Annotated in this window: 41 protein-coding genes, 3 tRNA genes and 3 pseudogenes; 26 read left to right on the top strand and 21 right to left on the bottom strand. The window is 37.1% G+C overall.

Going from position 1 to position 56,874, the window contains the following annotated elements:
• A partial coding sequence (locus tag ACFIKD_RS06550) for a hypothetical protein (RefSeq protein ID WP_375647549.1) occupies window positions 1-201 on the top strand: 201 nt, incomplete at its 5' end.
• A 254-nt stretch (window positions 202-455) separates the two neighbouring features.
• Here the strand turns inward: ACFIKD_RS06550 and ACFIKD_RS06545 are convergent.
• The 5 genes from ACFIKD_RS06545 to ACFIKD_RS06525 form a co-directional block, all read right to left on the bottom strand.
• Window positions 456-532, bottom strand: a tRNA-Arg gene (locus ACFIKD_RS06545).
• Window positions 533-571: 39 nt separating this feature from the next.
• On the bottom strand, window positions 572-877 hold the full coding sequence (locus ACFIKD_RS06540; RefSeq protein ID WP_015856479.1) for an ETC complex I subunit: 306 nt from the start codon (window positions 875-877) through the stop codon (window positions 572-574).
• 89 nt (window positions 878-966) lie between these two features.
• A tRNA-Pro gene (locus tag ACFIKD_RS06535) sits at window positions 967-1,043 on the bottom strand.
• Between the two features lie 708 nt (window positions 1,044-1,751).
• Entirely contained in the window at window positions 1,752-2,441 is a 690-nt protein-coding gene (gene hdaA / locus ACFIKD_RS06530; RefSeq protein WP_026500728.1) for a DnaA regulatory inactivator HdaA, read from the bottom strand.
• Entirely contained in the window at window positions 2,438-3,649 is a 1,212-nt protein-coding gene (locus ACFIKD_RS06525; RefSeq protein ID WP_375647548.1) for an AI-2E family transporter, read from the bottom strand. The genes hdaA and ACFIKD_RS06525 overlap by 4 nt, the downstream gene beginning before the upstream one ends.
• Before the next feature lie 158 nt (window positions 3,650-3,807).
• On the opposite strand from ACFIKD_RS06525, the gene purM reads away from it, so the two are divergent.
• Both purM and purN read left to right on the top strand, forming a co-directional pair.
• The gene (gene purM, locus ACFIKD_RS06520; RefSeq protein WP_375647547.1) at window positions 3,808-4,899 is read left to right on the top strand and encodes a phosphoribosylformylglycinamidine cyclo-ligase; all 1,092 of its coding nucleotides are present in this window, start codon (window positions 3,808-3,810) and stop codon (window positions 4,897-4,899) included.
• Entirely contained in the window at window positions 4,896-5,507 is a 612-nt protein-coding gene (purN, locus tag ACFIKD_RS06515) for a phosphoribosylglycinamide formyltransferase (RefSeq protein WP_375647545.1), read from the top strand. The genes purM and purN overlap by 4 nt, the downstream gene beginning before the upstream one ends.
• A 291-nt stretch (window positions 5,508-5,798) precedes the next feature.
• On the opposite strand, the gene ACFIKD_RS06510 is transcribed toward purN, so the two are convergent.
• Window positions 5,799-8,333: a response regulator gene (locus tag ACFIKD_RS06510; RefSeq protein ID WP_375647544.1), complete on the bottom strand. Its 2,535-nt coding sequence runs from the start codon at window positions 8,331-8,333 to the stop codon at window positions 5,799-5,801.
• A gap of 212 nt (window positions 8,334-8,545) precedes the next feature.
• On the opposite strand from ACFIKD_RS06510, the gene ACFIKD_RS06505 reads away from it, so the two are divergent.
• Window positions 8,546-9,022 carry a flagellar biosynthetic protein FliO gene (locus tag ACFIKD_RS06505; RefSeq protein ID WP_015856485.1) on the top strand — a complete coding sequence of 159 codons (477 nt, stop codon included), beginning with the start codon at window positions 8,546-8,548 and terminating at the stop codon, window positions 9,020-9,022.
• A 52-nt stretch (window positions 9,023-9,074) separates the two neighbouring features.
• Here ACFIKD_RS06505 and dksA read toward each other — a convergent pair whose 3' ends face one another.
• Both dksA and ACFIKD_RS06495 read right to left on the bottom strand, forming a co-directional pair.
• A complete protein-coding gene (gene dksA, locus ACFIKD_RS06500) occupies window positions 9,075-9,491 on the bottom strand; it encodes an RNA polymerase-binding protein DksA (RefSeq protein WP_015856486.1) in 417 nt (138 codons plus the stop codon).
• A gap of 313 nt (window positions 9,492-9,804) precedes the next feature.
• Window positions 9,805-10,327: pseudogene (locus tag ACFIKD_RS06495) on the bottom strand (flavin reductase).
• A gap of 146 nt (window positions 10,328-10,473) precedes the next feature.
• On the opposite strand from ACFIKD_RS06495, the gene rpe reads away from it, so the two are divergent.
• The 10 genes from rpe to ACFIKD_RS06445 all read left to right on the top strand — a co-directional run bounded on the left by rpe (window position 10,474) and on the right by ACFIKD_RS06445 (window position 19,575).
• Window positions 10,474-11,160 (top strand): ribulose-phosphate 3-epimerase, encoded by a 687-nt coding sequence (gene rpe / locus ACFIKD_RS06490; RefSeq protein ID WP_375635909.1) that lies wholly within the window; start codon window positions 10,474-10,476, stop codon window positions 11,158-11,160.
• On the top strand, window positions 11,160-12,467 hold the full coding sequence (gene purB, locus ACFIKD_RS06485; protein WP_015856489.1) for an adenylosuccinate lyase: 1,308 nt from the start codon (window positions 11,160-11,162) through the stop codon (window positions 12,465-12,467). Before rpe ends, purB begins: the two co-directional genes overlap by 1 nt.
• A 69-nt stretch (window positions 12,468-12,536) precedes the next feature.
• Entirely contained in the window at window positions 12,537-13,085 is a 549-nt protein-coding gene (locus tag ACFIKD_RS06480) for an RBBP9/YdeN family alpha/beta hydrolase (protein WP_375635908.1), read from the top strand.
• Window positions 13,086-13,257: 172 nt separating this feature from the next.
• Window positions 13,258-14,022 (top strand): phosphoribosylaminoimidazolesuccinocarboxamide synthase, encoded by a 765-nt coding sequence (purC, locus tag ACFIKD_RS06475; RefSeq protein WP_375635931.1) that lies wholly within the window; start codon window positions 13,258-13,260, stop codon window positions 14,020-14,022.
• Window positions 14,023-14,101: 79 nt separating this feature from the next.
• A complete protein-coding gene (gene purS, locus ACFIKD_RS06470) occupies window positions 14,102-14,341 on the top strand; it encodes a phosphoribosylformylglycinamidine synthase subunit PurS (RefSeq protein WP_375623949.1) in 240 nt (79 codons plus the stop codon).
• Between the two features lie 11 nt (window positions 14,342-14,352).
• Window positions 14,353-15,024, top strand: coding sequence for a phosphoribosylformylglycinamidine synthase subunit PurQ (gene purQ / locus ACFIKD_RS06465; RefSeq protein ID WP_273788188.1), 672 nt, complete (start codon window positions 14,353-14,355; stop codon window positions 15,022-15,024).
• A gap of 288 nt (window positions 15,025-15,312) precedes the next feature.
• The gene (gene purL / locus ACFIKD_RS06460; RefSeq protein WP_375647543.1) at window positions 15,313-17,523 is read left to right on the top strand and encodes a phosphoribosylformylglycinamidine synthase subunit PurL; all 2,211 of its coding nucleotides are present in this window, start codon (window positions 15,313-15,315) and stop codon (window positions 17,521-17,523) included.
• 59 nt (window positions 17,524-17,582) lie between these two features.
• Window positions 17,583-17,816 carry a BolA/IbaG family iron-sulfur metabolism protein gene (locus ACFIKD_RS06455; protein ID WP_005773427.1) on the top strand — a complete coding sequence of 78 codons (234 nt, stop codon included), beginning with the start codon at window positions 17,583-17,585 and terminating at the stop codon, window positions 17,814-17,816.
• A gap of 98 nt (window positions 17,817-17,914) precedes the next feature.
• Window positions 17,915-18,247 carry a Grx4 family monothiol glutaredoxin gene (grxD, locus tag ACFIKD_RS06450; protein ID WP_375647541.1) on the top strand — a complete coding sequence of 111 codons (333 nt, stop codon included), beginning with the start codon at window positions 17,915-17,917 and terminating at the stop codon, window positions 18,245-18,247.
• Between the two features lie 71 nt (window positions 18,248-18,318).
• Complete coding sequence (locus ACFIKD_RS06445; protein WP_375647540.1) at window positions 18,319-19,575, top strand: multidrug effflux MFS transporter; 1,257 nt, start codon at window positions 18,319-18,321, stop codon at window positions 19,573-19,575.
• Window positions 19,576-19,937: 362 nt separating this feature from the next.
• Here the strand turns inward: ACFIKD_RS06445 and parC are convergent, their stop codons facing one another.
• Window positions 19,938-22,187 (bottom strand): DNA topoisomerase IV subunit A, encoded by a 2,250-nt coding sequence (parC, locus tag ACFIKD_RS06440; protein ID WP_375647539.1) that lies wholly within the window; start codon window positions 22,185-22,187, stop codon window positions 19,938-19,940.
• A gap of 776 nt (window positions 22,188-22,963) precedes the next feature.
• Entirely contained in the window at window positions 22,964-24,757 is a 1,794-nt protein-coding gene (gene aspS / locus ACFIKD_RS06435) for an aspartate--tRNA ligase (protein WP_375647538.1), read from the bottom strand.
• Window positions 24,758-24,889: 132 nt separating this feature from the next.
• On the opposite strand from aspS, the gene rnd reads away from it, so the two are divergent.
• The 4 genes and pseudogenes from rnd (at window position 24,890) to ACFIKD_RS06415 (ending at window position 27,498) form a co-directional block, all read left to right on the top strand.
• Window positions 24,890-26,044 carry a ribonuclease D gene (rnd, locus tag ACFIKD_RS06430; protein ID WP_375644736.1) on the top strand — a complete coding sequence of 385 codons (1,155 nt, stop codon included), beginning with the start codon at window positions 24,890-24,892 and terminating at the stop codon, window positions 26,042-26,044.
• A gap of 430 nt (window positions 26,045-26,474) precedes the next feature.
• Window positions 26,475-26,665, top strand: a pseudogene (locus ACFIKD_RS06425) (Arm DNA-binding domain-containing protein); the annotation flags it as partial.
• 361 nt (window positions 26,666-27,026) lie between these two features.
• Window positions 27,027-27,203: pseudogene (locus ACFIKD_RS06420) on the top strand (helix-turn-helix transcriptional regulator).
• A gap of 163 nt (window positions 27,204-27,366) precedes the next feature.
• Window positions 27,367-27,498, top strand: a complete 132-nt coding sequence (locus ACFIKD_RS06415; RefSeq protein ID WP_375647536.1) for a hypothetical protein — start codon at window positions 27,367-27,369, stop codon at window positions 27,496-27,498.
• A 7-nt stretch (window positions 27,499-27,505) separates the two neighbouring features.
• On the opposite strand, the gene ppx is transcribed toward ACFIKD_RS06415, so the two are convergent.
• Entirely contained in the window at window positions 27,506-29,023 is a 1,518-nt protein-coding gene (gene ppx, locus ACFIKD_RS06410; protein WP_375647535.1) for an exopolyphosphatase, read from the bottom strand.
• A 6-nt stretch (window positions 29,024-29,029) separates the two neighbouring features.
• Window positions 29,030-31,210 (bottom strand): RNA degradosome polyphosphate kinase, encoded by a 2,181-nt coding sequence (locus ACFIKD_RS06405; protein ID WP_375647534.1) that lies wholly within the window; start codon window positions 31,208-31,210, stop codon window positions 29,030-29,032.
• A 326-nt stretch (window positions 31,211-31,536) separates the two neighbouring features.
• Between ACFIKD_RS06405 and ACFIKD_RS06400 the strand changes: the two genes are divergently transcribed.
• Together ACFIKD_RS06400 and ACFIKD_RS06395 are read left to right on the top strand one after the other, a co-directional pair.
• Window positions 31,537-31,785, top strand: a complete 249-nt coding sequence (locus ACFIKD_RS06400; RefSeq protein WP_273788196.1) for a zinc-finger domain-containing protein — start codon at window positions 31,537-31,539, stop codon at window positions 31,783-31,785.
• A gap of 52 nt (window positions 31,786-31,837) precedes the next feature.
• On the top strand, window positions 31,838-33,085 hold the full coding sequence (locus tag ACFIKD_RS06395) for an FAD-binding protein (RefSeq protein ID WP_375639027.1): 1,248 nt from the start codon (window positions 31,838-31,840) through the stop codon (window positions 33,083-33,085).
• A 192-nt stretch (window positions 33,086-33,277) separates the two neighbouring features.
• Here the strand turns inward: ACFIKD_RS06395 and dnaE are convergent, their stop codons facing one another.
• Window positions 33,278-36,745 (bottom strand): DNA polymerase III subunit alpha, encoded by a 3,468-nt coding sequence (gene dnaE / locus ACFIKD_RS06390; protein ID WP_375647552.1) that lies wholly within the window; start codon window positions 36,743-36,745, stop codon window positions 33,278-33,280.
• Between the two features lie 401 nt (window positions 36,746-37,146).
• Here dnaE and recG point away from each other — a divergent pair, with 401 nt between their 5' ends.
• A complete protein-coding gene (gene recG, locus ACFIKD_RS06385; RefSeq protein WP_375647532.1) occupies window positions 37,147-39,255 on the top strand; it encodes an ATP-dependent DNA helicase RecG in 2,109 nt (702 codons plus the stop codon).
• 393 nt (window positions 39,256-39,648) lie between these two features.
• Here the strand turns inward: recG and glmS are convergent, their stop codons facing one another.
• The 5 genes from glmS to ACFIKD_RS06360 form a co-directional block, all read right to left on the bottom strand.
• Window positions 39,649-41,472 (bottom strand): glutamine--fructose-6-phosphate transaminase (isomerizing), encoded by a 1,824-nt coding sequence (glmS, locus tag ACFIKD_RS06380; protein WP_375647531.1) that lies wholly within the window; start codon window positions 41,470-41,472, stop codon window positions 39,649-39,651.
• Between the two features lie 172 nt (window positions 41,473-41,644).
• Window positions 41,645-42,994 carry a bifunctional UDP-N-acetylglucosamine diphosphorylase/glucosamine-1-phosphate N-acetyltransferase GlmU gene (gene glmU, locus ACFIKD_RS06375; protein WP_375635886.1) on the bottom strand — a complete coding sequence of 450 codons (1,350 nt, stop codon included), beginning with the start codon at window positions 42,992-42,994 and terminating at the stop codon, window positions 41,645-41,647.
• Between the two features lie 14 nt (window positions 42,995-43,008).
• On the bottom strand, window positions 43,009-43,794 hold the full coding sequence (locus ACFIKD_RS06370; RefSeq protein WP_375647530.1) for a cytochrome c biogenesis CcdA family protein: 786 nt from the start codon (window positions 43,792-43,794) through the stop codon (window positions 43,009-43,011).
• A gap of 46 nt (window positions 43,795-43,840) precedes the next feature.
• Window positions 43,841-44,827 (bottom strand): carboxypeptidase regulatory-like domain-containing protein, encoded by a 987-nt coding sequence (locus ACFIKD_RS06365; RefSeq protein WP_375647550.1) that lies wholly within the window; start codon window positions 44,825-44,827, stop codon window positions 43,841-43,843.
• Window positions 44,828-44,866: 39 nt separating this feature from the next.
• Entirely contained in the window at window positions 44,867-45,190 is a 324-nt protein-coding gene (locus ACFIKD_RS06360; RefSeq protein ID WP_375635885.1) for a HesB/IscA family protein, read from the bottom strand.
• Window positions 45,191-45,298: 108 nt separating this feature from the next.
• On the opposite strand from ACFIKD_RS06360, the gene ACFIKD_RS06355 reads away from it, so the two are divergent.
• The 3 genes from ACFIKD_RS06355 to ACFIKD_RS06345 all read left to right on the top strand — a co-directional run bounded on the left by ACFIKD_RS06355 (window position 45,299) and on the right by ACFIKD_RS06345 (window position 50,978).
• Complete coding sequence (locus ACFIKD_RS06355) at window positions 45,299-46,501, top strand: deoxyguanosinetriphosphate triphosphohydrolase (RefSeq protein ID WP_375647528.1); 1,203 nt, start codon at window positions 45,299-45,301, stop codon at window positions 46,499-46,501.
• A 30-nt stretch (window positions 46,502-46,531) separates the two neighbouring features.
• Complete coding sequence (gene argS / locus ACFIKD_RS06350; protein WP_375629437.1) at window positions 46,532-48,289, top strand: arginine--tRNA ligase; 1,758 nt, start codon at window positions 46,532-46,534, stop codon at window positions 48,287-48,289.
• 151 nt (window positions 48,290-48,440) lie between these two features.
• Complete coding sequence (locus ACFIKD_RS06345) at window positions 48,441-50,978, top strand: SPOR domain-containing protein (protein WP_375647527.1); 2,538 nt, start codon at window positions 48,441-48,443, stop codon at window positions 50,976-50,978.
• Between the two features lie 190 nt (window positions 50,979-51,168).
• On the opposite strand, the gene ACFIKD_RS06340 is transcribed toward ACFIKD_RS06345, so the two are convergent.
• Window positions 51,169-51,441: a hypothetical protein gene (locus ACFIKD_RS06340; RefSeq protein ID WP_375647526.1), complete on the bottom strand. Its 273-nt coding sequence runs from the start codon at window positions 51,439-51,441 to the stop codon at window positions 51,169-51,171.
• A 305-nt stretch (window positions 51,442-51,746) separates the two neighbouring features.
• Here ACFIKD_RS06340 and ACFIKD_RS06335 point away from each other — a divergent pair, with 305 nt between their 5' ends.
• Entirely contained in the window at window positions 51,747-52,853 is a 1,107-nt protein-coding gene (locus ACFIKD_RS06335) for a branched-chain amino acid aminotransferase (RefSeq protein ID WP_015856515.1), read from the top strand.
• Between the two features lie 104 nt (window positions 52,854-52,957).
• On the opposite strand, the gene glpX is transcribed toward ACFIKD_RS06335, so the two are convergent.
• A complete protein-coding gene (gene glpX, locus ACFIKD_RS06330) occupies window positions 52,958-53,944 on the bottom strand; it encodes a class II fructose-bisphosphatase (protein WP_375647524.1) in 987 nt (328 codons plus the stop codon).
• Between the two features lie 143 nt (window positions 53,945-54,087).
• Window positions 54,088-55,404, bottom strand: coding sequence for a homoserine dehydrogenase (locus ACFIKD_RS06325; RefSeq protein WP_375644743.1), 1,317 nt, complete (start codon window positions 55,402-55,404; stop codon window positions 54,088-54,090).
• A 1,253-nt stretch (window positions 55,405-56,657) separates the two neighbouring features.
• Between ACFIKD_RS06325 and ACFIKD_RS06320 the strand changes: the two genes are divergently transcribed.
• Window positions 56,658-56,732, top strand: a tRNA-Glu gene (locus ACFIKD_RS06320).
• Window positions 56,733-56,874: the final 142 nt, after the last annotated feature.

Here is a 56,874-nt window from a genome sequence, read left to right as displayed (position 1 = left end):
AAAACACAAGACGATATAGAGCTTACAGAAGCAGAAAAAGAAATACTTCAAGAAATCATCATGACCTACAAAAGTGTAAAAGTGATGTCTCGTTATACGAAATGGATTGTACTCATTATACTCTTATTAGCGCTTGATTTTTCACGTATTATGGATGCGTTTGTAAGTATTTTTACACAAAAACCAAATATCCAACTCTAAACATACTCTGAGACGCGCGAAATTCTTTAGAAAATGATTTCTTAATTTTGCTCGTCTCATGGAAGCGATAGAGAATGTCTTCGCCCATTTAAAATAGTGGTTCTCAAACAAAAAATTATTAGAGAACGTTGGAGGAAACAGATGAGCTTTGTAAAAGTATGTTGGAAAATCCTATTCCCGAACTTTTGTTAATGTTCCCGAACCTTAAAAAAGATTACAAAGAATAAATACGTTATACATGGGTAAAAACTGGATGGTGATCCCGACAGGATTCGAACCTGTGACCCACGGCTTAGAAGGCCGTTGCTCTATCCAGCTGAGCTACGGGACCCAACTGATTATTTTCTCAATTCAAAATAGCATCTTTAATTCAATGTGTCCAAGAGTGCTGCCGATCACTGCGAAAATTATCAGAATAAGAAATAGCACGTCGAATCGACGTACGTTTCTTTTCTACACGGTAAGAGATAGCATTCTTACGCGCAAAAGCAATCGCTTCTTCCTTCCTATTAAATCTGATCCTTACCTGATTATTCATATCAGACGTTGCCGTGTACCCCATAAGAGGTTCAAGCATTTTTGCTTTCACCGGCTCATACTCTAGAATCCAAAAACCTGTATTCCCCTTACCTGACTGCATAGCTGTCTTAGCAGGACTATAAATACGTGCGATCATGCCTTTTTCCTTCAGATTACACAACGCTTGAATGATAGTTTTCCACCACACGTACCCAATTGGGTCATTCTCACACACTTAATCAAATATGGTCGGAGCGATAGGATTCGAACCTACGACCCCCTGATCCCAAATCAGGTGCGCTACCAGGCTGCGCTACGCTCCGCCATTTACATTTACTTGATGCACATTTCCTAAAATTTTCACAACAGAAGTGCAAGAGAAAAACACACTTTTTTTTAATTTTGTTGCATTTCTTTACAAAAAAGCACGTTTTAAAAATTTTTTCCCTACTCAATAACATATTTATTGACAAATAATAGAAAACAACCTCCGTAAAGAATCCAATCTATATTAAAAAAATAATGAATTTCTCTGTAAGGATTTCATAATTTTCATCCTGCTTTAAGCAAACTCTCACTGTATCAAAACGCATTCTACAGATACAATTTTAGAAAAAAACAACTTAAATATCATAGAAAAACTTTCCAAAAGAGAACACAAGCCAAAAAATCAGCTGTATTAAGCTTTTTCCCCTCTTTTTCTATCTTGCAAAGAACTCTTTTATTAAAAATCCTAGAATCTTCTAAAATCCAAATCCATAAACAACAAACATTTTTTCAAAGCACGAAAGTTCCATTATAAATAAAATAAAGCGCTTTTTTAGAAAAATTTTCAAATGCAAAGATGGAAAGAATTCAACATCATACAATAAAATCTCAAAGCTATTTAAGATAAACACATGACTAAAGTAAAAAATACTATTTTTCACTCTTAACAGATATCAAAAAAGAAGAAAATTTAAATGACTTGTCTTGCCACATATTGAAACGATAATAGAAGGACAGAATAAGTAAGCCATGATAGGGAGTATTTACGGATTTCTTCTATTCAAAACTTCAGCAATAACAGCACGTGTTATTTTTCTTTTTCTTTGTAATGCCAACTGATCAACAGAATCAATAACACGCTTCAATGAAAATAAAGAACGTTCACAACGACTTACAAGATAATAAACCGTGTCTGGATGTACAATAAGTTGCCTATCGGAAAAAAGCTTAAATGCAACAGCTGTTAATAATGCATCATCAGGCTGATTAATTTCAACGAACATCACCGAATTAAGACGACTTTTTAGATCATTTAACTTTAAATTCCAAGCGGAAGGAAGTGTTCGTGCCGTCATCAATAAAGTAGCTTGTCGTGCATCAAGATTTGCTTGCTTAATACTGTTAATTAAATGAAAAAGTTCTGTCTCATTAATTTCACCTGCACCAATATCCTCTATTAAAAATGATCTGCCTAAAGAAGCCATAGTAACAGCCTGATCAATTTCATTGTGCTGAATCCTGAAAGCATCTGCTTTTTGGAGCCATATATTAGAAAAATGCGTTTTCCCAGATCCTTCTTTTCCAACCAAAACTGCAATAGGTAAGCTCCAATTGGGCCAATGATCAATAAGCTGAAAAGCCATACGATTGCTTTCCGTTACCACTAAATCCTCAAATTGAAAAATCGGATCATAAGGAAAATTTAAAGATAATTGCGTTTCACGCCCATTCATTTTAGCGGCTCCGAATTTCCCCTTCGCGAATACATCTGAGAACTAAGATAAGTATGAAGAGCAAAACGAACTAAAACGCCAACAGCCGCCGCCGCAGGAACAGCAACAAGCATACCAGTAAAACCAAAGAGTGAAGAAAAAGCAAAAAGTGAAAACATCAACCATACGGGATGTAATCCCACTGATGAACCTACAAGCTTGGGTTGAAGAATATAACCTTCAATAAATTGACCAATTAAAAAAAGTGCCATCACAACGATGATTCCTCCCCAATTATTGGGATAAAACTGGACCCATGCAATACCAACAGAAAGGACCAAACCACTCATTGTGCCGATATAAGGAACAAAGCTAATAAGACCAATAAACATACCAATCAAAAGACCAAAATTGAGTCCTGCAATCGTTAAACCAATAGCATAATAGCCTCCCAATATAAGACAAACTGTTCCTTGTCCACGAACAAAGCCTGCAATAGCTCTATCCATTTCATGAAAAATACTCCGAACGGTTTCAAGATGATCACGCGGTATTAACGAATCAATTGCTGTTACCATACGCGGCCAATCTAATAACATATAAAATGCCACCACAGGTGCCACAACAAATAGGCTAACGATATTAACGATAGATTTTCCTGACTTTAAAAGTGAATTCAAAAGAGACGTAATGAAATCAGAACCTTCTCCCAAAAATCCTTTAATATTATTCCGTAATTCATTTGGATCACTTCCAAAATAGCGCCTTATCCAATCAAAATCATGCTCAACAAAAAAGGTTTGAATACGATTAATATAAACAGGTAAACCATCACTCATAAATTGCTGTATTTGCCAACTAATAACAGGAATCAAAATAACTAAAGCAGCAACAAAAGTAATAACAATAAATAAGGTAATGAGGACAGTCCCAAACACACGGCGAATACCAAATCTTTCAAGTAATTGAACAATAGGATTGAGAAAATAAGCCAACACAATCCCTGCCACAAAAGGAAGCAAAATCGATCCAAAAACAAACATAAAAAAAATGAAAAAAATCAGCGTACCAAGCCAAAAAAAGATTTGCCTTTTCATATTATTCGGCAACGGTAATTGAGTATACGCTGGCACATAAGTCTTATAACGATCACGAGATGTATTCTCACTCACTTTCTTTCTCATAAGCTGCCAAGAAGACTGACCGTGATTATCTGATATCTTGCTCATAAAATATCCTAAAAAATTCTTCACAAAAAATTATAAACATCTTCAAAATAAGGTACAAGCAAAGTTGCTTATTTTCTTATCAATATCTCTTGCAGAGAGAACTCTATCATGGCATTGCATAATATCAAAACCCGATTTTCCATTAAAGGAAGGCTCCAATGAGCAATCAAGATCTTACAAATAATAAATCCAAAGTTGGTCTTACCTACGCAAAAGCCGGTGTAAACATCGATATGGGTAATGCCATGGTAGAAAAAATTAAACCCTTTATACGCGCGACAAAACGAGCCGGAGCAGATGCAGAAATTGGCGGTTTTGGTGGTCTTTTTGATTTAAAAGCAGCTGGCTTTACAGATCCTATCCTAGTAGCAGCCAATGATGGTGTGGGAACAAAATTAAAAATTGCCATTGAAGTAGGTCACCATAACACTGTAGGTATTGATCTTGTAGCTATGTGTGTCAATGATTTACTCGTACAAGGGGCTGAACCTCTCTTTTTTCTGGATTATTTTGCAACTGGAAAGCTTGACCCAGAACAAGGTGCTACAATTGTTTCTGGTATTGCCGAAGGATGTAAACAAGCCGGTGCTGCTCTTATTGGAGGAGAAACTGCAGAAATGCCAGGAATGTATGCAGAGGGAGATTATGATCTAGCCGGTTTTGCTGTAGGAGCATGCGAACGCAGCAAACTACTCCCTTCAAAAGATTTAACAGAAGGTGATATTATATTAGGTCTAAGCGCCTCTGGAATTCATTCCAATGGCTTTTCGCTTGTTCGACGAATCATCCAGCAACATGATCTCAAATGGAATGACCCTGCCCCTTTTGCCCCCGAAAACAGCCTTGGTATAGCACTTCTTACCCCAACACGCATTTATGTAAAATCGCTTCTTCCCATCATGCAAAAATACGAAGGGATTAAAGCTCTTGCTCATATTACGGGTGGAGGCTTTCCTGAAAATATTCCACGTGTTGTTCCATCTTCTCTCTGCGCTGAAATTAATCTTTCTACCATCAATGTTCCAGCAGTATTTTCATGGATTGCCAAACAAGGTAAAATAGAAGAAGCAGAAATGTTAAGAACATTCAATTGTGGTATTGGCATGATCATTATCGTAGCACAGCATGCAGCTGAAACAATTACGCAAGCTCTTGAAAGAAAAGGAGAGAGTGTAACTCCCCTTGGCATTTTAACAAAACGCCAAGATCAAAATAAAGGAATACTTTATAAAGGGGTACTGCATTTATGAAAAAACAAATCGTCGTTTTCATTTCTGGTAATGGATCCAATATGGTCGCCCTTGCTCAAGCTAGTCAGCAAAAGGAATATCCTGCTGAAATCGTCGCAGTTATTTGCGATAATCCGCGTGCAAATGGTATTGAAAAGGCACAAAACCATAACTTACCTATTCATATTGTTGATCGCAAAATTTACAAAACAAAAGAAGAGCATGAAGAAAGTATTTTTACGATTTTAGATCAATATAAACCGGATTTTCTCTGCTTTGCAGGATATATGCGCCTTATCTCACCACGTTTTGTAAAACTTTACGAAGGACGAATTTTAAACATTCATCCTTCTCTTTTGCCTTCATTTAAAGGCTTAAACACACATGAAAAAGCTTTACAAGCAGGCGTAAAAATCACGGGTTGCACTGTTCACCTTGTTACAGAAGACATGGATGCAGGAAAAATCCTTGCTCAAGCAGCCGTTCCAGTCTATCCTCATGATACTGCTGAGAGCTTAGCACAAAGAGTTCTTAAAACAGAGCATAAACTCTACCCCGAAGCCTTAAAAGCATTTATTGAAGGGAAGAGCAAAATGGTAGATACGCAGCAACAGATTTTATCTTTTTGAGTGTATCAACAATCTATTAATTAGCATTTTTCAATGTTTTACACATAATTTGTGCTCAGTGTCTATAATTGAAAATCTCTATTAAATGTTGACGTAATAGAGTCTATCTCTTCATAAATTTTTGCGCAGAATGTGTGATTTTTTTGAATTTTAGTTAATTTTTCAAATTCTTCTTTTTTATTCAGTTCTATGACATTATCACAAGATCACAAGCCCTATTTATTAAAATACTCTCATATTTCGCCTAAAAAATCTTAAATACGCAATTTTTCTATTGCATAAATTTTTGCCTCATGATGAAAGTGTTTCTTTAACTGTTAGAGCTAACTGTTTGAGTGTAAAAGGTTTAGATAAAAAACCAAAAACAGCATCTTGTGGAAGATTTTTAGCAAAAGCATCTTTTGCATATCCAGAAACGAAAAGAAATTTGATATCAGGATAGTTTTTACGTACTTCCTTCAATAAAGTGGGCCCATCCATTTCTGGCATCACCACATCGGAAACAATAATATCAACAGCTCCTTTTTGTTCCTCAAGAATAGAGAGTGCCTCCACCCCACTCGCTGCCTCTAAAACCGTATATCCTCTCATTTGAAGAGCTCTTACCCCCCCCATTCTAACCGCATCTTCATCTTCAACCAATAAAACAGTCGCAAATCCTGTTAAGTCTATATTTTTATCTTTTTCTTCATCTTTTTCAATCTTTTGAGAAATTTCTCCTTTTATATTGGGGATATAACGGGGAAGAAAAATATGAAATGTTGCTCCTTCACCTTCTTTACTTTCACAATAAATGCACCCACCGCTCTGCTTGATAATTCCATAAACCATTGATAAACCAAGGCCTGTTCCTTTTCCAACTTCTTTTGTTGTAAAAAATGGCTCAAACATTTTTTCTTGTATAGCAGCAGATATACCAGCCCCTGTATCTGAAATAGTCAATTGCACATACTCACCAATTACTAAACCAAGATGATTAAATTCAGCACTTTGTTGCTTTGTAATATTGTTTGTCGCAATCGTAACAATACCTCCATCTAACATGGCATCACGCGCATTAATAACCAAATTCATAATAACACGCTGAAAAGATGCTTGATCAACTTCAACACTCCACAAATCTCTTCCATGGATAATTTTTAACTGAATATTATTTCCCAAGAGTGGTACAATAAGATTGCGAATATCCGATAAAAAATCAGTAAAATCAACTTCTTCAGGTCGAAGTGTTTGCTTTCTAGAAAAAGCTAATAATTGCTGTACAAGAGCAGCTGCACGATTAGCATTATTTTTAATATTGATCAGATCAGCATGAGCAGGATCAGAACTACGATGCGTATTTAAAAGAAGATCACACGACATTAAAATTGCTGTTAAAACATTATTAAAATCATGAGCAATGCCGCCAGCCAATTGTCCAACAGCTTGCATCTTCTGACTTTGCATCATTTTATCTTCAAGCGTTTTTTGTTCGGTTGTTTCAATCACAGAGACAATAAGTAAATCTTGCAATGCATCACCATGATAGGGCGGTACAGACATAATATGAAGCTGTAAATGGCATTCTTCATTTTTTTCCAAAACAGTTTCTAGAGAAACAAAATAATTTTTATTTGTCGCAATTCTCTGAAAAGAACGCTCTAACTGCACACAATCACGACGAGAAATAACATCATAAAAATTGACTGCTTTGTCCACACATCCCGTGAGTGATGAAAAAGCTTTATTCATATGAACCAATTGCCCTTCATGATCCACCACGGCTATTGCAAAAGGACTCGCATCAAAATATTCTCCTAATATAGTGGGTAATTTTAATTGATCGTCCTCTTCTTTTTGTATTTGTTGTGGAATGATCACAATGCGATAAACGGCTTCCTCTTCTAAGAGAGAAGAAACAGAGATAAGACAATGGAATATTTTCTCACAAGTTGCTTGTGAATTTAAACATAACGAAAACTTATAAGGTAATGAGTAACCTGAACTTTGATATCTGTTGGTTTGCAAACAGATATCACTCCATGAGCTCTTAGCGCCAACGCTATCAAATAACGAATCAAAATTATATTGACCAATTGAGAAACTCGCTAAATCAATTGAAAACCATTCGGCAAAAACCGCATTAGCATAAAGAATAGTTCCTTGTGTATTAACTGATACAAAACCAATAGGAGCTTGATCCAAGTGATTGATAGCCTCTTGAAGGTTCGAGAAAAAAACTTCTCGCGTTTGTTGTAAATGCGAAATATCAGCAATACGCCAAAATAAAAGCTTTTTTTTCTGTTTTGTGATAGGTTGAATGGAAATATTATACCAAACAGATTTTTTTGGTGTAGCATCGGTAAAAATTGGTTGTTCTACTCTTAATTCCTCTTGCGCTGCAAGATTATTACAGGCTGCAACCTTTAAGCGATACGAAAGTGCGCCAGCTCCTGGAAGATCAGCAATAACCATATAACAAGACACTTCAGGCTTATAGGTCAGAATTTTTCGATAGTTTTGATTAGAATAATAAACAAAACCAGAAAGGTCAGAGATTACAATTGCATCATCGCTCCCATTAAAAATGCTAAAATCAAAATCTTCATGCAACCACACATGGTATCTTAAAATTCCCATTCCACACAAAACAAGTGTTGCAACGCCGATAATTGCTAGAATCAAAAAAGATATCAATATAGCCTTTTGCAAATAGCTTTGTGGATAAAAAAAACCTAAAATACCCACAATGAAAAGAGAAACTAATATAAAAACAACACTAAAAATCACAACTCTTCGATGAACAGAAGACGCTGATCTTTTATTATTATCAAAACCTTTATCCATCTCTCATTGCCTTAGATTTAGTTGTTTCTTATATCACAAAACTTCCTTTATATTCATTGTTATAAAGTATATACTATGATATTATCTCTCTAAGAAAGCTCACTTAATGTTAAAAAGTTTATTTCTTGTATTTAAGTGAACCTTTTAAGGGTGTGTTTATAAATTTATCTCGATAAAAAACGATATTTTCACACAAAAATGGGAGAAAATCTATGTATATCTGGTTATCAGAGCAAATAGGTGTATCTGCTGCGAAAATAACGATAAGCTTTTTGTTTTTTATAATAACAATCGTTGCTATTACCATAATTATCTTGTTTTTACGTCGTTTAAGTACGAGAAGATTCAGCATTAATAGAAAAAAAAGTCTATCACGATTAGCATTATGTGAAGTAATTTCTATAGATCGAGCACGCCGCCTTGTTTTAGTCCGTTGCGATAATAAAGAACATTTGCTCCTTATTGGTGGATTAACAGATGTGGTTGTAGAATCCGATATTACCGGTACATCAAAAATACAAAAGGGAGAAACGCTCACACATCCAAATTCCGCCCCTACAGAAAGAAACGATATACCGGATAAAAATCCCTCTCCTTTTACGAATCAAGCGGTAAAAGATTCAGCAATTACCGCCGAAATTGAGGGGCGGCAAGAACCATCTTTATTCATTCCTACCCCTCAAAAATAAAAATATACAATTTTATCACCACGAGTTTTGTTTGTTTATCATTTCAATGACCTTAATCATCGCGATAAACTCTTTCACGTCGTTCGTGACGTTCTTGCGCTTCCAATGACAAAACGGCTATTGGCCGAGCCTCAAGACGCTTTATACTAATGGGTTCGCCGGTTTCTTCACAAAAGCCATATGTCCCATTATCAATGCGCTCTAAAGCAGCATCTATTTTTGAAATAAGTTTCCTCTGACGATCCCGCGCACGTAATTCGATTGTACGATCAGTTTCACAAGAAGCCCTATCAGTCAAATCAGGTTGACCAACATTCTCTTCCTGCAAATTTTCCAAAGTCTCACGAGCTTCTTTTAATATATCATTCTTCCAAGAAACCAATTTAGCACGAAAATACGCCTTTTGCCGCTCATTCATAAAAGGCTCATCTTCACTAGGGCGATATTGACCATCAATCTCTTCGCTCATGCAATAAAAAACCTCCACATATGCTATGTGCGGTCTATATATTGTGCAATACCCATCAACACAAGAGTAAAATGTTTTTTCATAACAATCTACAAATATGTCTAAATACACTGTTTAGATTTGATCGCTTTTCTATGTAGGTTGGATTCTTGATCAAATCTCATCCAGAACATTTTTCTTGCTTACTGAGAAACTTCAAAAAGAAGAAAATCTAATATCAGATATCAGAGTCATCACTCCCCTGCTTTCTCATCGTTTAAAATCTAAATGAAGCAACAATAAATCATTTCAGCAATGCAAAAAAATAAAATCTTTATAAAGGCAAAGTGTGATATTCACGTTTCAAATACATCAAAGCATCTTTTTCTTTATTACAGTTGATTGCAACAACCTCACCAATCAAAACACAATGGGTTGCGTGCTCGTGCCAACAAATCAAACGACGCTAGAGCGTCTGAAAGACTAGGCGCCCCCGTTTGCAAAACTCCCCATTGAGCAGCATCAAAACGCTCATTTTGTGTAAGAGTGCAACACCTCGAAAAAACATCCGCTAATGAACGATGTTTTCCTGCCAAGCTATTAACACAAAAATTTCCATTCTCCATAAACACCTGATTCTTTAAATTATGGCGCATGAGACAAACAAGAAGGGTTGGAGGATTATCAGATAAAGAACAACACGCCGAAACAGTCACCCCGCGTCTTCCCTTAATGCCATTTGTTGTCACAATATGCACAGCTCCTGCAAAAAGACTCATGGCATCTCGATATTCTTGGGAAGAAACCGCAATATTATGTTGAAGTTCAGGCATCAAATATGTTTTATGATTTGACATATCTTTCACTTATAAAGCTTTAAAATTTCAAGCGATCTTTCCATAACAAAGACCTATAATACATATTTTTTCTTTTCCGTCATAACACAAAAGATATTTGTGTATACACAGCGATATGATAAAAACAGCCAATCAAGGAGATTTTAATGCCCCATTCTCATCTCATTTCGCCTTCACTCTTGGCTTCTGATTTTTCTAAACTTGGACAAGAAATGTTAGATGTTGTTGATGCTGGTGCAGATTGGCTTCATCTTGATATCATGGATGGGCACTTTGTTCCTAACATCACCTTTGGTCCTGAAATAGTCAAGGCTCTGCGCCCATTAACCAAAGCAACATTTGATGTCCACCTGATGATCGCACCGGTAGCCCCTTATTTGGAAGCTTTTGCAAAAGCGGGTTCAGATATTATAACCATTCATGCTGAAGCAAGTCCACATCTTCATCGTTCATTACAAACAATAAAAAAAATGGGAAAAAAAGCAGGAATTGCACTCAATCCAAGCACCCCTGAACATGTACTTGAATATTTGCTTGATCAATTAGATCTCATTCTCATCATGACGGTTAATCCCGGTTTTGGTGGACAAAGTTTTATTCCAGAAATAAAAGATAAAATTAAGCGCGTTAAAAGCATGATTGCAAACCGCCCTATTGATCTTGAAGTTGATGGTGGTATCACCGTTGATACAATTGGGATAGCTGCAAAAGCTGGTGCAAATGTATTTGTCGCAGGCTCTGCAATTTATAAAAACGGAAATAAAGAGCTTTACAAAACACGTATTAATGCATTGCGCCAAGCCGCAATCCTCTCACAAGAAGGAAAAAAATAATGATCGCACGTTATTCCCGCCCTGCAATGGTAGCAATTTGGTCTCCAGAAACAAAATATCGTATTTGGTTTGAAATTGAAGCCCATGCCTGTGATGCCCTTGCTCACTTAGGGATTATTCCGAAAGAAGCCGCCAAAGTCATTTGGGAAAAAGGGGCAGTAGCTAAATTTGATATCAATCGCATTGATGAAATTGAAGCAATTACCAAACATGATGTTATCGCATTTCTGACCCACCTAGCTGAATTCATTGGACCAGAGGCACGTTTTATCCACCAAGGCATGACATCATCTGATGTTCTAGATACAACGCTAAACATTCAATTGATGCGTGCTAGTGATATTTTGCTAGAGGATATAGATCAACTTCTTGAAGCATTAAAAAGACGTGCTTTTGAGCATAAAGAGACAATCACCATTGGGCGGAGTCATGGCATTCATGCTGAACCGACAACATTTGGAATCAAGTTTGCTCTCGCATACGCTGAATTTTCCCGTTGTCGCAAACGTCTTCTTGCAGCACGAGAAGAAATTTCTACTTGCGCAATTTCAGGAGCTGTAGGAACTTTTGCAAATATCGATCCCCGCGTTGAAGAACATGTAGCAAAAGCCTTGAGGATGCGTGCTGAACCGGTTTCCACTCAAGTAATACCAAGAGATCGTCATGCTATGTTTTTTGCAACACTTGGTGTTATTGCTTCCTCTATTGAAAGGTTAGCAATAGAAATACGCCATTTACAACGAACAGAAGTTCTTGAAGCAGAGGAACATTTCTCACCTGGGCAAAAAGGTTCATCGGCAATGCCTCATAAACGTAATCCAGTTTTAACAGAAAATTTAACTGGATTAGCCCGCATGGTACGTGCATTTGCACTCCCAGCCATGGAAAATGTTGCACTTTGGCATGAACGTGATATTTCCCATTCATCTGTTGAGCGTTATATTGCTCCAGATGCGACTATTACACTTGATTTTGCTCTTTCTCGCCTCACATCTGTCATTGAAAATCTCATTGTCTATCCAGAAAATATGCAAAAAAATCTCAATAAATTTCGCGGTCTTGTTCACTCACAACGGGTGCTTTTAGCACTCACGCAAGCAGGAATCAGTCGTGAAGATTCTTATCGGATTGTACAACGAAATGCGATGAAAGTTTGGGAACAAGGAAAAGATTTCTTAGAAGAACTCCTCAACGACAAAGATGTTACCAAAGCTTTAAGTGAAGAAGAACTTCGTGAAAAATTTGATCTTTCTTACCACACCAAACATATCAATACGATTTTTAAACGTGTTTTTGAAGAACAATAAAGGCGACATAGGAAACCCAAATCTATTCTACCTATGATCAAAAATCTATTGTAACAAAGAAAACAATTCATGAAAGCAAATCAACTCGATATTCTTATTGTTCCTGGCTACAAAGGATCTGGTCCAGATCATTGGCAAACACGCTGGGAAAAAAAATTGTCGACAGCCCGCCGCATTGAACAACTCCATTGGTCAAAGCCTGTTTGTGAAGAGTGGGTTAACAAAATTAAAACTGCCATCGCAAAAGCTCAAAGGCCTGTTATGCTTATTGCTCATTCATTAGGAGTTCCCAGCGCTATTCATGCAACGGTACAAAATACAGAAAAAATTTGCGGCGCTTTCTTTGTTGCACCTCCAGATGTCTCCAATGAGAAAATACGTCCCAAACATTTAATGACATTTGGCCCCTATCATCGTCAAAAACTGCCTTTTCCTTCTATTGTCATAGCCAGTCGCAACGATGAGTTTTGTCAATTTTCAGTAGCAGAAAAAATTGCCAATGATTGGGGATCACTCTTTGTTGATGCTGGGTATTCTGGCCATATTAACGCAGAATCCGGACACGGACCTTGGCCTGAAGGGCTTATGGTCCTCTCTCACTTTCTTGCAAAAATTTGATCAAAGAGAGGTAATCTTCTTTCTCATCACTTATGTATCTTCACCTTTGGGTAGACGTGTAATGACAAAAATTATAAAAGTATCATAGCAATATCATTGAGAAATTCTATCAATTAGGATAGTATCATTCACTAATGTTATTAAAACCTCTCAAGATAAATAGAGAATCATGATGAATCGTCGCCACCGTATCTATGAAGGCAAGGCTAAAATTTTATATGAAGGACCTGAACCAGGAACTTATATTCAATTTTTTAAAGATGATGCAACTGCCTTTAATGCAAAAAAACATGAGATTATCGACGGAAAAGGGGTTTTAAACAACCGAATTTCGGAACATATCTTTAGCCATCTTGGGCGTTTGGGCATCCCAACACATTTTATCAAACGTATAAACATGCGCGAACAGCTTATTAAAGCAGTGGAAATCATTCCGTTGGAAGTTGTTGTTCGCAATGTTGCTGCCGGCTCTCTTGCTAAGCGTTTAGGACTGGAAGAAGGAACCCCGCTTCCGCAAGCCATCATTGAGTTCTACTATAAAAATGATTCTCTCGATGATCCTATGGTAACGGAAGAACATATCACAGCTTTTGGGTGGGCTGTCCCACAAGAGCTAGAAGATATCATGCAACTTTCAATTCGTGTTAATGATTTTCTTTCTGGGCTTTTTGCCGGTGTTAACATCCAATTAATTGATTTTAAAATGGAATTTGGTCGCCTGTGGGAAGATGAAACGATGCGTATTGTTCTTGCTGATGAAATCTCACCTGATTCTGCACGACTATGGGATATGCACACACAAGAAAAAATGGATAAAGACCGTTTTCGTCGTGATATGGGTGGGCTTATTAATGCCTATCAAGAAGTTGCCAAACGCCTTGGTATTATGAATGAAAACGAACCAACACGACCAAGTGGTCCCGTTCTCGTAAAGTAAAAACAGGGCAAAAAAACATCACCTTATATAAGTACCCCTCTTCAAAGGAGAGGTTCTTTTAACAAGCAGGAAGCAAAAAATGAAAGCACGCATTACGGTTACTTTAAGAGAAAGCGTTCTTGATCCACAAGGAGAAGCAATTGTCGGTGCTTTAAAAAGTTTAGCTTTCGAAGGCATTCAATCCATTCGTCAAGGAAAGGTTTTTGATATTGTTCTTGATGATCTACCTTCTGAAACCGCAAAGAAAAAACTTGAACAAATGTGTGAAGAGTTACTCGCAAATACTGTCATTGAAAATTATACAATCGAACTTTTTTAAGTGGAACACTCATGAAAACTGCCATCATTCAACTTCCTGGATTAAATCGTGATCGAGATATGGTTGCAGCATTACACCATATAACGGGAGTTGAGCCACTAAAAATTTGGCAAACAGAAACAACAATTCCAGATGTAGATGTTATTATTATTCCTGGTGGTTTTTCCTATGGAGACTACTTAAGATGTGGTGCTATTGGAGCGCGAACTCCCATCTTAAAAGCCATTCGTGAAAAAGCACAAGAAGGTACTACAATAATAGGTATCTGTAATGGATTTCAAATTTTGTTGGAAGCAGGATTATTACCTGGAACTTTAATGCGTAACGCTTCTTTAAAATTTGTTTGTCGTGAAATCAAACTTGAAGTCGTTAACGCCAAGACGAAATTTTCTCGATATTATTCTCAAGGACAAATTATTCGTTGTCCTGTTGCCCATCACGATGGAAATTATTTTGTTGATAGTGAAACATTAAAGCAAATGGAAGACAATGAACAAATTGTTTTTCGCTATGCAGAAAATACAAACCCGAACGGCTCAATGAAAGATATTGCTGGTATTGTTAATAAAGCTGGTAATATTCTTGGTATGATGCCTCATCCTGAAAATTTTATTGAACCCGCCCACGGAGGTATTGACGGTCGTTTACTTTTTCAAAGTGCTTTAGAGTTGGTAAATGGATGATGTTGCAAAAATACTCGCGCTCCATGATTGTCAAAAATAAGGATCTATACTATTCCTCGCATCGTAAATCTATGAACAAAGCTCTTCACAAACAACAATGGATATTATTTTCTAAACACATAAGTATTTAAGACCATTTTAGTCTTAAATCCCACCAAACAAACGAACAAAATTCAGATTAATATCTATAACTATTTATTATTAAACAACATTATTGCTTATAATATAAGCTACTAGATTAAAAAAATAAAAATGCTAAATTTCGATTAATTTAACGGATAAATACTCATGAAGCCTTGCAATAACATCACTATTACACCAGAACTCATTGCACAACACGGGCTAAAAGAGGATGAATATCAACGTATCCTGACGTTAATCGGTAGAGAACCAACATTTACTGAACTAGGAATTTTTTCTGCAATGTGGAACGAACATTGTTCCTATAAATCATCTAAAAAATGGCTAAAGACTCTTCCGACAGAAGGAAAATGTGTCATCCAAGGACCTGGTGAAAATGCTGGTGTTGTCGATATTGGCGAAGGGCAATGTGTTGTTTTCAAAATGGAAAGCCATAACCACCCTTCTTATATTGAACCTTATCAAGGTGCAGCGACAGGTGTTGGTGGTATTTTACGTGATGTCTTTACAATGGGAGCCCGTCCTGTTGCTGCTATGAATGCATTGCGATTTGGTGCTCCTGATCACCCAAGAACACGCCATCTTGTTTCTGGTGTTGTTTCTGGAATTGGTGGTTACAGCAATGCTTTCGGCGTTCCAACTATTGGTGGAGAAGTAAATTTTGATGAGCGTTATAATGGCAATATCCTTGTTAACGCTTTTGTCGCCGGTATTGCAAAGACAAATGCCCTTTTTTATTCTAAAGCGCAAGGTATTGGACTCCCTGTTGTTTATCTTGGTGCAAAAACAGGACGTGATGGTGTCGGTGGAGCAACAATGGCTTCTGCTGAATTTGATGATTCAATCAGTGAAAAACGCCCAACTGTTCAAGTAGGTGATCCTTTTACAGAAAAATGTCTCCTTGAAGCATGTTTAGAGCTCATGGAACTTGGAGCCGTAGTTGCTATTCAAGATATGGGGGCAGCAGGACTCACCTCTTCTGCCGTTGAAATGGGTGCAAAAGGAAATCTAGGGATACAGCTTAATCTCGATACAGTTCCTGTTCGAGAAGAAAACATGACAGCCTATGAAATGATGCTTTCTGAAAGTCAAGAGCGTATGCTCATGGTTCTTAAACCAGAACTAGAAAAGCAAGCAGAAGCAATTTTTCATAAGTGGGGGCTACATTTTTCTATCATTGGAAAAACAACCGATGATTTACGTTTTCGTGTATTTCATCAAGGAGAAGAAGTTGTCAATCTTCCCATCAAAGAGCTTGGTGATGAAGCGCCTGTTTATGATCGTCCTTGGAGTGAACCGGCAAAAAAAACACCCTTGAAAGCAGAAGACGTCAAAAAGGTTGAAAATCTTGGTGATGCGCTTCTATCCTTATTGAATTCTGCTGATCAAAGTTCACGGCGATGGGTTTATGAACAATATGATACCCTTATCCAAGGAAATAGCCTTGTTTGTCCAGGAGGTGATGCAGGCGTTATCCGTGTAGGAAACAACAGCAAACGTGCTCTTGCTTTTTCTTCTGATGTAACACCTCGTTATTGTGAAGCAGACCCTTATGAAGGAGGAAAACAAGCTGTCGCAGAATGCTGGCGAAATATTAGTACGACAGGTGCAACACCACTGGCTGCGACAGATAATCTCAATTTTGGTAACCCTGAAAAACCTGAAATTATGGGACAGCTGGTTTTGGCTATTAAAGGTATAGGAGAAGCTTGTAGAATCCTCGATTTTCCTATCGTTTCAGGCAATGTTTCTCTTTACAACGAAACAAATGGGGAAGCCATTCTTCCAACCCCCACAATTGCTGGTGTAGGACTTCTTAATGATTGGTCTAAAATGGTAACAATAAGTGGTATGCAAAATGGAGATATTCTTGTTTTAGTAGGAAATTTCGGCTCTCATTTAGGACAATCAATTTATGCACGTAACATTTTAAATATTGATGCAGGTGCCCCCCCCCCTGTAGATTTACAACTTGAAAAAAAGCATGGTCAATTTGTTCGAGATGCCATTAATAGCGGTTTTATTCATGCTGCTCATGACATTTCTGACGGAGGATTAGCGATAGCACTTGCCGAAATGGTAATTAAAGCAGGTAAAGGAATCAAAGTAACGTTAAGTAATAAATCACCCCATCATGCAGAACTTTTTGGAGAAGACCAAGGACGTTATCTTTTAGCCGTCAAACCTCACTCTCTCAATAGTCTTAAAGAGCGTGCACAAATCAATACAGTTTCTTTAACAGAGCTAGGTCAAGTTGAGGGAACTTCTCTCAATATAGATGGGATATTAACACTTTCAGTAGACAAACTCACAAAAGCCTATGAAAACTGGTTTCCACAATTTATGGGTGAAGAGTAAAAATTGTTTTTTTCTCTTAAACAGCCTTTATAAAAAATGAATAACATAGGAGAATAATGATGGCAATGAGTGCCCATGCAATTGAAACGCTTATTCGTGAAGGCATTCCTGATGCTACTGTAACAATTCGTGATCTTGCTGGAGATGGAGAACATTACGCTGCAGAAGTTATTTCTGAAAGTTTTCGTGGTAAAACCCGTGTTCAACAACATAAAATGGTCTATGATGCCCTTAAAGGCAACATGGGAAATGATCTTCACGCCTTAATGTTGCAAACAAATATCCCAAAATAATCTAAAATTTCTTCTTGCATTCACTCATTTAATACGATTAAAAACAGTATGAATATAAATTACACACTTATAAAAATCTGAAATATCGAGGGATAAAAATGACCAGTGTTCATGATTTTATTGACAACGAGATTAAAACAAACGACGTCATTTTATTCATGAAAGGAACACCTGACGTTCCGCAATGCGGTTTTTCAGGACAAGTTGTTCAAATTCTTGACTATTTAGGATTGAATTATAAAGGAATTAATATCTTAACTTCTAACGAATTGCGTCAAGGAATTAAAGATTACTCAAATTGGCCAACCATTCCACAGTTGTATATCAAGGGTGAATTTGTCGGAGGCTGCGATATTGTTAAAGAGATGTTTCAAAACAATGAGTTACAGGAACTTTTGAAAGAAAAAAATATTCCCTGTAATCAATCATAGGTATCTTTCATTTTATTCAGACTCTTAAAAAGAGCTGTTTTCAGACGAAATTTCTATTTCAAGGATGCCATATGTCATATTCAGTCGATGAACAAACGCATAGTGATGCGATTAGAAAAAAAATTGGCTATAAAGAATTTGTTATTCTTATTGCTTCGCTCATGGCTATTAACGCTATAGCTGTTGATATTATGCTGCCAGCTATGCCTAATATTTTAGATGGCTTAAATGTTCCCAATGAAAATGATCAACATTATATCATTTCGAGTTATCTTATTAGCTATGGTATTGCTCAAATATTTTTCGGTCCAATAAGCGATAGGTATGGACGACGTAAACTTATTCTTATTGGTCTTGCTTTTTATTCATTTACGGCGATTGGCTGTGCCTTTGTAACTGATTTTTCTCTCTTACTTATTTTGCGTATTTTACAAGGTATTGGAGGAGCTGCTATGCGGGTTCTTACAGTTTCCGTCGTACGTGATCTTTACAGTGGTCGAAAAATGGCAGAAGTTATGTCTATTGTTATGATGGTTTTTCTTGTTGCACCAATGGTTGGTCCCGCAACAGGACAGATCATTTTACTGCTCGGACATTGGCAATATATTTTTATTTTCATGGCAATGATTGGTTTCGGGTTGATGATTTGGATTCAATTCCGCTTGCCGGAAACTCTTTATGCGCAACGCTCTCTTTCCTTTTCTTCAGTCAAACATAATTTATGGATTGTAATAACCAATCGCACAACACTTTGCTATACACTAGCAACTTCGATTATTTTAGGCTGTATCTTTACTGCCGTTAATACATCACAACAAACGTATGAAGGGATCTATAATCTAGGACTTTGGTTCCCTATTGCCTTTGCAGTTGGTGCTGCATTTCAGGCTTTCTCATCATTCATGAACTCTCAACTCGTTGGACGCCTTGGAATGCGGCGTATTGCTCATACTATGCTTTTGCTCTTTTGTATCACTTCATGTGTATGGTTTATTGGCTCTATCTTAACAGATGGTATTCTTCCTTTTGCTTTTTACATGCTGTTATTCTGTATATTGATGTTTGCCTGCGGTGGCATTATGGCCAATTTCAATACACTCGCTCTCGAATCTGTGGGGGAAATTGCTGGAACAGCTTCTTCTGTATCCGGCTTTCTTCAAACATCTATCGGTGCAGGACTCAGCTTTTTTATTGCCCAACAATTTGATGAAACAACCATCCCAAACTCAGCAGGATTTTTCTTTTTGAGTCTCGCTGCCATACTTCTCGTCTTATGGGCTGAACGTGGGCATCTTTTTAGGCAATATCATAGCAATCCTAACGAATAAATATTACTACGAAAGATTAATAACATCTCTCTTGAACAATAAGGAGATAAACCGATCAGACAAATAAAACATCTCCAAATAGAACACTCTTGTGTTAAACAATCACATTGTTTGTTTAAAGGTACAGCTCTGTTTGTTTAAAGATACAGCTCTCAAAATATCAAATCATTTCACGACAGCCCCCATAAATGCTGTAATGTTAAAAAACAGTTTTGATTGATTTAACCTGAACAAGATCGAAATAGAAAAAAACTCACGCTTTAGGTTTTTCTTTCAATATAAAAATAATAAATTATCCTTATAAATTAATATCTTACACAATCATGAAACCATAGGGAATTTTCCCCATTTATAAAATACATTTAATTAATAAATTTTCCTGATTTTGGAAATCCTTTTGGAACCAAACGCCCGACGCCTGCACGCGTTCCCATCCATTCAAAGAGATCGTCCGCCTGACGGTTAAAGATTCGTTCAGCTGTATCTTGCCAACTTAAGCCTTCTGATAAATTAAAAGTCTTGGCATCAACAACACCACCTTCTTTATAACGCTGTAAACGAACACCTTTACCGCGATTCATTTCTGGTATTTGTTCAATAGAAAAAATAAGCATTTTACGGTTCTCACCAACCACCGCAACATGATCACCATTTACTTGAACACAAAGCTTTACCTTATCAGGAGCTTTCACATTCATCACTTGCTTTCCTTTTCGTGTATTGGCGATCACTTCTGCAGAAGAAACAATAAAACCATTACCGTGAGATGAAACCAAGAGCAATTTTTCCTCAGCGTGATGCACAAAAGCTGTAAGAACATCGTGCTCATCATCCATATCAACTAAAAGACGAATAGGTTCACCATGTCCCCGCCCTCCAGGTAAACTATTTGCACCAATAGCAAAAAACTTTCCCCCCGTACTTATCAGCACAATCTTGTCGGTCGTAAATGCTGGAAATGCTAACTTTAAACTGTCTCCTTCTTTAAAAGAAAGTGCTTTATAATCGTTCAAATGTCCCTTCAAAGCACGCATCCACCCCTTTTCAGAAATAACAATAGTAATCGGCTCTTTTTCGATCATTGCCTGTTGAATATCATCAAGATCATGTCTAGGTACCTCTTCAAATGTCGTACGTCTTTTTCCTAAGAGTGTTTCAGGACCAAAAGTATTTCGAACTTTTTTGATTTCTTCTGAAATTATTTTCCATTGTTTTATAGGAGAAGCCAACAAATTCTGTAGCTTTTCTTTTTCAGCTTTCAAACTTTCAAATTCTTTACGAATTTCAAATTCCTCAAGCTTACGCAAAGAACGCAAGCGCATATTAAGAATAGCTTCAGCTTGATTTTCTGTTAATTCAAAACGACTAATCAGCTGCTTTTTAGGTTCATCCTCTTCACGAATAATCTGAATAACCTCATCAAGATTTAAATAGGCAATAAGATATCCATGAAGAATTTCTAATCGACAATCAATTTGATCAAGCCGATAATGAGAGCGACGAATAAGGACTTCTCGACGATGTTCGAGCCATTGCTGTAAGCTCTCACGCAAAGAGAGAACATTGGGTATTTTTCCCAAAGACAAAACATTCAGATTAAGGGGAAATCTTACTTCAAAATCAGTCAATTTAAAAAGAGACTCCATAAGAAGCTCCGGATCAACCATACGATTTTTAGGAACCAGCACGATTCTGATATCTTCTGCTGATTCATCTTGGATATCCTCAAGCATTGGCAATCGCCGTGCAAGCAATAACTCTGCTGTTTTTTCAATAAGACGTGACTTTTGAATCTGATAAGGAATTTCAGTCACAACAATCACATAAGAACCACGGCTACCCGATTCCTGATGCCAACGTGAACGCAAACGAAAGAATCCACGCCCAACACGATAAGATTCCTCAATACTTTTTTTAGGCTCAACTAAAATTCCCCCTGTCGGGAAATCAGGACCAAGAACGAATTGATTTAATTCCTCATCATTTACATCGGGATGCGCAATCAAATAGAGCGCTGCATCACAAAGCTCAGCAACATTATGAGGTGGAATAGATGTTGCCATACCAACAGCAATACCAGAAGAACCATTTGCTAAAAGATTAGGGAAAGCTCCTGGTAAAACAACAGGCTCTTCATCTTCTTCATTATAGGTTAAACGAAAATCGATAGCATTCTCATTAATTCCTTCAAGTAACAATGCAGCCACTTCAGTCATACGTGCTTCCGTATAACGCATGGCAGCAGCATTATCACCATCAATATTACCAAAATTGCCTTGCCCATCAACCAACGGATAACGAACAGCAAAACTTTGAGCCAAGCGCACCAAAGCATCATAAATAGACGCATCCCCATGAGGATGAAATTTTCCCATGACATCACCGACAATCCGCGCACATTTCGCATAAGACTGTCCAGGATTTAGTTTGAGAAGACGCATCGCATGAACAATCCGCCGGTGGACAGGCTTCAATCCATCACGTACATCAGGCAATGCACGGTGTGTAATCGTAGAAAGTGCATAAGCCAAATAACGTTCCTGTAAAGCAGAACGTAATTCTATTGGTTCAATATGTTCTTTATCAAAAGGTAAATTCATTTTATCAGACATAGTATTAAAATAACAATTCCCACAATAATAAGAAATTATTTTATAGGATTTATTTAATGAAATCTTCTATGAGTCGACTTTTTTATTAAAAGTCAATTACATAAAAACAAACGCCGCGATTAGAACATGAACAGAAAATTATATCAATTTGAAAAATTTATACATGTCCTTCCCCCTTGTCCTAAGTGATTTATTGAAAGCTTTGTCAAATCCGACAATAATTTAACTGCTCACAAAGAGTTATTTCATCTCTTTTTGGAATGACAAAAGCACCTTTCAAACATCATCTTTTATTATAAAGATAAATTGTATAACAACCCCATTCAGTTTTTCTATGAAAAACTAAAAAAATATTCAAAGCTTATAAAATTTAAACTTTTCAGAATAAGTTCATAGAATAGAAAACCGTATTATTCTCATAAAAACGAAGAGACACAATTCTCTGCTACAACATTATAAAAACTTCAACAAAAAATAAATAATATATTGACTTATAAAGATAATTCATTTTTTTCAACTAAAATGAGACTCCCAAAACTTATAGAATTCTCTTATTTCTAATTTATTCATGATAAAACAATCACAATCATTTCCTCACCTATCACAAGAGGGAGAGGCATTATAAAAACAAGGAATAAAAATGCCTCGTAAAGAATCAACACAATGGCGTTTTTGTCTATCTAAATTTCACAAACAGCACACACACATGATGCTCTTGAGAGGCATCAAATCTTCACTCTACATAAGAAAAAGATGAAAACAATCCATAATCAACTTTATGAGCTATTTTTGTGAGTAGGAGCCATACGGATTCCTAAATCACGTAATTGTGTGGGAGAAACATCAGACGGAGCACTCATCAAAAGATCAAGTGCCTGTTGATTCATAGGAAATAAAGCAACTTCACGCAAATTTTTAACACCTTGCAACAGCATAATGATGCGGTCAATTCCCGCAGCCATACCACCGTGTGGCGGAGCCCCATAATGGAATGCACGATAAAGACCACCGAAACGATCTTTCACAACTTCCTTAGAAAGTCCTACAAGTTCAAAAACTTTAAGCATCATTTCTGGTAAGTGATTACGAATTCCACCTGATGCAATTTCATAACCATTGCAAACAAGATCATATTGAAAAGCTTTAAGAGTAAGAGGATCTTGGGTCTCAAGAGCATTTTCTCCCCCTTGAGGCATGGAAAAAGGATTATGTGCAAAATCAATCTTTTTCTCATCTTCATTCCATTCAAAAAATGGAAAATCAACAATCCAAGCCAAAGAGAAACTCTCTCTATCGAGAAGATCTAACTCTTCCCCTACCCGTGTACGGGCTGCTCCAGCAAAAGATGCGAATTTTTTTGGATCTCCAGCCACAAAAAAACAAGCATCACCACTTTCAAGTCCAAGCTGTATACGGAGCTCTTCAGCTCGCTGTTGACCAATATTTTTGGCGATAGGCCCTGCTCCTTCAAAATTTCCTTTTTCTTCACGCCAAAAAATATAACCGAGCCCTGGTTGCCCCTCTCCTTGTGCCCATACATTCATACGATCACAAAAAGCACGACTTCCACCCGTTTTAGCCGGAATAGCCCACACTTGTGCATTCTCATCATTCGCTAAAATTTGAGAAAAGACTTTGAAACCAGAATTATAAAAATGTTGAGAAACATCTTCCATAATGATCGGATTACGTAGATCAGGCTTATCAGAACCATATTTTTGCATTGCTTCATCATAGGAAATGCGAGGAAAGCTCTGTGTCACAGTTTTTCCATCTGCAAATTCTTCAAAAATAGAACGCATAATAGGTTCCATAGTTGCTAAAACATCTTCTTGCTCAACAAAACTCATTTCAACATCTAATTGATAAAATTCACCAGGAAGACGGTCGGCCCTTGGATCTTCATCTCTAAAACATGGAGCAATCTGAAAATAACGATCAAAACCTGACATCATTAACAACTGTTTATATTGCTGTGGTGCTTGCGGTAGCGCATAAAATTTTCCCTGATGAACACGACTTGGAACCAAAAAATCACGTGCTCCTTCCGGCGATGAAGCTGTCAAAAGTGGCGTCGTAAATTCCGTAAAACCATTATTTTGCATAGCCCGTCTCATAGCCGCAATAATTTCAGTCCGACGCATGATATTTTTGTGCATAGTCTCCCGACGCAAATCAAGAAAACGATATTTTAATCGAATATCTTCTGGATAATCAGGCTCACCAAAAACCGGTAAAGGAAGTTCATCAGATTTTGAAAGAATTTCTACCTCTTGTACAAAAATTTCAATCTCACCTGTTGGAAGCGTTGCATTAATAACCTCATCAGAACGTGCACATACCTTCCCATCCACACGAATAACCCATTCAGAACGCACTTTTTCAATAACTTTAAAAGCCGGCGAAGCAGGGTCAGCAACAATTTGTGTAATTCCAAAATGATCACGTAAATCCACAAAAAGAATTCCTCCATGATCACGAACACGATGAACCCATCCCGAAAGACGGACTTGTGCTCCTACATCACATCTACGAAGAGCCGCACAATGATGACTGCGATAACGGTGCATGTTTTTTGCCTTTGATTATAATATTCATATGCGCTACAAACGCTTTTTAATAACCATTTGTCAAGATATGAGAATAAAAACTCAAAAATAAAGTCAATAAAGGACAAATTTAATTTATCGAATTATAATAAAATGATGAATCTTATTACACAAACAACAGATCTTGAAATTGCACTTAACGCTCTACGTACCTCTGATTTTGTAACAGTCGATACTGAATTTATCCGCGAGACAACTTTTTGGCCTCAACTGTGTTTAATCCAGCTCGCATCACCAGATGTCACAGTTTTGATTGATCCCATAGCACCAGATATTGATTTACAACCTTTTTTTGACCTTATGATCGATAAAAAAGTTGTAAAAGTTTTTCATGCTGCGCGCCAAGATATTGAAACAATTTATCATCTTGGAGGTGTTATTCCTTCCCCTCTCTTTGATACGCAAATAGCAGGATCAATTTGTGGGTTTGGTGATTCTATCTCCTATGATCAAATTGTACAACGTTGCACGGGGCATCATCTTGATAAATCCTCCCGCTTTACAGACTGGAGTTGCCGACCTTTGTCTGAAAAACAACTGCTCTATGCACTTGCCGATGTAACCTATCTAAGAGATGTTTACCTGTTATTGAAAAAAAGGTTAGAAAAAAATCAACGTGCTCACTGGATGGATGATGAACTAACAATCCTTTTAAATCCTAAAACCTATGATATGCCAGAAGATGAAGCATGGAAAAAAGTGAAAGGACAAATTAAAAAGCCTCGTGAACTTGCTGTATTACAAAAGATAGCAGCTTGGCGTGAACGTGAAGCACGAAGATACAATATGCCACGTCGTCATATCATAAAAGATGAATGTCTTATAGAAATAGCAACCCAACAACCAAAAGATGAATCTGCATTAAAACGATTGCGCAGTCTTAATAAGAATTGGGATAAACTCTCAATTGCTCAATCATTAATCAAAGCTGTCCACGAAGGTTTAGAGGTGGATCTTTCTACTTTACCCCCCATTCCTAAACATAATCCACTCAATGATACGACGGTCGCTGTTATCGATCTGCTCAAAGTGTTATTAAAAATTGTTGCAAGCGAAAACAGCATTGCCCCTAAAATTATTGCAACATCTAATGATTTAGAAAAAATTGCCAATGGAGGAATAAAGAAAAATATTCCCGCTATGAATGGCTGGCGCTATGAAATTTTTGGTAAAAAAGCCGAACAACTGCTAAAGGGGCAGATAGGGTTTTACTTTAACGATGGAAAAATAAGCACAAAACAGCTTTAATTTACATTTTCATTTTTAAAAATCCATTACGCTACTTATTATCTACATAAATTGGTATGCCCTATGGACCAACGCAAATAGGATAACTAAAGCCTACTTCTGACAAAATTAAAAACTTAAATAGTAAACTCTTATTAAAAATGACAGCTAAATCTTTATCCGGTCAATCAAATAGCAATCTTATTAAAAAATCTAAAAAACAAACAGATCCTCATTTAAAAGTTTTAAAAAGAAAAAGTTCTTATAATAAAAGCGCATTCGTTACAAAAATAGCAGCCTAGCAATAGGAACAAACAAAGATATAATGCCTCACGTCACCCTATCGTATTAAAAAAACTACCGAGATTACAATCTAACAATCAAAACCATTCTCTTGCACACCATAAGCGGGGCTGGCGTATGGGTAAAAACTGTACAAGAAAGGACTAAAATGGCTCTTATGAATCGTCTCAAGTGCCAAGGACTGTCGCAACATTGGGAGCTAGCAAATATAATGATGGTGCCGGCTTGCTTCTTCACAAACGTAAAGATAGTGGTGCTCAATGGCTTTATCGTTATACAATTCATGGACGCCGCCGTGAAATGGGCTTGGGTGCCTTGAGAGATGTCTCTTTAAAAAAGGTCGTGACCCTATTAAAGTATGAAATCGCAGAAACCATCCTAGGTCATACAGTCGGAAGACAAGTAGAGCGTGCCTATCGTCGAACAGACTATCTAGAACAGCGCCGTGTCTATATGGATAAATGGACGGCTTATGTTACAGATCAAAGCTAAGATATGGGATACATAACCCCATTATTTGTGGATGACTTTCTCTCTCTTTTCTCTCATATCGTCTCAATAAGAAGCATAAATAATCACATCAGAAATTATATAATAAAATATTGTTTTTTATAAATTAAATAGCTTTCAAAGGATTCGAAAATATGGTTAATAAATGCTTATGATTTGTTTCTATTTTTTATAGTGAAAGAATTTTATAATGACAGAAAATGATATTCTTTTAGCGGTCCGTGAAAGTGCAAAACTGTTTCATATGAGTGTTTCAACATTCCGGCGTCATATTACCAATGGATCTTTACCAAAACCTTTTAAAATTAGTTTTTTATCGCGTTGATTACAATCGAATCTTTTGAATGTCATCGAGCAAGCTAAATAGCAACGTCAAAATGACACGGCATAAAAAGAAAACCTTGTCACGTAAGGATGGACAAGGCTTTTCATTTTCACACGAAGCTTATGACGTGCAAAATCCATTCTGTGATGCAAGTAACTGGATAAAAAAATTATATTTTCTTTTATGAATGCTCAGGGCATTACAAATGCCTTACGTGGGGGATGACACGGGCGTTATGGAACAAAAAGCCCCCCGTTGTCCAGCTCATGATGATAGGTTGCCTAATTTATCCCTTGTCAATGGCACTATTATAAGACATAAAGCCCGAATAAATTAGAAAAAAATCAAAAAATTTCAAAAGCAAAAGGTTTTTTTATTATTTTTGATAACTTCTTTAATCGTCCAAGAGGACGTTCTCCTAATAACCCAGCGTAATTCTTTGGGATCTGCAAAATAATATGATCTGCTTTTTTACGCCACAATAGATGAGGTAAAATACCTGCAACAGAAGCACTAAAAAGATGAGCAATCCGCATAGTTTCGCCAAGAATACGTGCTTTTTCAATTATATTTTGAGTTGCTAATTGAAAAATGGGGAGAGATTCTTTATCAACCAGTAAACTTGTATTGCGAAAAAAAACAGCAAGCGCCGCATAAAGGCGCCCTTCATGAGAAATTCCTGGATAAGATCCTAAAGCTATTTGATTTGCTGCTTCATTGCCTCGATAATCTGGATGTATACGCCAACCAATATCCGCAAGAAGACAAGCGGCTTGACGATAACGGCATTCATTTTCAGTTTCTGAAATTCCAAAAACTTCAAAAGCATTCGTCGTAAAATCAATGAGTTCTTCTGCTTGTTTTGGTGAACGTGCCCGTAAAATAGCCATTTCTGTGCATGCTGCAATGAGAGGATCTGAAAGTCGAAGCGCCTGCGGCAATCGTGAATAAAGAAAACCTTCACGAACGCCAGCACCAGAAAAAATTATCTTTTCAAACTCCATACACTGAATGAGTTCAATAAGAACTATTGCCCCATAAGATAAAAGTTTCCGACGATTCTGAGAAACCGCTGCAATCCCTCTCATATTATCAATATTGCCACGTGCTACAAGACGTAAAAAGTTCTCCATTTCAACGGCATCAACTTCATAGCCATGCATAACAGGGAGCCGATAGTGTTTCATTGCCATATGGAGTTTTGCCAAATTACGCCATGTCCCCCCTACTGCATAAAAATAACGTGCTATACCTTTACGAGTACGAACAACAGACGATTTATAAAGTTGCTCATGTACAATTTTTGTAGCTACAGCACTATCATTATTTGACATATACTGTAGCCTTAAACCACCCAATGGGAGAGTTATCCCTTCACCAACATCAGAATGATCAATATCAATCAGCTCAAGACTTCCACCACCAAGATCCCCAGAAATACCTTTTGGTTGATAAAAAGTAGACACAACTCCATATGCTGAATACATAGCTTCTTCACTTCCTGAAAGAAGATATATTTTACTTTGCAAAATATCTTCAGCATGCTGAATAAATGCTACGCCATTCTTTGCATCTCGTGCTGCTGCTGTTGCTAAAGTATAGACCTCATCTGCCCCAATCTGTCGACAAAGCGTACGAAACCGTTTCAGTGTTTGCAACGCCATTTTCATCGATTTTTCTTCTAAAAATCCTGTTTTTGCCACACCATGACCGAGACCACAAAGAATCTTTTCATTAAACAAAACCGTTGGTGAGCGAACAAGCCCCTCATAAATAACCAACCGAACAGAATTTGAGCCAATGTCAATAACAGCAACAGGCTTACGCCCTTTTAACCGACCTTGAGCATCTATATATGTCATTGGATTTTAATCTTTATGTATTTCGGCTTGTTGCCGACGCAACGCAATCAAGCGCGAAACAGAAGATTCAAAGGACTCTTTTCTCCCCGCAAAACTTGTATTAGCCATAAAATACTCCTGCGCATTAAACAGACTTTCACCTATCTGCGGTGTGATACGTTTTGATGTTCCATCCTTAAGTATATCAAAGCTTTGTTGATTATCAATGATATTAGCCAACATAATTTGTAAAAGAATTTTTTGACGCACTATTTTATTAAAAACTGGAACCAATATTTCAATACGATAGTCTAGATTACGAGGCATCATATCAGCAGAACCTAAGTAAACAAGTGCATTTTCATTAGGCAAATCTTGACCATTCCCAAAACAAAAAATGCGACTATGTTCAAGAAAACGCCCGACAATTGATTTTACACGAATATTATCTGAAATTCCTAGAATACGAGGACGTAAACAACATATCCCCCGCACAACCAAATCAATTTGCACCCCTGCTTGACTGGCACGATATAAAGCATCAATAATTTCAGGATCAACCAATGCATTAACTTTCATCCAAATAGCAGCAAACCTTCCCTGTTGTGCATGAGCAATTTCTCCCTCAATATGCTCTAAGATACGACCACGCAATGTTAAGGGTGAAAAAGCAATCTTCATTGTTTCATTCGGACGCTCATATTGCGCAATATAATTGAACAATAACGCAACATCATGAGCGATATCATCATCCTTGGAAAAAAAAGAAAGATCCGTATAAGTTTTAGCGTTAATGGGATGATAATTCCCTGTTCCAAGATGAACATAAGAGCAAAGACGTTTTCCCTCACGTCTCACAACCAATGACATCTTGGCATGAGTTTTTAATGCAATAAAACCAAAAATAACTTGAACCCCAGCACATTCAAGATCCCGTGCCCAACGAATATTTGCTTCCTCATCAAAACGTGCTTTAAGTTCTACCAAAGCAGTCACAGACTTTCCCTGTTCAGCTGCTTCAATCAAAGCTCCAACAATTGGACTATCGTTTGATGTACGATAAAGTGTTTGTTTGATTTCCACAACATCAGGATCGCAAGCAGCTTGACGTAAAAATTGGACAACAACATCAAATGTCTCATAAGGGTGATGAATCACAATGTCATTTTCACGAATAGCCGCAAAACAATCCCCTTTATGTTCACGAATACATTCTGGAATACGGGGAATATAAGGAATAAATTTGAGATCATTACGGGGGATAGAAACAATTTCTGATACCATATTAAGCGCTAAAAATCCATCAAGAACATTAATACAATTATCAGGAACAGCAAGACTATACGCTATAAACTGGCGTAAACTCTCTGGCATTTTTGCGTCAAATTCAACTCGAATAACCTGCCCACGGCGCCGCCTTTTGAGAGCAGTTTCAAAAAAATGAACAAGATCCTCAGCTTCTTCTTCGACTTCAATATCACTATCTCGGATTACTCTAAATGTACCAATTCCTTTAACCTCATAATTAGGAAATACATGTTTAATAAAAAAGCAAATAACATCTTCAGCTGCAATAAAACGAAAATGATTGCCCTCTTGAGGAAGAAGAATAAAACGCCTCAAAAGCATTGAAATAGACAACAGCACTGTGTGTGAGTTATGATCAGTTTCTCCAGACAATTGAAGCGCAATAGAAAGCCCTAAATTAGGAATAAATGGAAAAGAATGGGTAGAATCAACAGGCAAAGGTTTTAAAACAGGAAAAATTGTCTCAAGAAAATACTTTTCAAGCCATGATTTTTCAATTTCTGAAAGATCATCAGAACAAATAATTTCAATATTATTCTTTTTTAATTCATCACGTAAAACATTCAATTCTCGTAGTTGGTGAGCCTGCAACTTTGAAATCTCAGCTAATACAATATCAAGTTGTTCCTGTGGAGTGTGTCCATCTGCACTGCACGCTGTAATGCGAGCACGAATTTGAGCTGCTAGTCCTGCAACACGAACCATAAAAAACTCATCAAGATTTGCCGCTGAAATAGAAAGAAATTGTAGACGTTCTAATAAAGGATGTTTAGAATTAGCCGCTTCCATCAAAACACGATTATTAAATTGTAGCCATGAAAACTCTCGATTAATAAACCGTACCGGATTTTTCATTGTTATATTCGATATAGAAATTTTATCTACCACCCTCTGTTCCATATATCCTAAATAATTTTCTTTTATATTTTCTAAAATCCTTGACGAAATATCCCATATAACATTTTATAATGTGTTATCATCATAATAATATATCAATGCCTAACTTTTCTCATCGTGTTTTCATTTAATATTTAAAAATACTTGGAACTATTTCTATGCGCAAAGCGCTAAAAACACGACAATTATTCTAATATAGCATAAAAGGAGGAGAAATTTGTCTTAAAAAGCAGCTTGCATTATTATAAGCTTTATTACAAACTCACGCCTATAAAATAAAAGAGCCCAATTATAGCTGATGAGACAATTTATTCTGGAGTTTGTACGCCATGGCTGATCACAATATTCCCCATTTCCAAAATGACCTTGGATATAAAACAATCGAAATTGGTGTGAAAGAATTTATGTGTGTAGGCGCTACACAACCATTCGATCATCCCCATATCTTTATCGACATGGGAGAAGCAGATGAGAAAATTTGCCCTTATTGCTCAACCCTTTATCGTTATGTTCCCTCGCTATCATACGATCAAACAAACCCAACAGGATGTTTATATCATCCAGAAAAGCTATTATAATCGCGTTTTTGGGCTTTCTTAATAACCACTCTTTTAATTCTGCTTGTTTAATATGGAATCATTTGTGAACCGATCACCCTTCATTGTTGGAGGAGGAATTGCTGGTTTAAGCACCGCTTTAGCACTCGCTCATAAAGGAATTGCAAGCACCATTATCGAAAAGTGTAAGCAACTTGAAACAATAGGCGCTGGTATTCAACTGACACCAAATGCAACATCTATTCTTGCTCGCTGGGAACTTCTTAACAAACTCACTGAAGTCGCGACAATCCCACATTTTCTTGAGTTAAAAGATGGATTATCTTTAAAAATACATCTACGGGCTCATCTTATCAATCTAACAGAAAAATATTGGAAAGCCCCTTATATGACGATCCACCGTGCGGCTTTACAAAAAATTTTATATGATGCAGTGATTGAAAATCCTTTGATCAAATACAAAGCAGGCGAAACGATTGTATCTTCTACCCAATCTGCAACCAACATTAAAATAAAGACAATAAAAACAAATACAACAACAGAACAGCTTCATTCAACGCCCCTCCTGATCGGATGTGATGGAGTTTGGTCAACATTACGGCAACAATCTCCCTTTCATGAAAGAGCAAATTTTAGTGGCTTTATTGCTTGGCGTGCAACAACAACATTTGATAATCTTCCTCAAAAATTTCGTTCTTCATTGCAAAATATGAAGACAATTACAGCTTGGATGGGACCCCAAAATCATCTTGTTGTCTATCCCATTCAATCGTCAGAAAAAATTTTTAATTTTGTCGCCATTACGCATGGAGAAAATTCAAAAGAAGGATGGGCTCATAAAGGAGATAAAGAAAAACTCAAATCTCTTTTTAAAGGTTGGAATTCAAAAATCTTACAAATCTTTGATCATATCGATGAATGGAGCTATTGGCCACTCTTTCAAATGAAACAAAATCGTTTTATCGGCTTAGAGAGACAAGTATTTGTTGGCGATTGTGCACATGCAGCCTTACCTTTTGCAGCGCAAGGTGCCGCTATGGCAATCGAAGATGCTGCCACATTAGCAGAAGCACTTTCATTGAAAGATTTTTCATTAACGAAAGCACTTTCGCTTTACGAAACAACACGCACCCCCCGTATTGTAGCAGTAAAAAAACGCGGAGATTTCAATAGATTAGCCTATCACGCAACCGGTCCTATAGCAATTGCACGCAATCTCATGATGAAAATTCGTACACCAGAGAGCATTATGTCAGATCTCAATTGGCTTTACATGTATGATGCGATGAATTCCATAAAAAATAATGATAAAAACTTATAAAATTCTTCCAGTACTTTGAATATTACGAAAGAAAGAAATTTTTTGACACTATGACACTAAAAAAACATCATAATTCACTCAAATAAAAGCAATATTTTCCGAAACCTACAATCCGATTTTAAATGCTCAATTTTTAGCTCTCTTAAAAGCAAAAACACCACTCAAAATCAGCTCCGATCTTTAATCTTTCTGTTAACTCAATTCTACATCAACAACCCCCTGAATTAATTTCATAGCATTTGCGACATGTGAATTTACCTTATATCGCTTAGGAAGCGCAATTTCGACTTCTCGCAATCCATCCTCTTGAATTAAAATAAGCCCAACCTCTCCATTCCCCCCAAGATTTAAATTTTGTTCAATTTGTGGAAGCATATCAACTGTTTTTATAAAAAGACGCATCATTTTATGCTGTTTTAATGATTCCTTTTCCAACGACTGAATTGTTTCAATTCGCAAACTAACCCCTTCAGAACGATTTTCTGCGCTCACCGTAATAATAAAAGATTTTCCGGGTTCTAGCATCTCTTCATAATCTGAGAGTGCCTCAGAAAAGAGAACTGCTTCATATTGTCCACTTGTATCAGAAAAATGAATAATTCCCATTTTTTTACCAGATTTTGTTTTGCGCACGTTTTTTGCCACAACAGTTCCAGCAAGCCGTGCAGCCGTTGCTCCTCCTTTAACGGCGTTGGCAAAATTAACCCAAGTCTGAATGCGTTTTTTGTTCAGAATAGCTTGATACTCCTCCAATGGATGCGCAGAAAAGTAAAAACCTATAGCTTGAAATTCTCGATAAAGTTTCTCAGCCGGCAACCAAGGAGTTGTTTGCGATAAAATCAATGGTTCTTTTAATCCGCCTGCCATTCCAAATATATCAACCTGCCCGCTAGAATTGTCATCGAGAATACGAAGTGCACGCGCATGAAGGGTTCCAAGATTGGCTAATAAAACCTCACGTGCAATGTTAAAACAATCAAAAGCACCAGCACAAACTAAACTTTCCATCGCACGCTTGTTAACAATACGAGGATCAACACGCGCACAAAAATCTTCCAAATCCTTAAAAATCTTATCCCCACGACAAGCAACAATATGATCCACAACAGTTTCTCCCACTCCTTTAATGGCAGCAAGAGAATAATAAATACAGTTATCACCAACCTCAAAAACACGATGAGATGTTTGTATAGAAGGTGCAATAACTTCAATACCCAGCCTTAATGCTTCACGCCGAAAATCATTAAGTTTATCTGTATTCGTCATATCATACGTCATTGAAGCTGCTAAAAACTCAACGGGATAATTTGCTTTCATATAAGCTGTTTGGTAAGAAACAATTGCATAAGCAGCAGCGTGCGATTTATTAAAACCATAATCGGCAAATTTTGCTAAAAGATCAAAGATAATATCAGCTTGATCTTTATCAACACCACCAGCAACAGCTCCATTGACAAAACGCGTACGCTGTTTTTGCATTTCAGCATGAATTTTTTTCCCCATAGCACGACGTAATAAATCGGCTTCTCCAAGCGAATAGCCAGCAAGCACCTGAGCAATCTGCATCACCTGTTCTTGATAGACAATAACACCTTGTGTTTCTTTGATCAGATGATCGATTTTAGGATGAATAGAAGCAATTTCCTCTTCCCCATGTTTGCGTGCATTATAGGTTGGAATATTCTCCATTGGACCTGGACGATAAAGTGCGACCAGCGCAATAATATCTTCAATACGGTCTGGCTTCATTCCAATCAACGCCTTGCGCATACCAGAACTTTCCACCTGAAACACGCCAACCGTTTCACCACGTGCCATCATAGCATAGGTTACTTCATCATTCAGAGGGATATTTGATAAATCTATTTTAATCCCCTTTCTGGCAACAAAATCGACTGCCATTTTCAAAACAGTAAGCGTTTTTAATCCAAGAAAATCAAATTTTACCAGCCCTGCCTGTTCAACATATTTCATGTTAAATTGTGTAACAGGCATATCAGAACGAGGATCACGATACATCGGGACAAGCTCCCAAAGCGGACGATCTCCGATAACAATCCCAGCAGCATGAGTCGAAGCATGACGATAAAGTCCCTCCAACTGGAGTGCGATATCTAATGCGCGTCCAACAACGGGATCTTTTTTCTTTTCCTCTTCAAATTTAGGTTCATCCTTAATAGCATCAGCCAATTCTACCTGACTTCCTGGTGTGGCAGGAATTAATTTTGTAAGATAATCCACCTGACGATAAGGAACTTCTAAAACACGCCCCACATCACGCAAAACTGCACGTGCCTGTAACTTACCAAAGGTAATAATTTGAGCAACTTGATTACGTCCATATTTTTTTTGAACATATTGAATAACTTCTTCGCGCCGCTCTTGACAAAAGTCGATATCAAAATCTGGCATCGAAACACGATCTGGGTTGAGAAAACGTTCAAAGAGAAGAGAAAACCGCAATGGATCAACATCAGTAATCGTCAATGCATAAGCAACAAGTGAACCAGCACCAGAACCCCGTCCTGGTCCAACGGGAATATCATGAACCTTTGCCCATTTTATGAAATCTGAAACGATAAGAAAATATCCAGAAAATTGCATACGCGTAATAACTGAAATTTCATAATCAAGCCGCTGCTCATAATCTGCAATCGTATACCCTTCAGCCAATCCAATTGTTTCAAGCCGCATCTTCAAACCAGCTTTAGCCTGATTTAACAACTCACTATCTTCTACTTCCAAAGTATTTTCTGAATTAGCAGATTGTTCTATAAAACGAGGCAATATCGGTTTTCGAAGAGGCGTGGCAATATGACAACGCAATGCAATTTCAACACTATTTTCTAAAGCTTCTGGAAGATCAGAAAAGAGTGTAACCATTTCATCTTGTGACTTCAAATAATGATCTGGCGTCACACGTTTGCGATCTGGATTAGAGACTATTTGTCCTTCTGAAACAGCCATCAGCGCATCATGCGCTTCATACCCTTCTCTCTTCAGAAAAAAGGCTTCATTTGTTGCAACAAGAGGAATTTCATGCGCATAAGCCAATTCAATAAGATCAGCTTCTACTCTCCGATCATAAGAGCCATGCCGTTGTAATTCCACATAAAGACGATCAGCAAAAGATTTTTTCAAATAAATTAAGCGTTCAACAGCATGTTCTTTTTTCTCTTCTGCCAAAGAAAGATTAATAGGTCCTCCCTTGCCTCCCGTTAAAACAATTATTCCTTCACTGTGTGCCGACAACCAATTAGCTTTAATATGAGGAGGATCAGTATCACGTTTATCAAGATAAGCACGGCTCACAAGACGAACCAAATGAGCATAACCGGTTTCACTAGCAGCCAACAGAACAATAGAGCAAAAATCAGAAGGATTACGCCATTTAGCCAAACGTGAATGATCATTTTCATCACAAAAATCAACAGTAAGCTGACAACCAATAATAGGTTGGACCCCATGAGAAAGACAATACTGTGAAAATTCCAAAGCACCAAATAAATTATTGGTATCGGTAATAGCAACCGCTGGTGCATGATCTGAAATCGTCTGTTGAATAATTTGGGGGATTTTTAAAGCCCCTTCGAGCAAGGAATAAGCTGAATGCACTCTCAAATGAATAAAGCGAGGAAGAGAATTTTTGTTCTCTTGCATTTTATTTTTATTTTTTACCACTCTCACAATTTCCCACTACAAAATAAATGCCAAACAGCACCCCTTATAAAAGAAAAAAACTTCTGTTTATCATAACTTTAAAGCTATAAATTCATCATCCTACATAGGAGCAATATTCCAATTTTATTAATATTTATAAGAGAATTATATCAAGAAAATGCTTCTATTCACAGCAAATAAACAGCTAAAATAAAAAGAAAAATAATATAGCTCATCTAAGCACTTTAATTTTAGCTCCCTTTTATTGTATTTATCTTTAAACATTAATTTTCTTCCTAAAATTCAATGTGTAAGTAAAGCAACCTCCTCTTTATAACTTTATCCCCAAAAAGCTCTTCTAAAGGTCTAGAAAAAACAAAAAGAGCAGGTTAAATTTGCTCATGCCTCCAAGTCTTCTTACCCCTCTTTTTAATTCTATTCGAACTCTTTCTGGTATTACACCTAAAGTCTATGGTTTACTGACCAAACTCTTAAATGTTAATCCTACACAACGCGAAGCAACTCTTATTGATCTTCTTCAATTAATGCCTCATTCCGTCATAGACCGCAGAATGCGTCCCAACATTGCTTGTGTAACAGAAGGAGACACTGTTACACTCGAAATTATCATCGATCAACATCAACCACCGCCCCGTGGTCACAACAAAATCCCCTATCGTGTTATTGCCCATGATCAAACAGGAAAAATAAATTTAGTCTTTTTTCACGCTCAGCCTCTTTGGCTAAAAAAACAACTCCCTGAAGGAAAAAAAGTCACTGTATCAGGAAAAGTTGAATGGTTTAATGGACAATTTTCAATGGCGCATCCCGACTATATTGCTCCAAGCGAACAATCAAATCAGATTCCTCTCATCGAACCTGTCTATCCCTCTACTGCAGGACTAACTGCAAAGACACTAAGACGCGCCATACAAAACGCTCTTGATTTTATTCCTCTCCTCCCAGAATGGATAGATGAAAATGTGAAAAAACAGCAAAATTTTTCTTCTTTTTCTGTTGCTTTACGCCGTATCCATGCGCCCATTAATACCAACGATCTATCCTTAGAAAGTACAGCACGCAAACGTCTTGCCTATGATGAATTGCTCGCTTGTCAATTGGCGCTAGGACTCGTGCGTTTGAAAACCAAATCTCTTGTTGGCACTTCTCGACCATCAACAGGAATTTATACTAAAAAATTGCTTAATGTCCTCCCCTTTCAACTCACAACCGGACAAAAAAAAGCAGTAGAAGATATCGCGAAGGATCTTGCTTCGCCAGAACCGATGCTAAGACTGCTTCAAGGTGATGTAGGCGCAGGAAAAACTGTTGTTGCATTGATGGCAATGGCACAAATTGCTGAAAATTCAGGACAATCAGCTTTAATGGCACCAACCGAAGTGCTTGCCAGGCAACATTTTTCCACCATTGCTCCTCTTGCCGAAAAAGTCGGATTACAAACAACTCTTTTAACAGGACGAGAAAAAGGGAAATTGCGGACAAATATCTTGAATGATATTCAATCAGGTCAAGTTTCTATTATCATCGGAACCCATGCTCTCATACAAAACAGCATTACTTATAACAATCTTGCCTTAACCATTATCGATGAACAACACCGTTTTGGTGTCCATCAACGTATCGCTCTTACAGAAAAAGGCAATAAACCTGATATGCTGGTTATGACCGCCACGCCCATTCCGCGCACACTTGTCTTAACAGCTTTTGGTGATATGGATGTATCTAAAATTACAGAAAAACCAATGGGACGACAACCCATTACAACAGCAATGCTTTCTTTGAAACGTCTTCATGAGCTTATAGAGCGAATCGCAATTGCATTAGAAAAAGGAGAAAAGCTCTATTGGATTTGTCCTTTAGTGGAGGAATCGACAGCTCTTGATCTCACTTCAATTGAAAACCGCTTTGCATTTCTCCATGAACGCTTTGGTGCACACGTTGGTATGATCCATGGAAAAATGTCTACAGCAGAAAAAGAAGCCGCTATGGCATCTTTTAAATGTGGAAATACACGTATTTTAGTTGCAACCACCGTCATTGAAGTGGGAGTAGATATTCCAGATGCTTCGATCATTATCATCGAACACGCGGAACATTTTGGCCTTTCACAATTGCACCAATTACGTGGACGTGTAGGACGAGGCAATAAAAAATCTTCCTGCATTTTGCTCTATAAAGATCCACTGACTAAAACAGCAGCAACACGCCTTAATATTATCCGCAATACAGAAGATGGTTTTGAAATCGCTGAAGAAGATTGGCGCCTGCGAGGCGAAGGAGAGCTTTTAGGTACCAAACAATCCGGAGTCCCTGAATTTCATATAGCAAACCTTGCAGTTCATAGCGATCTTTTGTCAATGGCAAGAAAAGATGCTCGTTTATTTTTACAACGCGATCCTCATCTTTCTTCTCAGCAAGGACAAGCTTTACAGTTGCTGCTTTATCTTTTCGGACACGATGATGCTACACGCCTCTTGCGAGCAGGATAACAAAGCCCCTCTAATAAAAAATTAAAATACCTCTCTGTTCAAATACGATTTTCTCTCTTAGAATAAACCATAAATGATCTATACAATCCCTTACCATCTTTATGCTTCATGAAAGAGTGACAAACCAACAACAGCATCTTTTCTTTCAATCTAAATTATTCTTGCATTAAAACAGTAGAAGAAATATTGCGCCTTTTTCTATCATTATATTCACATAGCTGATCCATTTTTTGACAGGTCAGAAAATATTTTTTATTTTATCGTAAAGAATTTAGAAAGAAAAATCCCGTCTCCGATATTCTCGTTCAACAGAGAAAAGTGAAAAAAATAAGCTATCATTATAAATCAATTTCTTACACTTGATTATTCTCCCAAAGATTCAGAAATATACTTTTATTCAACCGTGACTGATTTTGCTAAATTACGGGGTTGATCGACATCTGTTCCTAATAAAACAGCCGTATGATAAGCGATTAACTGAACAGGGAGTGCATAAATAATAGGAGAAATAAATTCTGGAACTTCTGGCAAAGTGATCGTTGATAAAGTCTTAAGACAAGCTACTTCTGCTACTTTTTTATCGGTTATTAAAATAATACGACCATTACGTGCTACCACTTCTTGCATATTAGAAAAAGTTTTTTCAAACCACCGATCATAAGGTGCAACAACAATAACAGGTATTGTCTCATCCACCAAAGCAATTGGTCCATGCTTCAACTCACCCGCCGCATAACCTTCAGCATGAATATAAGAAAGCTCTTTCAGTTTAAGGGCTCCCTCCAAAGCAATCGGATAAGAAGTCCCACGTCCCAGATAAAGAACACTTTTTGCATTCACTAAATCACGACAAATACATTCAATTTTGCTCTCTAATTTTAAGACCTCATTTAAAATACGTGGAACTTCTGCCAATTGTTGAACCAATTGCTGTTCCATTTGAACCGAGAGATAGCCACGTTGTTTAGCAGCACTAAGTGCTAGTGAAGCAAGCGTTGCCAATTGACAGGTAAAAGCTTTTGTTGACGCAACACCAATTTCCGGTCCGGCAAGTGTTGGGAGAATAAAATCAGCCTCCCTTGCCATTGTTGATTGCTCTACATTCACAATTGTTGCTGTTTTTACACCCCGCTCACGACAATAACGCAAAGAAGCCAATGTATCAGCTGTCTCACCAGATTGAGAAACAAACAGCGACAACACATCAGACGTTATAGGAGGTTCACGATAACGAAACTCCGAAGCAACATCATTATCAACACTTAAAGCGGCAAATTTCTCAAACCAATAGCGCGCAACTAAGGTTGAATAATAAGCCGTTCCACAACTCGCAAAAAGGAGACGATGAATATTTTTCCAATCAATCAAATTCTCAAATGATCGAACGGCATAATTTCCAAGATCAAGATAATGCGCCAAATTATGAGAAATCACTTCAGGTTGTTCAAACATTTCCTTGTGCATAAAATGACGATGATTACCCTTAGAAATCAATAAAGCCTCTTCAAGTAATGTTGTCACAGGACGTTTTACCGGTTGATTATATACATCATAAATTTTGACGCCTTCCCGTGTGAGAACAGCCCAATCCCCATCTTCCATATAGCTAATATGATCAACGAATGGTGCCAAAGCAATCGCATCTGACCCCACAAAAAATTCATCTTTTCCATAACCAATTGCCAGAGGTGGACCAGAACGAGCCGCAATCATAAGGTTATCTTCACCTTCGAAAATAAGAACAATAGCAAAAGCCCCCTGCAGCCTTTTCCAACTGGTACGTACAGCTTCTTGCGGAGAAAGACCTTCTTTTAATGCACGCGTTATTAAATGTGCAATAACTTCCGTATCCGTCTCTGTTTCAAAGATATAACCATCTTCTATGAGTTCCTTTTGCAATTCTACAAAATTTTCAATAATACCATTATGAACAATCGCAAGCTTTTCAGTCACATGGGGATGCGCATTGCGTTCAACAGCAATTCCATGCGTAGCCCAACGGGTATGACCAATCCCTAAACTTCCCTCAAGAGGTGTTTTTTTTAATTTTTCTTCTAAATAAACAAGCTTCCCCTCAGCACGTACACGATAAAGATGCCCATTATGGACTGTTGCCACCCCAGATGAATCATACCCTCTATATTCAAGACGTTTTAACCCCTCAACCAAAGAGGACGTAACACACCTCTTTCCAATAATTCCAATAATTCCACACATTAAAAAGCTCCAACCCACATCTTAAGATTTAAATCTTATAAAACAATCCAACAGCCTTTATTTAAAACTATAAATAATAAAATAATTCAAACATGGAGTACGGCAATCTTTAAGAATAAACATCCTATCCATCGTTAGATTCACACGAAACAAAGGAATAGACTGAAAATAATCATTTTTTCTGTTTGTTTTCTAACAAGCGCTCTCGAAATTTTGTCGCATAGCCCTCTTTTATAACCTGTCGTGCACGCCCAAAAGCCATACTGTTCATAGGAATATTTTCAGTAATAACACTTCCTGAAGCAACATAAGAGCCATCCCCTATTACTAATGGGGAAACAAGTGCCGTATTAGACCCAACAAAAGCATAATCACCAATCATGGTTTTATATTTGTTAAATCCATCATAATTGCAAGTAATCGTACCGGCTCCAATATTGGTATGTGCACCAATTTCGGCATCACCAATATAACTTAAATGATTGATTTTAGAAGATTCTCCTACCTTAGCTTGTTTGACTTCACAAAAATTTCCAATCTTTACGGACTTCGCCAACTCTGTTCCAGGACGCAAACGTGCATAGGGACCAATCTGTGCATCCTTACCAACCACAGCACCCTCGAGATAACTAAATGCATGAATAACAGCACCAGATTGTACTTTCACGCTTAATCCAAAATAAACATTTGGTTCTATCACAACCCCTGGTTCAATTTCTGTATCATAAGAAAAATAGAGTGTCTCTGGTTTTAAGAGTGTAACACCCGATAACATTAAATCGCGCGCTTTACGTTTTTGCCACAAAGAATCAGCCTCAGAAAGCTCAAGACTGTTATTAATTCCTACAATATCTTCAAAAGGAACTTCAACAACACGCACATCTAATCCTTCGCGTGTTGCAAGAGCAGCAATATCTGTTAAATAATATTCTTTTTTCACATTGTTATTACCAACCTTCTCTAAAAGAGAAAGTGCATGTTTTCCACGCATAGCGAGTATTCCACCGTTACAAAAAGAAATCTTTTTTTCTTCATCGCTAGCGTCTTTTTCTTCTACAATTGCGATCAATTGACCATTTTTCTCGAGAAGACGCCCATAACCTGTTGGATTTTGGGTATGAAAACCTGCAAAAACAACATCTGCTCCATCAGCAAGCTGTGCACGCATTTGGTGCAATGAATCTTGCTGAATGAGAGGCGTATCCCCCAAAACAATGAGAATATCATCCACTTCCTTTTGCAAAGCTAAACGAGCAGATAAAACAGCATGAGCTGTTCCTAAACGCGCTTTTTGTTCAAAAATCATCGCATCTTTTACAAATGACTGAACAACGTGCGTAACCTCCTTAGCACCAAATCCCACAACGACTGCTAATTGTGAAGAGCCTGCCAATTCTATTTGTTTTAGAACATGGCATATAAGAGGCAATCCAGCAATTTTATGAAGTACCTTAGGCAGAGACGATTTCATGCGTGTCCCTTCACCTGCAGCAAGAACAATAGAAAGACAACTTCTAACCATAAAAACACATAAGACTAACGAGAAAATCCAAAAAAATTCATAATATCGTACCAACGAATATCTTCAATATAACTCAACGAAGGATAATGTTCTAAAAGCCAAAATGAAAGATCCTGCATAGAGCCTGTTAAAAACAAAATCCCTGTAAGAATAAGAAAAACACCAATAATTTTTTCAACTTTTCCTAAATGAATACGAAAAGCTCCTAAAAATCGCATAAAACTGCTCGAAAATAAAGCTGCCAACATAAAAGGAATAGCAAGACCTAATGCATAAACCGCTAATAGAACAGCTCCCTCTCCCACAGTTTCTTTTGTTCCAGCAAGCGTTATAATAGGGCCTAAAATGGGGCCAATACACGGTGTCCAACCAAAAGCGAAAGCTAACCCAATAATATACGCGCCTAAAGGACCAGCAGGTGTTTTTTTGGTCTGAAAACGCGCTTCACGAAATAAAAAAGCGATCTTGAAAATCCCCAAAAAATTTAAACCAAAAATAATAATGACAATTCCAGCAGCAAGGGCGAACCAATCACGATAATAACCGATGAATTTCCCAATTGTGCTAGCACTGGCACCTAAAGCAACAAAAACAGTCGTAAACCCGAGAACAAAAGCAATAACAGAAGACAATAAAGCCCACCGTATAAAGACTTTCTCATCACGATTTTCTGAACGAAAATCATCAATACCAACACCTGCCATATAGCACAAATAAGGAGGAACTAATGGCAAAACACAGGGCGACAAAAAAGAGAGTGCCCCAGCAAAAAACACACCAACTGTTGAAATTTCAATCAAAACTCATACCCCGTCTCTCATCATAGTTTACCCCCATAAACAACGATCAATCCACATCTTCATCAATTCGTTGCATATTTTGCTCATTCGCCACCACACTTATATCTTCATCATGACCAGAAACGACTGAAAAAACTTTTTGATAGATTTTATCTTTATTTTTAGCAATTGCAATATACTCTCCCTCCGCTAACACGAGTGAAACATAAGCACCAACTGTTTCATAAACGATATCACCAGAATCATTGGCAAGAGACCAACTTGTATCTGCAAGCGCTTCCCCTCCTTCTTGTCGTACCAGCTTTAAGACAATCTGAGCAGCCTGATGTTCAAGGGTAACTTCTGTCATTTTACCAGCATCCACTTGAATATCCGAACGAGCCGTCGCATTAATAGAACCATAATGGGAAGCAACATGGTAGCGGCCAGCTTTTAAACGCACAACTGATTGGGGTTTAACATTTGATAAAATCACCCCCGTATCATCATTTTCTTTTTCATCCTCATAAATGGTAAAACGTAATTCCTTTTCATTCATTACACCATTGAGCAGTGTTGCATTTAAAATGACTCCACCAGCCTCAAGATTAAAGTTTTTTACAAGACTCTGTCCGTTTTCTAGGCGAATATGGCGCACAGCACTCATATGACCAAATGAGACATGAACAAGATAACTTCCTGGTTCGAGATCAAAACGCGCACTTCCCCCCTTATAGGTTGCCACTAATGGTAATTTATTATCAATCCCTAGAATAGGGGCATAAACCCGCCAGACAAGCCCTTTTTCAATATCCGGATGACTATTTATTAATCGAGCATTCAAAATGAGTTGTGTTTGAGATGCTAAATTTTCTTTTCCCTGCTCTTGAGACTTTACAATAAAACTCCTTGATTGTCCCTGCTGCTGATCTTGCCCTTCTTCTTCAGAAAAAGCACAGTGACTCCAGATCAATAAAGTAAGCACCACGCACAACCATACACATCGGTGCACTATTTTTATAAGAATACCCATTTTCACATTGTTGACCAACATGATATTTTTTTCAAGAAACAATATCACAAAGCCATCATTTTAGATTGAAAAACTTACACCACAACCACATGATGAAACAGCATTGGGATTGTGGATTTGAAAAGACTGCCCCATAAGATCATCAACAAAATCAATCTCAGCTCCTTCCATGAAAGGAAGTGATAGTAAATCAATAAACACAACTGCCCCATTTTTTTTGAGAACGAGGTCATCTTTACACATGTCAGAAACCAAGTCATATTTATAAGAAAAACCAGAACACCCACCACCTTCAACAGAAATACGTAATGCTATTTTATCGGGTTCACGCAAAAGTATCTGTGCAATTTTTTGGGCAGCAACATCTGAAATTTTCACATTCATTTTATATATCCTTGCATTAAACCATCAAGAAAGAGTATCCCATACTCAAAGAGAAGTTTATTTGTCATAAACCACTCTCAATTTTAAGATGATAATGGGCAGCTTGCAATGGATATAGGCACTATCAACTTCAATTACCAATCTCGAGCAGTGTACAGTGCTCATCCGCAAACAAGCCGTGGTAGATTATTCCATGAAACGATGAGCACCACACGCTCACCTTTTCAACGAGATAGAGATCGTATTATCCATTCTAATGCATTTCGACGTCTTAAACATAAAACGCAAGTGTTTATTGCTGATGAAAGCGATCATTATCGTACTCGCCTAACCCATTCCATAGAGGTCTCTCAAATTGCAAGAACATTAGCCCGTGCCCTGTGCCTTGATGAAGACCTTGCCGAAGCCATTGCCCTTGTTCACGACTTTGGACACACGCCCTTTGGCCATGCTGGAGAAGATGCACTTAATGAAGCCATGGTACATTATGGCGGCTTTGATCATAATGCACAAGCATTACGCATTGTCACAAAACTAGAACAGCGCTATGCAAATTTTGATGGACTTAACCTTACATGGGAAACCCTCGAAGGACTTGTAAAGCATAATGGTCCTCTTTTAGGTCCTCACGCGAAGAATAAGGAGGTTCCTATCGATATTTTACAATACAATGCAGAGCAAGACCTTGCACTCGATTGTTTTGCAGGACTAGAAGCGCAATGTGCTGCTATTGCAGATGATATCGCATACAATGCGCATGATATTGATGATGGTCTACGTTCGCAATTTTTAACACTCGATCAATTTGAACATGTTTCACTAACAGCAGCAATATTAAAAGATATAACAGATGAGCATCCCCACCTCGACCAAGCGCGTCGCGGTTACACACTTGTACGAAGACAAATAACAACCATGGTTGAAGATGTTATCAAACAATCACAAGAAAATTTAGCACGCATCAAACCAACAAGCATAAACGATATTCACCAAGCAAAACAAACTATTGTCACCTTTTCACCAACAATGACCGTTTATGAAAAAGAACTAAAAAACTTTTTATTTAAAAATCTTTACTACCATGAACAAGTTCTTAGTCGTCGCAATGCAGCAAAATGCATTGTACAAAAATTATTCAATTGTTATTATGAAAATCCAAATACAATGCCTGAAAGTTGGCAGAGCAAAACAGTGCACTTAAAAAATCAAGAGTTAGCACGTTTGATTGCTGACTTTCTTTCAGGCATGACAGATCACTACGCTCTACGTGAATATCACCGTTTATTTGACCATACAGATAATTTCGTCTAATGGCTTTTGGCATCATCATGGAAGCTAAATATGAATATCTTTAAAAACTTCGAAAAAAAAATTAAGAGATCAATTGAATTATCTGATATAAAAGGAAAAAATGGAGAAGATCTAGATTTATCAAAAATCACTGTTGATCCTCCGCGTGATTCCTCCCATGGTCATTTATCAACCAATGCTGCTATGGTGCTTGCAAAATCTATTGGAATCAATCCACGTGCACTTGCAGATAAAATCATAGAACTTCTTAAAAATGATTCCTCTATCGAAAATATAGATGTTGCCGGTCCTGGTTTTATAAACATAAAGCTTACAAAATTATTTTGGCAAGATGCTATAAAATCCATGCTTGAATCAGGCACTTCTTATGGTCGTATCCCAATGGGACAAGGAAAACGCGTCAATGTTGAATATGTCTCAGCAAATCCGACAGGACCAATGCACGTAGGACACTGCCGCGGAGCGGTTGTTGGAGATGTTCTCTCCAATTTGCTGCAATTTACGGGCTATAACATTACGAAAGAATATTATATCAATGATGCTGGTCAACAAATCGAAGTCCTCGCCCACTCTGTACTATTGCGCTATCGTGAGGCTCTTGGGCAAGAAATTAATGAAATTCCAGAAGGGCTCTATCCTGGAGAATACTTGATACCATTGGGACAATCACTTGCTCAAGAGTTTGGTGACCAACTCCTCACGATGGATAAAGATGAAGCCTTATCTCTTGTGAAAGAACGTGCAATTCATGCAATGATGACCATGATTCGCGAAGATTTGGCTGCTCTTAATATTTATCATGATATCTTTTTCTCTGAGCGAATGCTTTATGCAGATAATGCACGCGCCATTCGTAACACCATCAACGACCTCACTTTAAATGGTTATATCTACAAAGGAAAACTCCCCCCTCCCAAGGGACAAAATACAGAAGATTGGGAACCAAGTGAACAAACTTTGTTCCGTTCAACAAATGTTGGTGATGACCAAGACCGTGTTTTAGTCAAATCTGATGGTTCTTACACTTATTTTGCTGCTGATGTTGCTTATTTTCGGGATAAATTTAATCGTCATTTTGATGAAATGATTTATATTCTAGGCGCAGACCATGCTGGCTATGTAAAGCGGCTAGAGGCAATGGCAAAAGCAATTTCTGGGGATAAAGCTAAATTAAGCGTCTTCTTATGTCAATTGGTAAAACTTTTTCGCAACGGTCATCCTGTACGCATGTCAAAAAGAGCGGGATCTTTTGTCACTCTACGGGATGTTGTCGAAGAGGTTGGGCGTGATCCTGTGCGTTTTATGATGTTATACCGTAAGTGTGAAGCACCTCTTGATTTTGATTTTGCAAAAGTAACAGAACAATCAAAAGATAACCCCATCTTTTACGTACAATATGCAAGTGCACGTTGTCACTCAGTCTTTCGTCAAGCACAAGAAGCGCTTCATATTAAAAACTTTTCAAATGATACATTAATCGCCCATCTTCATCGATTAACAGATGACCATGAAATATTGTTAATACGCAAACTTTCTGAATATCCACGTATCATTGAACAGGCCGTCGTTCATAAGGAACCGCATCGATTAGCGTTTTATCTTTATGACCTTGCTTCCAGCTTTCACACCCATTGGAATAAAGGGAGTGAAAATCTCAATTTACGCTTTATTCAACCTGATGATAAAGAGTTATCCTTTGCAAGATTGGGGTTGATACAAGCTGTTATCAATATTTTATCATCAGGACTTACCATCATAGGAGTCGAAGCACCAATAGAAATGCGTTGAAAAAGTTCTATAAATACATACAATAGGTACTCTATTGATAAACTTTTTCATGTATCCTTGCATGAGAGGGGGAAAATTTATAATTTTAATATAACAAATCAAAATCAACCATTGATTGCACGCAGATGCAAATCACCATGTGAGAAAAGCTATGAGCGATAACGATCGCAAAAATCTACACGAAACAAAACACGATCATGAACACCATGATCCTTTGGAAAGGCTTACGCGCATTTTTAATCCGCACAAACAAAGCGGAAACCAAAATGAGCAATCTTCTTTACAGACAGATCGATCAACATCTCACCCCGAAACATCATCCCATGATGATGATTTTGATTTGTCCTTTCTAGAAGAGGAACTTGAAAATAATTTAGCACATGACTTACCGTTTGATGATCAAAAAAAACAATGGGACTTGCATGCAACCAGCAACGCAACAGCCTCAGATATTGCACAAACTGTTTCTTTCAACCATTCAAAACAAAATAATTTATCTGAAGAGAAATATTCTTCACCTAGCAGTCATGATGAAGAACAAATTTTAGATGAGCTTTCTCCATTACCAATCCCAAAGAATCAATCCCCTCAACAGAAAACAACAGCAACCAGTGCTGATCCGTTTCTTAAAAAAAGTAATCTTATTTCACAATCAGAATCAGAAAATTTCTTTTTTGATAAATCTGAAAGGCGCGAAAATAAGAAAGAGATTCCAGAATCTGTTGAACAAACCAATCGTTTTTCACAAACAAATTCACAACAGCCTAAAACTACGAATATACAACAAACTTATGATGACAATCAAAACCTCTATGACACTCCTGTAAACCATCCCTATAAAATTTCAGCTGATCAAGAAATTTGGACCAAAAAAGATTATTCTGATGTCTCCTCTTCTTATCCTGATGTCTCCTCTTCTACAGAGGCAAATGAGTTTTTCTCATCTTCTAACCTTATGTCAGAAAGACAAAACACTGCAAGAAATCAAACAAAAAGTACCTTCTCCTCACCTTTGGGTTCTCCACCAGTTGATAGACAATCTTATTTAAAGGGGGCTTCACAAGAAGATCATACAACCCATTATCCCCATTTTTTTGAAGAAAACCCCTCACAACAAGAAACTTATAGCGAAAAAGTTCCAATATATAATGAGGCTCAAGCCCAATACATCAATAACACCGAAGGTACCTCTAACCCAAATAGAGAAATTTCATATAATGAAAATAATTCAGATGAGTTTCTTTCCTCATCAGCCTCTTTGAATACAAAACAAACGGATGGCTTTTTTGCCCATAACTATACGCACAGAGATACTCCCCCTCCCAATGTTGATACTTATAAATTTTCAGAGGAAATCGTAGAAAAAACTGGCCCTATTATGGTTCCAGAAGTCCCGTATGAAGCGCCAGAATATGATGTGCCAACTAGTGGTGGTTTAGAAGAAGAATTTGCTGATGTACTTAATGTAGGAAATGTCCCAACGGATAATTTTTCTCAAAAACAACAGAAAAATGAGGTTTTTAGTGAAGTTTTTCATCAGTCTATGCAAAATTCAAAAGAAGGTGTTTATATAAACTCTAAAGAACAAAATTCCGACTATTTTTCTTCTGCCAATATGGAATATAATTTTCCCCCTTTTAGCGAGAATTCATCATACACAAGCTCAGATGAGGTTCCCACGCATCCACCAGCTCCTCCTCCCTTAAAAAGTTTTATTTTTGGTAAAACTTTCATTAAAGGTATTTTTATACTTATTTTAATAGGAATTGGATTTGCTGGTTATTCGCACTTTTTTATGCCATCACAAAAAAATGAAGAAACGATCATTATCCACGCTGATAATTCGCCTTTTAAATTCAAACCAGAAACAACTGAACCGAAAAATGATGTTGTACATAATTTAGATATCTATAAGCAAACAACTGAACAAAATGAAAAACAAGAAAACACACAACAATTTCTTATTGATAGCTCTGAACAACCTGAAAATTTAAAAGAATTAAATCCTGAAGAATCTTCAAACGCTTCATCTTCGTCTTTAAATGAATCTGATGTTGAAGATGCAGTCACAGAAGCCATAAACCATACTATTCCCACGCAAGAAGTACAAACTGTTATTGTAAATCAAGATGGTACAGTTACACTAGCTCCCGTACATCAAACAAAGAGCAAAACTGCTGCTCAATCTGAAGAAAACATTGATCAAACTCCTAATGAACTTCAAGATTCGTCCCTTGTTTCGTCGCATGATTCTGATATAAACAATCAAGAAATAGACCTTGATCTCAAAAATAATATTGATAAAATAATCGCAGAAAATACTTCTAGCTCAAATATTGAAGAAAAATTTATCCCTATTCCTTCTCATGCAGAAAGAAATACACAAGTTGAAACACCCGTCGCATCTCGCCCCACATCACCAAACAGAGTCGCAGCACAAAATTCAGAAAGTTATTACGTACAACTTGCATCTCAGCCAACGCATGAGCTAGCTAGAAGTTCTTTAAAAAATATGAAATCTAAATTTGGATTCCTTATCGGTGCCCGTTCTTTAAATATTCAACCCGCTTTTATACCAGGAAAAGGTACTTATTACCGTGTCCGGATTCAAACACAAGACCGTAATGAAGCCATAATCCTTTGTGAATCTATTAAAAGTTCCGGAGGAAGTTGCTTCATCACACGCTAAACCAATAATGCAACGGTTTTTAAAACCGTTGCATTATTTATTTCCATACCATTTAATTACTTATCAAAAACTTCAGAAATTAAAATCGTCTAATCTTTTTTATGTCTCTTTTTATGTCTTTGTGCTGACTTTATTCTTTAATCTACGTCGATTTTCGTCCTATCTAAAAGATTATATTTATGAAAAATCACTACGTACCCTTATAAGTGTAAGGTACAGAAGGAAGCGAATTTAAATCTTTTTGGGGTGTCGTTACGCTTTGGCTTGTTTCTGGAGTATTATAACGCGAACTATGTTCAGGAGATTTTGCAAAAAAAGATCCTAAAAAACCAAAAACAAACCAGATAATAACGACCGCAAGAAGAATAGCAAAAATACCCTTAGCAATTGAAACACGTTGTTCACTATCTCTTCTTTCTGCTGCCATACGTTCTTCATATGTGTGATAATTTTTATCAATCATAGTAGATTCCTTTTCTCAATTCCCTTACCTTTTAATTTCTAGACAATATGCATATATGAAATTATTCAGATACTTATTTTGAGAAAACGATAATTATAGAAAAAAGTTCCAGCTTACTTCATAAAGTTGAGAAAAAGAGGCGAGTGTAGAATTAAAATATCTATCATAGCCTTTGAATTCTATAATAAACCTCTTTGTGTTCTATAATAAAACATTGACACAAAGGTTTTGTTAATAATAGAGTTGTGATCAAAATATCTCATTATTTTTATTAATAAAAATGAAACATACTCAAAAGGTTTTTTATGAAATCTCCTATATCGTCGCTTCCCTTTAAAATAGAAAAACACCCATCTCCTCTGTCAGAAGAAAAATGTGAAGAAATTTTAAAAAATCCCGGTTTTGGTCAATTTTTTACAGACCACATGTGTACTATTCAATGGACTGAAGACAAAGGCTGGCATAATGCCATCATTTCTCAATACAAAGCTTTAGAAATTAACCCTGCAAGTACCGTTTTACATTACGGACAGGAAATTTTTGAGGGTTTAAAAGCATATCGAGCAAAAGATGGGCGCATCTTGCTCTTCCGTCCTGATGCCAATGCACAACGCTTTATAGAATCAGCGAGGCGTTTAGCTATGCCAGAATTGCCAAAAGATATTTTTCTGGATGCCGTTCATCAATTAGTAAAAATTGATCAAAAATGGGTTTCTGATCATCCCAACGCTAGCCTCTATATCCGTCCATTTATGTTTGGCAATGAAAACTTTTTGGGAGTCCGCCCTTCTCAAGAATATCTTTTTTGTATCATAGCCTCTCCAGTTGAATCCTATTTCAAAGGAGAAGAAAAATCTGTCAGTGTATGGATTGAAACAGATTATAGCCGCGCTGGTCCAGGGGGCACAGGCGCTGCAAAATGTGGCGGAAACTATGCAGCAAGCTTACTGGCACAAAAGTGTGCAACGCAAAATAATTGTAGCCAAGTACTCTTTCTTGATATGATTGAACATAAATGGATTGAAGAACTTGGTGGTATGAATGTCTGCTTTATTATGGCAGATAGTACACTTGTAACCCCTGCGCTTAACGGCACTATTCTTCCAGGGATAACTCGTGATTCAATCTTAAGATTAGCTCAACAAATGGGATTAAAAATAGAAGAGCGTCCTTATTCTTTTGCAGCGCTTCAAGAAGATGCAAAGAGTGGACACCTTAAAGAAGTCTTTGCTTGTGGTACAGCTGCCGTTGTCACATCAATTGGTCGTTTTAAATATAAAGGGGGAGAATTTATTATTGGAAATGAAACAGTTGGAGAAGTTACAAAGCAGCTTCGTACACAATTGGTTGGCCTTCAAAAAGGGAACATAGAAGATAAAAATGGCTGGGTTCATTCTGTCCAGCTCTCATAATAATAAGATATTCTCATATCTATAAATGCTTCCATGAAAATAGATTCATGGAAGCGTATTTCCTAAAAAACTCCCTCTATTTTTAATGACGAAAAAAGAAAACATTAATCAAATTTTGGATGATCTCTATGCTGCGCTTTAATATTACGGACTGTACCCGTATGGGAGCGCATTACGAGAGTTTCCGTTTGAATGTAACGAGATGTAAATTTAACACCAGAAAGCATATTGCCATCTGTCACCCCTGTTGCTGCAAACAAAACATCACCCTTTGCCATTTCTTCCATTGTATAAGCTTTATTGGGATCACTAATCCCCATTTTAGCTGCACGAGCAATTTTCTCTTCTGTATCTAGCAGCAAACGACCTTGCATCTGTCCTCCAATGCAGCGCAAAGCAGCAGAAGCTAAAACACCTTCAGGTGCTCCCCCAATCCCCATATAGATATCAATACCTGTTTCTTCTGGATCAGTTGTATCAATAACAGCAGCAACATCTCCATCCCCAATCAAGCGAATCGATGCCCCTGTCGCTCGTACTTCATTAATTAATTTTTCATGACGAGGCCTATCCATAATACAAACAACAATCTGATTAACAGCCACTCCTTTAGCCTTCGCAAGAGCATGGATATTATCGGTAGGACAAGCATCTATATCTACTACTCCCTTTGGATAACCAGGACCAATAGCAATTTTTTTCATATAAACATCAGGAGCGTAAAGGAGATTACCTTTTTCAGCAATTGCAACTACTGCCAAAGAATTGGCAATATTTTTAGCACAAAGTGTCGTTCCCTCTAATGGATCAAGTGCAATATCGATCGCCAATCCACTTTGAAGACCTACTTTTTCTCCAATATAAAGCATAGGCGCTTCATCCCGCTCACCTTCACCAATCACCACTGTACCATCAATAGGCAATCGATTAAGTTCCTGCCGCATTGCATCTACAGCAGCCTGATCCGCAGCTTTTTCATCGCCACGCCCGCGCCAGCGTGCAGCAGCAACAGCAGCACGTTCAGTAACACGTACCAATTCAAGCGTCAAAATACGATCAAGTCCATTTAAAATCTTCTGAGTTGTGGGCATATGAAAAAATCCTACCGAATGAATACCAGAAAAAATATGAGTCCTTATTAAATACTAAGAATAAAGTTTTTGGCAAAGATGAAAATTTTCCACAAGAGATAAAAGAACTCAAGCTTGCCTTTTTGTCATTATCAAGAAAGTTATCAATTCTCTGCCATAGGCTCAATACGAATAAATTGAGATTTTGCAACAAGATGTCCATCTTTTTCAATTTCTGCAAGTGCCTGTCGTACATTCACCTCTGTTGTTTCATGCGTAATTAAAATAATTGTTTTTTCAATTTGATCTTCTACAAAAGATCTTTGAACAATCGACTCCAATGAGATGTGATTATCAGCCATATGCCTTGCAACCGCGGCAAAAACACCAGTACGATCATGAACATTTAAACGAATAAAATAACCCCCTGCATGATGAGAAATACGTGCTTTTTTATGAGGAGTAAGTTCTAATGCTGGACGTCTTAAAACAGGTGCATACTGAAAACCAGAACGCGCTTTTGCTATATCAGCCAAATCACCAATAACGGCTGATGCTGTTGCCATTCCTCCGGCGCCAGGACCAGAAAACAGTAATTCACCTAATAAATCACTTTGAATAGAAAGAGCATTGGTTACGCCATTTATCTGTGCAATCATTGAAGATGTTGGTACCATTGTCGGATGAACGCGTTGCTCTATTCCAGAATCCGTTTTTAATGCAACCCCTAAAAGCTTAATCCGATACCCTAATTCATCAGCTGCTCGAATATCAATTTGCGAAATATTATGAATTCCTTCAACATAAACATCATCTAACGAAACAGCTGTTCCAAATGCCAAGCTTGTCAACAAAGCTAATTTATGAGCAGTATCATTTCCCTCAATATCAAAACTTGGATCTGCTTCAGCATACCCAAGTCTCTGTGCATCTGCTAAACAATCTTTAAATGAAAGACCTTCCGTAAACATGCGTGTTAATATATAATTACAGGTTCCATTGAGAATACCATAAATTCGAGATATGTGATTACTGACAAGTGATTCTCTCATCGCTTTGATAACAGGAATTCCCCCTGCAACAGCTGCTTCAAAATGAAGAAAAATACCTTTTTTTTCTGCAATTATAGCCAGCTCTACTCCATGTCGAGCAAGAAGGGCTTTATTGGCTGTTACAACATGATGTCCCGCCTCAAGCGCTCTCTTAACAGCGGTGTACACCACATCCAATTCACCACCAATTAACTCTACAAAAACATCAATCTCATTAGAAGCAGCCAACTCCACAGGTGAATCAAACCATTTTATATCACTGAGATCAATTCCACGATTACGGTTTTTATCGCGCGCACTAACAGCAACGACTTTGATAAATCGCCCACATTGACAAGCTAAACTATTCGCTTTTTCACATAGAGCTCGAACAACTGAAGTACCAACCGTACCAAGTCCCGCAACACCAACTTTTAAAGCTTCTGCCATTATTAACCACTGATCCCTATCTTCACTGAAAAATCGTTTAAATGATGTGCCAATCAACACAAAGAGTACTTACATCCATAAGAACAAAAGAAATACTCCGCTCTATTCACTTCATGTTCTCCAATAGAATTATCCCCGCTTGTTCAATCAACATTCCTAAAAATATAATATTTATTGTCTTCAAAGATTTCAGAATCTTTATAAAATATCTAATTCAGAATAAAAATCTGTAAAACTGATAAATGCAAGTTGCCATAAAGAAAAGTTCTAAAAAATAATCAATAACAAGTTAAAGAATATTAAGGACTTAGTAAGAAAGAATAAAAACATCTCTTCTAAATTAACAAATACGGAACAAAAAACATTCTTTCATATGATAAATTAAGAGAATGGATAAAACAAAGTAGATCAGTAAATAATAACACATTTCTTCCTACCATTCCATAGTTTGAAATATAAATCTTTAATGCAAAAATCTTAATGCACTTATATATCAAAATAGAACCTTACATTAAAGTAAAAAACAAGACTTAATATGTGCACACCATAATTCTGAAATGTTATAAATATGGAGAATAAATTTGCAAAACTCAAATATTTTACCTAAACTTACTGCCACCCCTTTGAAAAACTAGCGAATTGAAATGACAAAAACCTCAATCTACCCTTTACCCATGCTAATTCATTTTCAAATAAATAACCTTCTCAACATTTGAGGGAACAAATGAAGGGGTTTTAATTTTAATTTCCTTATAAACATGTAAAAGTAAAGATAAGAAAAATATTTTTAATATATTCTGTAAAAATTGCTTTAATATTTTCATTTTCATCATACAGAATCTATTTATATTTTTAAAACTGAAACTAAGCTATGGCTTATGCCTCAAAAAACTTTTGTATGATTGGTATTATTTGTTTATTTGGTAATAAATATTGTCTTTTTACTTCACAAATTATACAGTTTTTTGCTTTATGATAAGTTCAAATGAGAAATCTTCTGTATAAAGGCTCTTTCAGGCAAGTTAAATAATATTCTCATGTGCAAGCAAAGATAACAAACGATAAAATATGCAAAAAATAAACACATTTAAAATAATATTTTGATCATTTTTGCCTACTACTCAAACTGAAAAGAAACAATCCAAACAGGAATTGCTCAAAAATTATTCAATAAAACACACTTTTTTCAAAAAAAATGACACAGAGGGCTTGCGAAGTAAAAAGATCCTCTCTATAAGCCTCATCAATGGTTTGCGCCCATCGTCTAGCGGTTAGGACATCGCCCTTTCACGGCGGAAACAGGGGTTCGATTCCCCTTGGGCGTACCATGTTTCTTTTTACTGTACACAATCTATTGATTTTATATATCTTTTTTAAAGTACGGGATACGTGGATAAAAGTTAGGGAATAGGATTTTCTAACATTTCTCTATAAAGCACGCTTCGCACAATGTTTCTAATGTTTCTTTGA

It is taken from the genome of Bartonella sp. CR84HXZ (assembly GCF_042194535.1).
Classification (GTDB): domain Bacteria; phylum Pseudomonadota; class Alphaproteobacteria; order Rhizobiales; family Rhizobiaceae; genus Bartonella; species Bartonella grahamii.
Note: the sequence above shows the minus strand (reverse complement) of the source record. Positions and strands in the feature narration are given on the sequence as shown.

Excerpts from the sequence above, each read along its gene's own strand:
- ACFIKD_RS06540 (WP_015856479.1), bottom strand. The coding sequence starts at position 877 with ATGATCGCACGTATTTATAGTCCTGCTAAGACAGCTATGCAGTCAGGT.
- hdaA (WP_026500728.1), bottom strand. The coding sequence starts at position 2,441 with ATGAATGGGCGTGAAACGCAATTATCTTTAAATTTTCCTTATGATCCG.
- ACFIKD_RS06525 (WP_375647548.1), bottom strand. The coding sequence starts at position 3,649 with ATGAGCAAGATATCAGATAATCACGGTCAGTCTTCTTGGCAGCTTATG.
- purM (WP_375647547.1), top strand. The coding sequence starts at position 3,808 with ATGAGCAATCAAGATCTTACAAATAATAAATCCAAAGTTGGTCTTACC.
- purN (WP_375647545.1), top strand. The coding sequence starts at position 4,896 with ATGAAAAAACAAATCGTCGTTTTCATTTCTGGTAATGGATCCAATATG.
- ACFIKD_RS06510 (WP_375647544.1), bottom strand. The coding sequence starts at position 8,333 with ATGGATAAAGGTTTTGATAATAATAAAAGATCAGCGTCTTCTGTTCAT.
- ACFIKD_RS06505 (WP_015856485.1), top strand. The coding sequence starts at position 8,546 with ATGTATATCTGGTTATCAGAGCAAATAGGTGTATCTGCTGCGAAAATA.
- dksA (WP_015856486.1), bottom strand. The coding sequence starts at position 9,491 with ATGAGCGAAGAGATTGATGGTCAATATCGCCCTAGTGAAGATGAGCCT.
- rpe (WP_375635909.1), top strand. The coding sequence starts at position 10,474 with ATGCCCCATTCTCATCTCATTTCGCCTTCACTCTTGGCTTCTGATTTT.
- purB (WP_015856489.1), top strand. The coding sequence starts at position 11,160 with ATGATCGCACGTTATTCCCGCCCTGCAATGGTAGCAATTTGGTCTCCA.
- ACFIKD_RS06480 (WP_375635908.1), top strand. The coding sequence starts at position 12,537 with ATGAAAGCAAATCAACTCGATATTCTTATTGTTCCTGGCTACAAAGGA.
- purC (WP_375635931.1), top strand. The coding sequence starts at position 13,258 with ATGAATCGTCGCCACCGTATCTATGAAGGCAAGGCTAAAATTTTATAT.
- purS (WP_375623949.1), top strand. The coding sequence starts at position 14,102 with ATGAAAGCACGCATTACGGTTACTTTAAGAGAAAGCGTTCTTGATCCA.
- purQ (WP_273788188.1), top strand. The coding sequence starts at position 14,353 with ATGAAAACTGCCATCATTCAACTTCCTGGATTAAATCGTGATCGAGAT.
- purL (WP_375647543.1), top strand. The coding sequence starts at position 15,313 with ATGAAGCCTTGCAATAACATCACTATTACACCAGAACTCATTGCACAA.
- ACFIKD_RS06455 (WP_005773427.1), top strand. The coding sequence starts at position 17,583 with ATGGCAATGAGTGCCCATGCAATTGAAACGCTTATTCGTGAAGGCATT.
- grxD (WP_375647541.1), top strand. The coding sequence starts at position 17,915 with ATGACCAGTGTTCATGATTTTATTGACAACGAGATTAAAACAAACGAC.
- ACFIKD_RS06445 (WP_375647540.1), top strand. The coding sequence starts at position 18,319 with ATGTCATATTCAGTCGATGAACAAACGCATAGTGATGCGATTAGAAAA.
- parC (WP_375647539.1), bottom strand. The coding sequence starts at position 22,187 with ATGTCTGATAAAATGAATTTACCTTTTGATAAAGAACATATTGAACCA.
- aspS (WP_375647538.1), bottom strand. The coding sequence starts at position 24,757 with ATGCACCGTTATCGCAGTCATCATTGTGCGGCTCTTCGTAGATGTGAT.
- rnd (WP_375644736.1), top strand. The coding sequence starts at position 24,890 with ATGATGAATCTTATTACACAAACAACAGATCTTGAAATTGCACTTAAC.
- ACFIKD_RS06415 (WP_375647536.1), top strand. The coding sequence starts at position 27,367 with ATGCCTTACGTGGGGGATGACACGGGCGTTATGGAACAAAAAGCCCCC.
- ppx (WP_375647535.1), bottom strand. The coding sequence starts at position 29,023 with ATGACATATATAGATGCTCAAGGTCGGTTAAAAGGGCGTAAGCCTGTT.
- ACFIKD_RS06405 (WP_375647534.1), bottom strand. The coding sequence starts at position 31,210 with ATGGAACAGAGGGTGGTAGATAAAATTTCTATATCGAATATAACAATG.
- ACFIKD_RS06400 (WP_273788196.1), top strand. The coding sequence starts at position 31,537 with ATGGCTGATCACAATATTCCCCATTTCCAAAATGACCTTGGATATAAA.
- ACFIKD_RS06395 (WP_375639027.1), top strand. The coding sequence starts at position 31,838 with ATGGAATCATTTGTGAACCGATCACCCTTCATTGTTGGAGGAGGAATT.
- dnaE (WP_375647552.1), bottom strand. The coding sequence starts at position 36,745 with ATGCAAGAGAACAAAAATTCTCTTCCTCGCTTTATTCATTTGAGAGTG.
- recG (WP_375647532.1), top strand. The coding sequence starts at position 37,147 with ATGCCTCCAAGTCTTCTTACCCCTCTTTTTAATTCTATTCGAACTCTT.
- glmS (WP_375647531.1), bottom strand. The coding sequence starts at position 41,472 with ATGTGTGGAATTATTGGAATTATTGGAAAGAGGTGTGTTACGTCCTCT.
- glmU (WP_375635886.1), bottom strand. The coding sequence starts at position 42,994 with ATGGTTAGAAGTTGTCTTTCTATTGTTCTTGCTGCAGGTGAAGGGACA.
- ACFIKD_RS06365 (WP_375647550.1), bottom strand. The coding sequence starts at position 44,827 with ATGTTGGTCAACAATGTGAAAATGGGTATTCTTATAAAAATAGTGCAC.
- ACFIKD_RS06360 (WP_375635885.1), bottom strand. The coding sequence starts at position 45,190 with ATGAATGTGAAAATTTCAGATGTTGCTGCCCAAAAAATTGCACAGATA.
- ACFIKD_RS06355 (WP_375647528.1), top strand. The coding sequence starts at position 45,299 with ATGGATATAGGCACTATCAACTTCAATTACCAATCTCGAGCAGTGTAC.
- argS (WP_375629437.1), top strand. The coding sequence starts at position 46,532 with ATGAATATCTTTAAAAACTTCGAAAAAAAAATTAAGAGATCAATTGAA.
- ACFIKD_RS06345 (WP_375647527.1), top strand. The coding sequence starts at position 48,441 with ATGAGCGATAACGATCGCAAAAATCTACACGAAACAAAACACGATCAT.
- ACFIKD_RS06340 (WP_375647526.1), bottom strand. The coding sequence starts at position 51,441 with ATGATTGATAAAAATTATCACACATATGAAGAACGTATGGCAGCAGAA.
- ACFIKD_RS06335 (WP_015856515.1), top strand. The coding sequence starts at position 51,747 with ATGAAATCTCCTATATCGTCGCTTCCCTTTAAAATAGAAAAACACCCA.
- glpX (WP_375647524.1), bottom strand. The coding sequence starts at position 53,944 with ATGCCCACAACTCAGAAGATTTTAAATGGACTTGATCGTATTTTGACG.
- ACFIKD_RS06325 (WP_375644743.1), bottom strand. The coding sequence starts at position 55,404 with ATGGCAGAAGCTTTAAAAGTTGGTGTTGCGGGACTTGGTACGGTTGGT.